Raw genomic sequence first — 57,671 nt, 5'->3', positions numbered from 1 at the left:
ATCCCGGAAATATCGGCTCTACCGCAAGAGCCATGAAAACCATGGGCTTATCTAACTTATATTTAGCCGAGCCACGAGTTCAACCTGATGGTCAGTCAATTGCACTTGCTGCAGGTGCAGCTGACTTGATAAAAGATATCACCATTGTTGACTCGTTAACTGAGGCGATTAAAGACTGTAGCTTGGTTATTGCGACCAGTGCACGTAGTCGAACCCTTGATTGGCCAATGCTTGTCCCAAAAGAAGCTGGTGAAAAATTAGCATTGGAAAGTGCTAAAGGGCCAGTAGCCATCGTATTTGGTCGTGAGAACCATGGTCTGAGCAATGAAGAACTGCAAGAGTGTACTTATCATGTGTCTATTCCTGCTAATCCTGAGTACAGTTCATTAAACTTGGCTCAAGCCGTACAAATTATTTGTTACGAAACCCGTATGGCGCATTTAGCATTAGATGAGCAAGAAACGATTGAAGAAGAATATCCACTTTCTGAGGATCTACAGCGCTTTTATGTTCATTTAGAGTCTACCCTGACGAAAACAAATTTTATTATCAAAAATCATCCTGGCCAAATCATGACTAAATTAAAGCGTTTATTCAGTCGTGCTCGAATTGAAACCGCTGAGATGAATATTTTACGTGGCATTTTGACTTCTATCGATAAAAAAATGCCACAAGAAAAAAGCAAAGACGATAAAGCTTCATAAGCCATTGTTAACTTAAATTTGACGTACAACTGAGTGGTAAAAGAAGGACTGTAACATGGGCGTGATAGCGCGATTAAAGGAAGATATCGAATCTATTTATCACCGCGATCCTGCGGCGAACAGTAGTTTTGAAATTTTAGTAAACTATCCTGGCATGCATGCGATATGGATCCATCGCATTAGTAATAAGCTATGGAATGCAAAGTGGCATTTATTGGCACGATGTTTATCGACCTTTTCGCGTTGGTTAACTGGCGTTGAAATACATCCTGGTGCAACCATAGGAAGACGCTTTTTTATCGATCATGGCATGGGTGTTGTGATTGGAGAAACGGCAGAAATTGGCGATGATTGCACTTTATATCATGGTGTCACCTTAGGTGGGACAACTTGGCAAGCGGGTAAACGTCACCCAACATTAGAGAACAATGTGGTTATTGGTGCAGGGGCACAAATACTGGGTCCAATTACTATGCACGACGGCGCAAGGGTTGGTTCAAACTCAGTTGTTGTTAAAGATGTGGCCAAAGATACCACCGTGGTGGGGATCCCTGGTCGGGTTGTTGCGTCGCCTTCGGCACAGTCAAAAGAGCAAACAGAGCGTCGCAGTGCGATGGCGAAGAAGTATGGGTTTGATGCCTATGCGGTATCACCAGATAACCCAGATCCTGTAGCGAGTGCAATTGGCCAAATGCTTGATCATATGCATTTGATGGACTCAAAAGTGCAAGAAATCTGTCAAGCGGTGCAAACCATGGGCGGTGAAGTTTGCACTGAAAAATTGCCGGAGTTGAATGTTGATGACTTTACAGAAGCAGAACAAGAAGCGGCTGAAAAACGTAAACAAGAGATAGACAAATTTGACCCAATTATCTAGGTCATTTTTTGAATTATCTGGCAATTTATTTTTGTTTGTTTATTCTTTTTGAAGCTTGAAAACGATAAAGCCGATCCCCATATTTTGGGTATCGGCTTTATTATTTGAGCAGATAAATAAGATCAATGTAAATTTTTATGACACAGCGCCGTTTTATCACATTATCGCCTAATAAATGAGTAACTGGCATTGAATCTTGCACTATAAAAAGGTTAAATAGCCGTGCAAATTTTTAGACCTAAAATTGTTAGACGCGAACGAGAGGAAATACTTGAGTAATTTAGTGGGTTAAATACTTGACTAAAATACTCAGGTATGATGAAATTGCCCTATAGTTTATGGGAGCAAAATACGTTATGAAACTGACATCAAAAGGTCGCTACGCAGTGACAGCTATGCTGGACGTTGCTATTCACTCAGCCACCGGGCCAGTTCCCTTAGCGGATATTTCTGAAAGGCAGGGAATATCGCTTTCCTACCTTGAGCAACTCTTCGCTAAACTTCGTAAACATGGTCTCGTATCTAGTGTTCGTGGTCCAGGTGGCGGTTATCGCCTAGGGCAAGAAGCGAATGATATCTCTGTTGGCATGGTCGTGCATGCTGTAGACGAGTCAGTTGATGCAACTCGTTGTCAGGGAAAAGGGAATTGCCAAAGTGGCTCCCGCTGTCTCACTCACTCTTTGTGGGGAGATTTAAGTAAACAGATTTCAGAATTTTTAGATGGCATTACCCTTGCTGGATTAATGGATAAACGCGATGTGCAATTTATCTCACTAAAGCAAGACGAAATGCAGAATGAGCATAGAGTTACTTTGTAATTTTGTGTTGATGTATCGATAACAATTATATGTACGTTGTAAGTGGTCGCACAGATGACCGCTCAGTACGGAGTGTATGATGAAGCTTCCTATCTATTTAGATTATGCCGCAACAACCCCTGTCGACAAACGTGTTGCCGACAAAATGGTTCAATTTATGACAATGGACGGTGTGTTTGGTAACCCAGCATCTCGTTCTCACCGTTATGGTTGGCAAGCCGAAGAAGCAGTTGATATTGCTCGTAACCAAGTAGCTGATTTAATCAATGCTGATCACCGTGAAATCGTTTTCACTTCTGGTGCGACTGAATCAAGCAACCTAGCAATCAAAGGTATTGCACATTTCTATAATAAGAAAGGCAAGCACATCATCACCAGTAAGACAGAGCATAAAGCAACACTTGATGCTTGTCGTCAACTTGAGCGTGAAGGTTTTGAAGTTACGTATTTAGAGCCAAGTGACAATGGAATTATCCCAATGTCTGTGCTTGAAGGTGCAATGCGTGACGACACTATTTTAGTGAGCATCATGCACGTGAACAACGAAATTGGTGTCATTCAAGACATCAATGCGATTGGTGAACTATGTCGCTCTAAAGGTATTTTCTTCCATATGGATGCTGCGCAAAGTGCAGGTAAATTACCGATTGATGTTAAAACAGTTAAAGTTGATCTGATTTCTATTTCTGGCCATAAAATGTATGGACCTAAAGGTATCGGTGCACTTTACGTACGCCGTAAACCACGTATTCGTTTAGAGTCTCAAATGCATGGCGGTGGTCATGAACGTGGTATGCGAAGTGGTACATTAGCAACTCACCAAATTGTTGGTTTAGGTGAAGCCGCTGCTATCGCTAAGCAAGATATGATTGAAGATAATGCGCGCATTTTGCGTCTACGTGACAAGTTATGGAATGGCATTAAACATATCGAAGAAACTTATATTAATGGCGATATGGAACAGCGCTACAGCGGCATCTTTAATGTGAGCTTCAACTTTGTTGAAGGTGAATCATTAATGATGGCCCTTAAAGATTTAGCCGTATCGTCTGGTTCAGCTTGTACTTCTGCAAGTTTGGAGCCTAGCTATGTACTACGTGCATTAGGCTTAAATGATGAAATGGCGCACAGCTCAATTCGTTTCTCAATTGGTCGCTTTACGACTGATGAAGAAATCGAGCATGCAATTAAAGTAATTGATGATTCTATCGGTAAGTTACGTGAAATGTCTCCACTTTGGGAGATGTTTAAAGATGGTATCGATCTGGACCAAGTTCAGTGGGCACATCACTAATACATTATTATCGATAGCGATAAACGGAGCAGAATTGTTATGGCTTACAGCGAAAAAGTAATCGAACATTATGAAAATCCACGTAACGTTGGTTCATTTGATAAAAATGACCCTTCAGTGGTAACAGGTATGGTTGGTGCACCAGCATGTGGTGACGTGATGAAGCTTCAACTTAAAATTGGCGAAAACGGCATCATTGAAGACGCTAAATTCAAAACTTATGGTTGTGGTAGTGCAATCGCGTCAAGTTCGCTCGTAACTGAGTGGGTTAAAGGCAAAAGTGTTGATGAAGCAGCAACAATTAAGAATGCTGATATCGCAGAAGAGCTTGCTTTACCTCCTGTTAAAATCCATTGCTCTATTTTAGCGGAAGACGCTATTAAAGCAGCATTAGATGAGTACAAATCAAAGCAAGACAAGTAATACCGGAGTTAAGATGGCAATTACAATGACCCCAGCTGCGGCTGAACGAGTGAAATCTTTCCTAGTTAATCGAGGAAAAGGCTTGGGTTTACGCCTAGGGTTAAGAACATCTGGCTGTTCTGGTATGGCTTATGTGCTTGAGTTTGTTGATGAAGCAAACGACGATGATGAGATTTACGAAATAGAAGGCGTTAATATCATCATCGATGCCAAGAGTTTTATTTATTTACAAGGCATTGAATTAGACTTTGTTAAAGAAGGCCTGAACGAAGGTTTCCAATTTAACAACCCTAATGCCAAAGGTGAATGTGGTTGTGGTGAAAGCTTTACTGTGTAATCTAATACACATAAAGCTTTACTGTCATTTACCCAAAAAGAGCATGATATCTGCCAATGAATTACTTTGAATTATTTCAAATAACACCTTCCTTTGATATCGACACCGCCAACCTTGCAGAGCGCTATCGCGAGCTGCAAAGGGCGGTTCATCCTGATAAATTTGCCAGCGAGTCTGAACAACAAAAACTGTTATCAGTGCAACGCACTGCGCAAGTTAACGACGGATACCAAACGCTTAAAAACCCATTAAAGCGCGCTGAACATATGTTAAGTCTTCGTGGTGTTGATATTAGCCATGAAACTACAACAGTGAAAGATACTGCTTTCTTAATGCAGCAAATGGAATGGCGTGAAGCGTTAGAAGATATTAAAGATAGCCAGCAAGCTGATGACTTAATCGAAGATTTATATCAATCATTTGCTGACTACGAGAAAACCCTATCGCAATCCCTTGCCCAATTATTAGCCACTAATGCAGAAAATGATGATTTATCTGCAGCTGATCAGATCAGAAAGCTGAAATTTATGGCAAAATTGCAGGATGAATTAGCAAGAGTTGAAGATTCATTGCTAGATTAACGCTGAGCTCTGTCAATTACAGAGCTTTTTGCTATCTACAATTAATGGTTCTTTTTCCCTCAAAATAACTGGATTAATATGGCCCTTTTTCAAATTGCAGAGCCCGGCCAAAGCGCCGCACCTCACCAGCACAGACTTGCAGTTGGCATCGATTTAGGTACAACTAACTCTTTGGTTGCAGCTGTTAGAAGTGGTGAAGCGTCAACCTTGCCAGATAATGACAATCAACACTCACTTCCTTCTGTGGTTCATTACGGCTCTGATAGTGTCGAAACGGGTTACGCGGCACAAGTTAAGTCTGCACAAGATCCTAAAAATACCATTGTCTCAGTCAAACGTTTTATGGGGCGCAGCTTAAAAGACATTCAGTCTGCAGAGCAAAACTTGCCATATGATTTTACCGCAAGTGAAAACGGGCTACCTGTATTTAACACGGCGCAAGGCGCAGTGAATCCAGTCCAAGTTTCAGCTGAAATTTTAAAGCCGTTAATCTCAAGAGCCGAAAAAACCCTTGGCGGTGACTTAGAAGGTGTTGTCATTACAGTACCTGCTTATTTCGATGACGCGCAGCGTCAAGGCACTAAAGATGCAGCAGAGCTTCTGGGAGTTAAAGTTTTACGTTTATTAAATGAACCCACGGCTGCTGCTATTGCTTACGGTTTAGACACTAAACAAGAAGGCGTTATTGCCATCTATGATTTAGGTGGGGGAACCTTCGATATTTCTATTCTTCGTTTGAATAGAGGTGTGTTTGAAGTATTAGCTACTGGCGGCGACTCAGCGCTTGGCGGTGATGACTTTGATCATCTGTTGCGTAATCACTTACAAAGCGCAATGGGGTTGACTGAATTAACTGCTTCATTAAATAGACAGTTATTGATTGAATCTAGACGAGTCAAAGAGCAGCTAACTAATGATGAAACCAGCACGGCGAGTATTACGTTAGAAAACGGTGATGTATTAACTGCTGATGTTTCTAAAGCTGAATTTGAAGGGCTTATCGGTTCACTTGTTAAGAAAACGATTGCCAGTTGCCGTAGAACATTACGTGACGCTGAAGTCACCACTGATGAAATCATTGAAACGGTTATGGTTGGTGGTTCTACTCGTGTACCTTTAGTACGTGAACAAGTCGAACGTTTCTTTGGTAAAACGCCATTAACATCAATTGATCCCGATCGTGTTGTGGCTATTGGTGCAGCGATTCAAGCTGACATTTTAGTGGGCAATAAACCTGAATCAGATTTATTATTGCTTGATGTTATTCCACTGTCGTTAGGCATTGAGACTATGGGGGGACTGATTGAGAAAGTCGTAACCCGTAATACCACTATCCCTGTTGCACGAGCTCAAGAGTTTACCACATTTAAAGATGGCCAAACTGCCATGGCTTTCCATGTGGTCCAAGGTGAACGTGAGTTAGTGGATGACTGTCGTTCATTAGCACGTTTCACTTTAAATGGTATTCCTGCACTAGCGGCAGGTGCTGCGCACATTCGTGTCACATTCCAAGTCGATGCTGATGGTTTACTGAGTGTCACAGCGATGGAAAAGTCAACGGAAGTTAAGTCAACGATTCAAGTAAAACCTTCATTTGGTTTATCTGATACTGAAATAGCGACTATGCTGAAAGATTCAATGAAGCATGCTAAAGATGACATCACGCGCAGAATGCTGGCAGAACAACAAGTTGAAGCTTCAAGAGTGGTTGAAACTTTATCTGCTGCATTAGCAAAAGACGCAGATTTACTTAATACCGAAGAACAAGCACAAATTCATGCTGCCATTGAACAGTTACAAATAACCGCTCAAGGTGATGATACCGATGCTATTGAAAAAGCGATTGAAGCACTAGATGAACAAACCCAAGAGTTTGCTTCACGTCGTATGGATAATTCTATTCGAGCAGCACTGAAAGGTCAGTCTGTCGATAATATATAGGTGATAAAATGCCGCAGTTAGTTTTTTTACCCCATGAAGAGCTGTGCCCAGACGGTGCTGTGTTAGAAGCTGAAGTAGGTGAAACTATTTTAGATGTTGCACTTAAAAACGGTATCCATATTGAACATGCTTGCGAAAAGTCATGTGCATGTACTACATGTCACTGTATTGTTCGTGAAGGCTTTGATGAGCTTGAAGAAAGTGATGAGCTAGAAGACGATATGCTTGATAAAGCATGGGGGTTAGAGCCAGAAAGCCGTTTATCTTGCCAGGCTAAAGTTGTTGACTGTGATATGGTGATTGATATCCCTAAGTACACCATTAATATGGTAAGTGAAGGGTAATCCTCAGTCGGCTACAGTGATTCATTATAGTTAATAATAAATCAACTAAGGAAGTCATAATGCTTCCTGTTAAAACCATAAAGCAATGACATGTGTCGTTGCTTTTTTTTTGTGACTAATGCTTATGCGTTGCTTTTTGAGATTCGCTTGACGAACAGGGCATCAAGATTATCGTTGGTGCTAAATCTTATATGTTAGAGTTTTTGCATCATAAATTGTATGATGCAAAATAGTCTATCAACCTCTGTTTTTTTCAATGGAAAATATGAATGTCAGCACCAGATTTACGCCCTAAACAAAAACGTAGCCAAGTCACGCATGACAAGTTTTTACAGTCTTTGCAACGGGCATTGAAGGTCAAGTACTTTGAACACATCAGCATAAAGGAACTGGCTGAAGGGGCAGGGGTTTCGGTTGGAACGTTTTATCGTCGCTTTGAAAATAAAGAGGCGCTATTGCCATTGTTATATGATGATTTTGGCCAGGAGCTTGGCAACTTTATCACAGAGCTCGAATGCCACGACTGTGATGGGTTAGAACAACAAGTAACACATCTTTGTCAGGCAACATTCCACTTTTTAGATGAAAGAAAAAGCGTTTTTAGAACGATACACCTTAACGCTAGGCTTCACCCTAATACCATTTTCACTAATCCTTCATTAGATAGAAATGAGGCTTACCAGCGCCTATCACAATTGCTACTTAATTTTATGGCGTCGGATGGCAAGGCGACCAAAGTGCAACAAAAAGCCGCTGATATGGTCATTTTTATGCTGATAAACAGTCTGCTTGATAAAATATTATATCCTTCTCTTACTCCTGCGATTGCTTGTTCAATGCCCAAAGATGAATTTGTTAAAGCTCTTGGGGTCATGCTGGGGAGCTATTTACAGTCTCAATTACACTTTGGTTGAGCAAAGTTGGTTAAACAAAGCTGTTAGCCTAGCTACTCACTGCAACCTTTGAGTTATAGTCGTGGCTTTAATTAGCTTTGTTTATGGCTAAATTGGCTTGAGGCTTATCACAATTTCTGTATTACCTAGGTCACAAGGTTACATTTTGATTATGTGACGCTATTAACCCTATGCATGTTGGCGTAAATTTCGTATAATCCGCGCGAATTTAAAACCCGTATATTTAAGAAGGAAGCTTTTCATGGCTATCGAACGTACTTTTTCTATCATTAAGCCTGATGCTGTTGCAAAAAACCACATTGGCGCTATCTACAACCGTTTTGAAACTGCTGGCCTGAAAATCATTGCTGCTAAAATGGTTCACTTAAGCAAAGAGCAAGCTGAAGGCTTCTACGCTGAGCACAGCGAACGTCCTTTCTTTGGTGCTTTAGTTGCATTCATGACTTCTGGCCCAATCATGGTTCAAACGCTTGAAGGCGAAAATGCTGTTCTAGCTCACCGTGAAATTTTAGGTGCTACTAACCCAGCTGAAGCTGCTGAAGGAACTATCCGTGCTGATTTCGCTGAAAGCATCGATGAGAACGCTGCTCACGGCTCTGATTCTGTAGCATCTGCTGAGCGTGAAGTTGCTTACTTCTTCAGTGCTGAAGAGTTATGTGCACGCACTCGTTAATTCTTAATTGAATGACGCTAAAAGGAGCCTTATGGCTCCTTTTTTGTTGTGCAATGTTGACGAAGACTTATTTTACTTAAATCAAATAGTATCCAATGTCAGTTTAAGAGGAAGCAAGCAATCCCATTGCTGCATTATCTTATCTGGCTGCTTTAATTTCTCTTTTCATCACAACCTTGTTACTTTTTGCATAGTTATTCTTGTTTAATTCACTTTATATGCAGCTATTCTTTGGCTGTTTATCAAACACACACTGATTTTTCATATTCTTTGCTTTTAATATGCCTAAAAATGCACATTTTTATAATTTACTCGTCAAATTGTGTACGAATAAATAAATATTTTTAAAATTTAATTTGTTACTTAAGTTAATTATTTGTTAAATATTGTCTCATTAATGTTTATTTATTTTCTATATTTTAAATTAGATTTAACCTTTTTGATCAAATTGTGCTCACAATTAATGTTCGGTGTTACCTTTGTTTAACAAATATATCATGCTGGTGTTACATATGGTGCGTTATTTTATTTAAGTGTATGATAAATAATGATTTAACATATTTATAACAGGTGTTAAGTTTTTAGTGTAACCATTCTAATTTCAAACGTTATTAATTTGTAATAGATGTTGACTAATGTGATTTTATTTAACAATAATGCTCTCGGTTAATTAAATGTTTAACCTAAAAAATAAAAAATATAACGTTATGACTTTATATATGACATAGCGAAGGGAGTATTATAATGAGTTCAGTATCTTTAACAGCTAAGGCTATTCGCCGTGGCTTATTGACAATTGCAGCAACGACTGTAGCAACAGGTTCTGTTTTTTCAGCTAGTGTAATGGCTGAAGAAGCACAAGCAGAAAAAGTAGAAAGAATTGCAGTAACCGGTTCACGTATTAAACGTACCGATATGGAAACTGCTAGCCCAGTAAGTGTTATTGATGCTTCATCTATTATCGCATCTGGCGCTACATCTATTGATGACGTTTTACAAAAAATGACCGCATCTGGCGGCGCGATGACTAACGCTGCTGTAAACAATGGTTCAGGTGGTAACGCTCGTGTAAACCTACGTGGTCTTGGTTCAAACCGTACTCTTGTTTTAGTTAACGGTCGTCGTATGATTGCATCTGGTACTGGTGCAGCATCTTCAGTTGATTTAAACACCATTCCAGTTTCAATGATCCAACGTGTTGAAGTACTTAAAGACGGCGCATCTGCTGTATATGGTACAGATGCTATTGCTGGTGTTGTAAACGTTATCTTAAAACGTGACTTTGATGGTTTAGAGCTAAACGTACAAACAGGTATTTCTGGTGAAGGCGATGCAGATGAAACTAGCCTTGATTTCACTATGGGTAACACATTCGATAAAGGTAATGTTGTTATTAACGCTCAGTACACTAAGCGTGGCGATGCAAGCCAAGCAGACCGTGATTTCTCTGATTGTCCTATCGCTGAAGGTGCTGACGGCCTATATTGTGCAGGTAGTTCATACTCTGAAGGTGGTCATATTTGGGGTGCTAATGGCGCAGATTTAAGTGGTCGTGGTGGTGAATATCATGAGTTCACTGATGCAGATCGTTATAACTACTCAGCTTCTAGTTTCTTATCTACGCCAATGGAGCGTTTAAACTTAAGCATGGCTGGTACTTACGAGCTTTCTGATAACGTTATGTTCTTCTCTGAAGCTATGTACTCTAAGCGTTGGTCAGATCAACAGATGGCACCTCAACCAATTTGGAACAGTGAATCTTGGGAATACCAACCAATTTCTGCTGGTGGTTGGATGACAGATGAACTGCTTCCATGGGTAGAAGATGGCGAGCTTGTTGATTATGGTCGTCGTATGGTTGAGTCTGGTTCTCGTGACTTCTCTCAAGTTGTTGATACTATTCGTTTAGTTGTTGGATTAGAAGGTGAGTTCGACAATGGTTGGACTTGGGATGCATCTTACAACAAAGGTAAGAACGACTCAGTTGATACTTTAGCTAACTTACATAACATTGGTTCAATTAATGATGCTGTTCAAGCTCAAGAATTTGATCCTTTCTTACAATCTTCTTGGATGGGTGACAGTATTGCTCCATTCGTATACACAGAAGTGAACGCTGGTGGTAGTGAGTTAGATATCGCAGCACTTTCTCTTGCTGGTGACATTGTAGATCTTCCTGCTGGTACTATGGGCTTTGCTGCTGGTTATGAGTTCCGTAAAGAGTCTGCTTATTTCACTCCTGATTCATTAACTGCGCAAGGTCTTGCAAATGACCCACGTGTAGAAGCAACTTCTGGCTCATTTGATGTAAATGAAGCATACGTAGAGCTTGCTATTCCACTTATCAGTGATGTTCCTTTACTTGAGCAAGTTGACTTAAGTGCAGCTATTCGTTACTTCGATTACAGCACATTTGGTGATGATACGACTTGGAAATTGGGCTTAACTTGGCGTGTATTTGATGACTTGATGATCCGTGGTGGTCAATCAACAGCATTCCGTGCACCTACAGTATCTGAGTTATTTGGTGGTAAGTCTCCATCATTCGACCAAATTGTTCACCCTGCAACAGATCAAACTCAAGCTGAAGTAACAGTTGGTGGTAATCCAGATCTAACACCAGAAGAAGCTGATATCACGACGATTGGTTTGGTTTACTCTCCAAGCTTCGTTGAAGGGTTATCTTTAACTGTTGATTACTACGATATCGGTATTACAAATACTATTACTTCAGTAGATTCGAACTACATTGCTAATCAGTGTTTAGATGCAAACGGTAACAAGATCAATGAAGGTACTGCATTATGTCAGTCTTCAAACATTGAAATTGACAACACTGGTCGTATTAGTTTTGATAATGGTTTACAAAATATCGGTGAAACAAATACATCTGGTTTCGATATTAACTTAGCTTACACCTTCGAAGGCTTAGGTTTAGATTGGAAAGCAGGTCTTGATACTTCTATCTTAGATACTTACGAAGAGTATGATCAAGATGGAAATGTAATTGACTATAAAGGTTACATCACAGGTGGTGTAGGTGCATACGCAGAGTTAAAGACTAACTTTAACTTAACTGCTGCTGGTGATGACTGGTCTGCTACTTATGAAGCTCGTTACATTGACGGAATGGATTCATTCGCTTGTAAAGATGATCCAAGTGACTGTTACGCGCCTTCAGTTGACTCAATCGTTTATCACGACATTTCTGCATCTTACGATATTAACGAAACTGTTAGATTGTCAGGTGGTGTGAATAACGTATTAGATGAGCAACCTCCATACTACTCTGGTAACAACGATTCAAATACCGATCCGTACACTTATGATGTATTAGGTCGTTACTTCTTCGTTCGTGCTAGCGTGAAGTTCTAAATCACAAAATTTACCTTGTAAGTTAAGGTTAAATGTTAAAAATCTCGGCCAATTGGCCGAGATTTTTTTTTGTTTCGCTCTTAAAAAGTGCACAAAATTTACCATGTTATTGAACGTTAACGAAAAGCAACCTTACATTTTCAATGGTTACTAGTTGTAACCGCTTTGAGCTGTTTGGCTGTAAAACAGTTGTTTTAATGTAACTTCTTGTAATATATGGTTTTGTGCTGGTTACCTTTTGATACTATTTGCTAATATGTATTAATTTGTATCCCGCTCGTTAAATGGCTGTGTCTCTTGTTGAAGCTTTTGGGTTGTTTTAACAGTATCAATGTGAGGTCTTAACTTCGCTATAACTAAATAAAACAATAAAAAGTCAATACGTTATGAGATTTAACGTTCAGGGAGATTTACATGAGTTCATTAACGCTAACAGCTAAGGCGATTCGTCGCAGTATTCTAGCTGCAACAGCAGCATCGTTGGCTTTTTCAGGTATCGCTTTTGCTGAAGAAGCTGAAAAAGTAGAAAGAATAGAAGTGACAGGTTCACGTATTAAGCAAGTGGATATGGAAACATCTTCACCTGTAACAGTCTTAAGTGCTGCTGATATTGCACTGACTGGTGAAAAAACAGTTGCTGATGTACTTAACAACTCATCTATCAACGCATTTGGTTCATGGCGTGGTACGTCTGGTTATGGCTCTGGTGCAAGTGCAACTAGCTCAATTAACATGCGTGGCCTTGGCTCACAAGCTACCTTGGTATTATTAGATGGTCGTCGTATGCCTGGAACGAGTTCTAGCTCTGGTTCTACTGCTGATACATCACAAATTCCAATCGCTATTGTAGAACGTATCGAGATTTTACGTGATGGTGCGTCAGCTGTTTACGGCTCGGATGCGGTTGCTGGTGTAATTAACATCATTACGAAAAAAGAGTTTGAAGGTGTTCAATTAGATTACAGCATGGAAATGCCAGATGTTGAAGGTGGGGATGCAACTCGATTCTCAATTGCAACTGGTTACAATACGGATAAAGGTAATATCACTTTTACCTATGAGTATTACGATACTAAAGCTGTGATGGATCGCGATATCTGGAACATGGATGATGATTCTTATGGTGATTATAGCTCATTCAGTTCAGTTCCAAACGGCTATTACAATACTGGTAGAGTCGATGAGGATGGTGAAGACATTTATGAGTTCTATTCAAACTCAGAAATGTGTGATGACACCGAAAATGTCGTAAATGGTACTGATGGTAATAACAACGGTCGCTGTTATTACAGTTATGGCGAAGTAACAAAGTTATTTGGTGACATGACGCGTAACTCGTTTATGACCAACTTTAGTTATGATATTACCGATGATATTCAATTTCGTGGTCGTGGTTCTGCATCATTAAGTGAAACCAACACTCGTTATGCCGGAACACCAGTTTCTACCAACTACCCAGTCATGTCTGCGGACAATGTCTATAACCCAACGGGTGAAGACATGACACTTTACATGCGTTCAGTTCAAATAGGTGAGCGTGATACGTTAACTGAAACAAATAACTACGACATGTTAGGTGGCTTTGTTGGTTTTGCTGACATTGGTAATGGTATCGATTGGGAGATTAATGCCCAATACTCAGGTTCTACAACTAATTCATTTAACTACAACTTGATTAATGATGACATTATTCAAAGTGAAATTGACACTGGTAACTACGATATCTTTAACACCAGTGGCATGAGCTATGATGAATGGGATCAAACCATGACTGCTCTTTATAGTGCAGCAAATCATACTGGTGTTTACCAAGGTAAGTTCGATAGCACTCAAATTGATGGCCTTGCTTCTACAACGTTTATTGATAGCGACAACTTTACACTGGCTATGTTAGTGGGTGCAGAGTACGAAATGATCAACTTCAAGCAAACATCAGATCCTGAGTCTGCTGCGGGTATCATTTCTGGTGGTTCGGGTGGTGATGATGTCGATGCAGAGCGTGATCGTACAGCTGCATACACTGAGATCCAAATGGGCTTACCTGCCAACGTTGATGTATCGTTAGCAGTACGTTATGAACGTTATGAGCAAGAAGGCTCGCTAACGGGTGCTACGGGTGTTGTGACTAATTCATCTACTTTTGACGCCGTCGTACCTAAAATTGGTGTTAGCTGGCGTCCTGTGGATAGCTTATTAGTCCGTGCAAGTTATGGTGATTCATTCCGTGCTCCTAATATGGGCGAAATGTTCTCATCTCAATCTCTAAGTTTTGAAACTGCTTATGACTCAGTATGGTGTGAAGCTAACAACGGTTCTGATGAAAACTATTGTGCAACGGGTAATCAACATAAAACATGGTTTGGTGGTAACCCTGACTTAGAAGCTGAAGAAGGTAACTCTCTTACTTTAGGTGCTGTTTGGAATGTAACTGATGCTTGGAGTCTTGAGCTTTCTTACTACGACATTACTTACGATAACAAGATTGAAGCGGTTAGCGCTACAGATGTCATTCGTGACGAAAAGCTTAATGGTAGCTCAGACTTTGTGACTCGTGGGGCAGACGGTAAAATTGAATACATAGAAAGTGGTTACATTAATATGTCTTCGGTTGCTACCAGTGGTTTAGATTTTGCTACCTCATATAATTTAGAAACCGGTTTCGGTGACTTTAACTTCAAAGTTGATATGACACACGTATTAGAATTTGAAGAGCAAGCGAATGAAGAGTCTATTGCGATCGATTTAGCAGGTATTCAAGATTATCCACAATGGCGTGGTAATTTAGCTGCTGCATGGTACTACAATGACTTTAATGCAGCGTGGACTACTGTGTATATTGGTAGCCAATCTGGTCAATACTGGCGTGATCTAGGCTATGACTATGTCACAGATACACCGGATTACTTTAAGCATAATATCCAGTTTGGTTACACCCATGATTGGAACGGTACGATTACAGTAGGTATTAACAACGTATTTGATGAAGAAGCACCAACTTGGTACGACTTCTCAGGTTACCGCGATGTCAATACTGACTTGTATGATGTTCTAGGTCGTACTTACTACCTACGTATTAATCAAAAATTCTAAAGTGAATTTACGCTAAAAAAAACCTCCGCTAGTCGGAGGTTTTTTTATATCTCAAAAGCGATACGATTAAAATCGAGCAGTATTAAGATGATGGGGAAGGTGACTTTATGAATCACTGTATACGCGAGTGACTCTCGATATTTAAGTGACACTTTATATTTTAATGGCTTAGTCGCAACTCTTGTCGATGTTCATTACGGTGTTTTTCTGCACAGCAAGCACATCGCTGCTCGGTGGGGTCTGCTGCTAGTCGCTCAGGTTCAATATCGGATTCGCAATCTGAACATAAGCCATACAAACCTAACTCTAATTGACATAATGCAGCATCTAGGCGTGTTAATTGACCAAATAGCGGAGTGTCAGTTAAATTCTGCTGACTCATTAATTCAATAAGCTCGGTTAAGCTCATATTAAAGTGGCTTTGTGAGGCACTTTGCACATGACCTTTTTGATTTAATTGATGCACTAACTCATATTTAAGCTGCGCTTCTCTTTGCATTAATGATTGCTGTATTTCTTGAATACTCACAAAATGACCTAATTACTTAATCGCTTATCTGGGTATTTAGTCTAACGTCATCGGCCAGTATTGTTATGATGGAGATCAATTCAAAGCTTCATTTAAGCAAACAAATATTAAGTTTCGTTAATATTAATACGTACTAATGAAGCTTTTTTATGAAATTAACGATTTTGTTGTTCGTAGGTTTTTTCTAGTATGGCGACAATTTCATCTGTGGTTTTTAATACACGTAGGTCTCTAAATAACGCATCTGCTTCTGGGTATTGTTTATTAAGGTAGGTAAACCACTGCTTAACTCTTGCAGGGTAATAGTCTGACTTCTTACCAATTAATTGTTTTTGGGTGTAACGTAGCAACAAACTTAACGTTTGAGCCCAAGTATAAGGTGCTTGCTCGCCTTTAATTGCTGCAGCCAAGTTTGGTAATGACATTGCTCCGCGCCCTAGCATGATGTTGTCACAGCCAGTGACATCCATGCATCTTATTGCATCTTCACGACTCCAAATTTCACCATTGGCAATAACTGGAATAGGTAATCGTTTACGCACTTCAGTAATGTACTCCCAATAAGCTGGTGGCTTATAGCCATCAACTTTACTTCTGGCATGAATTGCAATTTCACTGGCACCAGCTTCGTAAACAGCTAACGCATTTTCCATAAAGAGTGACTTGTCTTCAAAACCTAAACGGATTTTAGCTGTAACAGGTTGCTCATTCGGTACAGCGTCACGCATGGCTTTAACAATATCGTGGATGGTATCAGGGTATTGCAATAATACTGCGCCGCCTTTACTTCGATTAACCATTTTTGCAGGACAACCGAAATTAGCATCGACACCTTGTGAGCCAAGTTCAACTGCTCTGTGTGCATTTTCAGCCATGACACTTGGGTGTTGGCCTAACAGTTGAATACGTACCGGCGTACCAGAGGCGGTTAAGCCGCCATTGCGCAGTTCAGGACATAATTTGTAATAGACTTTTTCTGGAAGTAATTGGCTGACAACCCTAACGAACTCAGTCACCACCAAGTCATATGGATTAATTTCAGACAATATTTCTCGCATCAAATCATCAATGACGCCTTCCATAGGGGCTAATACTACGCGCACGGTTCAACCTGTAATCAGTAAAAGGAGCGCTATTCTAGCGACTTTGATTTGTTATACAAATTCATTTATAAATCATCAAAAAGTAGCTGGGTACATGATTACTTAATTTTAATGATAAATATCAGCTAGATAAATCCTATTTTTACACTATGCTTACAACTATAAATTATTCTCTAGCAAGAAATTTTGAAAATAATTATGATTTAGATCAAATTATGTGAAATAAAAGTAAACGTGATTAGGTCTATTAAATTGTAAGCCAGCACTGTTAGTTGTTGGTCACCATTATAAAGTTTGAATATAAGGAAGATTATTATGAACTCAGTAAAGCAAACTACAGTAGCAATGGCGTTAGGTGCAGTGGTATTAACAGCAGGTGTTTCTACTCAAGTCGAAGCTAACCCATTTGGCTTCGAACAAATGAATGCCGGCTACCAACTTGATGGTGGCGAAGAAAAAGCCAAAGAAGGTAAGTGTGGCGAAGGTAAATGCGGCGGCGACATGAAAGCCAAAGAAGGCAAGTGTGGCGAAGGTAAATGCGGCGGCGATATGAAAGCCAAAGAAGGCAAGTGTGGCGAAGGTAAATGCGGCGGCGACATGAAAGCCAAAGAAGGCAAGTGTGGCGAAGGTAAATGCGGCGGCGACATGAAAGCCAAAGAAGGTAAGTGTGGTGAAGGTAAATGCGGCGGCGACAAAAAAGCCAAAGAAGGCAAATGCGGTGAAGGCAAATGTGGTGGTGCTAAGTAATTCATTTACTAGCATATAAACTTTACATCCATAACATTTTTTACCCCATTGAATGTTTAATGTGAATGTAAAGTACGTCATGATAAGGCCTGTTATGCAGGCCTTTTTAATTGATAAAAAGTAACAGACGGAGTGTTGTAATGGCAGAGCAAGCAAAAGTTGGACTGGGTTTACGCCGAGAGATGCTTGATGAGTTTTGTCAGCAAGTGCCAGATGAGATTAACTTCTTTGAAGTGGCGCCAGAAAATTGGATGACTCTGGGAGGAAAGTTTGGCAAACAGTTTAGGCAACTCACTGAGCAGCATGATTTCTTTTGCCATGGTTTGTCCTTGTCAATTGGCAGCCCTGAAGAGCTTGATACTGAATTTGTTAAACAAATAAAAGCGTTTCTCGATTTACATCAGATCTCTATTTACTCTGAACATTTAAGCTACTGTTCCGGTACGGGTCACATGTATGACCTGATGCCAATTCCGTTTACTGATGAAGCAGTCACTTACGTCGCTAAACGTATAAAACAAGTTGAAGACATTCTCGAGCGCCCATTTATTCTTGAAAATGTGTCTTTTTATGCAGCGCCTGGTGCGCAGATGAATGAACAAACCTTTGTGAATGCGGTATTAGCTGAAGCTGATTGTAAATTACTGCTTGATGTAAATAATATTTACGTTAATTCAATTAACCATCAATATGATGCGGCTGAGTTTTTAGCTTCTATGCCAACTGAACGTATTGAATATATGCACATAGCAGGGCATTACGAAGAATCGTCTGATCTGATGGTCGACACTCATGGTGCAGATGTTATAGACCCTGTGTGGAAATTATTACAGCAAAGCTATCAGCAGCATGGCGTGTTTCCTACTTTATTAGAGCGAGATTTTAATATTCCTGAAACGCCAGAGTTATTGATTGAAATTAATCAGATTCATCAATACCAACAACAGGCATTATTACAGGCTAAGTCAAGGAGTGCCTAATGAGCTTTATTGATACTCAATATGAGTTTATGGATTACATTCGCGACCCCAGTAAACCCTTGCCTGAAGGAATAAACCTTGAACGGATGACGGTTTATCGGGAATTGTTTTTTAATAACATTAATGGGTTCGTATCGAGTGCTTTTCCTGTTCTTAAATCGTTATACACTGATGATGCTTGGCTTAAATTAATCCAAGAGTTTTTTGTTAGTTTTGACTGTAAGACACCTTTGTTTGTTGAAATTTCACAAGAATTTATCGCTTTTTTACAAACGGATTATCAAGCAAAAGATTACGATCCGCCGTTTATGGTGGAGTTGGCCCATTATGAGTGGTTAGAGCTTTATATTTCGGCTGTCTTTGATAACGACAAGCAAGTGGCTATCGCTAGAGATATGATTACCGAGCTGCCGCTCACTCTGTCAGACACAGCGACCATTGCACAATATCAATACGATGTGCAGCACATTAGTCTTGACTATCAGCCAACAGAGCCGAGTGAGCTACCACATAGTTTTTGTATATACCGAGATCAAGCTGATGAGGTAAACTTTTTGCAGTTAAACCCATTAACAGCGCAAGTGCTCGCATACATTAATCAAGCCGAGCAATGTTATTTTTCAGATATAATAGAATGGCTTAAACAATCTTACCCGCAAATGACTTCAGAAACCTTAGCCAGCGGCTGCTTACAGATGTTACAACAGTTGGCTGAAAAACAGATTATTTGTCGAGAGAGTAGAGGATAAACAGGATAATAAATGGCTTAAAATTTTTAGGGTTTTTATTGTAGGCCTTTTTACTTACAATGGCGCGGATTTTGTGATCTACTTCACGCTGCCGGTAGGTGGTCAACTTAACTCTTAGGAATCAAATAACATGAGTCAGCCGTTTAAAGACCCATTTAACATTTTGTATTTTATTGGTTTTATCCTTGTTTTACTTTTACCAACATTACCAGCTTCTATTTCTGCGTTGAGACTTGCAGGCTTAATTTAACTGCTGATCTCAGTTATGATATCGATGTATTTTTATAGCATCGGTAAACTAAAAACCATTCTATTGAATGGTTTTTTTGATTGAGTTTGGAGAATTATGCCCCTAAAACGTGGCTTGTTTTTAATTACTGGGTTAACCAGCGTCACGCTGGGAACGATTGGTATTGTGGTTCCTTTACTACCGACTGTACCATTTATCTTGCTTGCAGCTTATTGCTTTGCTCGCTCAAGTGACAGGTTACACAATTGGCTGATGACACATCCTTGGTTTTCTCAAGGGCTCAATGACTGGAAAAATAAGCGATCAATTAACAAACGCTTGAAGCGAAAAGCCATGATTATGACGACGCTAAGTTTCGTGGTCAGTATCGCCATCGTGCCACTGCTTTGGGTGCAAATCATGTTAGTTTGTATGTTATGTATACTGTTACTTTTTTTGTGGCAGATCCCAGAGTTAGATTAAAAGTTGCCGGAATTTTGCTCTCGAGTTGCAACTGTATTGAAACATGCTTACTATCACCTCCAATCGAGTGATATGTCAGATACTATTTTTGCATTTTAAGTGTAATCAAATACCAATAACTGGCTATTAATCCATTCCTTTTTAAATAGACAATCTATTATGACTATGAATTCAGCAAGTTTAGCGTTAATCAAAGACAGCATTAAAGCCATTCCTGACTATCCCATTCCGGGCATTATGTTCCGTGATGTCACCAGCTTATTAGAAAATGCTGAAGCCTACCAAGCCACGATTGCGATGTTTGTTGAGCATTACAAGTCACTTGGCTTTACTAAAGTTGTAGGTACAGAGGCTCGTGGTTTTTTGTTTGGAGCGCCGCTGGCTTTAGAACTCGGCGTTGGTTTTGTTCCGGTTCGTAAACCTGGAAAACTACCACGCAAAACAATTGCGCAAACTTACGACCTTGAATACGGAAAAGATACTTTAGAAATTCATGTTGATGCCATTCAGCCTGGTGATAAAGTGCTTGTGGTTGACGACTTACTTGCTACTGGTGGCACAATCGAAGCCACTGTTAAGCTAATTCGTGAACTCGGTGGTGAAGTCGAGCATGCTGCATTTGTTATTTCGTTGCCTGATATCGGTGGCGAAAAACGCATTGAAGCATTGGGTATCGAAATTTTGACCCTTTGTGAGTTTGAAGGTGAGTAATCGATTTACCCAATGACCTCGTCATTATATCAAGGCAGTGCTTGCATATTCGTTATCAAGCGCTGCTTTTTTATGTCTGTAAATCAGGATTAACGTCAATACAGCGAAATGGTTAGTGTAATTCTTGGGCAAACCCGCTCGCTAAATTGTGTATCAATAGCGCAGCATTGACTTGCATGTTATTGTTAAATTTATTTTTGGGTAAAATGAAGCTTACTCAACCCGTTTTATTAAAGCTTGGGGAATTCCATGTCTTATCAGGTGTTAGCCCGTAAATGGCGGCCTGCAAAATTTGAAGAGATGGTAGGGCAGTCACATGTCTTATTAGCTCTAACAAATGCATTAACTCAGCAGCGCTTACATCACGCATATTTATTTACAGGCACCCGTGGTGTCGGTAAAACCAGTTTAGCTCGACTATTTGCTAAAGGGCTTAACTGTGAGCAAGGGGTGACCTCAGCACCTTGTGGAGTGTGTTCGAGCTGTGTTGAAATCGCTCAAGGTCGATTTGTAGACTTAATTGAAGTCGATGCGGCATCACGAACTAAGGTCGATGACACTCGTGAGTTACTGGATAACGTTCAATACAAACCATCTCGTGGGCGTTTCAAAGTTTACTTGATTGATGAAGTGCATATGTTGTCGCGAAGCAGTTTTAATGCTTTGCTTAAAACCTTGGAAGAGCCCCCTGAGCACGTCAAATTCTTATTAGCTACAACGGATCCTCAAAAGCTACCAGTCACCGTTTTATCTCGGTGTTTACAGTTTAATTTAAAAAGCTTGTCGCAAGATGAAATCAGTCAACAACTGGATTTCATTTTAACTCAAGAGCAGCTTGAGTATGAGCCTCAAGCGCTGACTTTATTGGCTAAAGCGGCTAATGGTAGTATGCGTGATGCACTTAGCTTAACCGACCAAGCCATTGCATTTGGTAGCGGCCAAGTCATGCATCAGCAAGTACAGTCGATGTTAGGCAGTATTGATACTCAACAAGTGCTTGCTTTACTCAAGGCGCTTTGCGATGCCGACGTCGGGCATTTATTGATGACAACCAGTCAAGTGCTCAGCTTTGGAGCTGACGCTGATGAAGTGCTAAGAAGCTTACTTGAATTACTCCATCAAATTACGTTAAGCCAATTCGCCCCTGCAGCTGCGCAGCAATCACTTTATAGTGAACAAATTCTCGCTTTTGCTCAACAACTCTCGCCAGAGCAAGTGCAGTTGTATTATCAGCTGTTACTCGCTGGGCGCAAAGAGTTATCGTTTGCTCCAGACCCTAAGTCAGGGCTTGAAATGGCGCTATTAAGAGCGATTGCCTTTGTACCGGAAAAGCCAGTAAAACGTTGGCATACTGATGAAGCTGCAAAGATTGCATTACCTGAACCCTCAGTGCAGAACACCGCTGCTGAAGCGCAAAAGCATGATGTTCTAAAACCTGTTACGCCAGTGGATGATACACTCGTAAATACCGGTAATATGCTCAATGAGTCAGCTAACAGCAAGGTTGCAGATGCTAACTTACATCCAGTTACTCAGCCTGAGTCTACTGAGTCGAATCAAGCTCAATCTGATGAAGCGATAGCTGCCGAACAAGCATTGCTATTAAGCCAAGCGGACAGTTTAGGTTTTGGCCAACAAGCTGAATCATTATCGCAAAGCACACCAACGAAAGCGCAAGCGTCATCGGCTAATGCACCGCAAGCGAGTGAGGATAAACAAGCGGCGACGCAGGCGCTTGATATTAATTCGGGCGAAAACATACAAACGCCACCTCAATCAAAGTCAGGCTCTTTAGCTTTAGAGAAAAATGCCCCTGCAGATAAGCCAGAAGTGAGTGCTGAGCCCCAAGCAGCCTATTCATCTGATGATGGGATGCCAATGGATGCTTATGAGCAATTTTCACAGGCTGACAGTGACGATAATAATGCTGACTATGGGCTAGGTGATATGGCGTCGTATCATCCTGAGCAGCCTGTCGCTGCATCGACAAATGATTCACAGGTTGAGGCCGCTAAAACAACAGAAAGTACTGAAAGTAGCGATGATTTAGATGCGCTACTGGATGCCGTTTTAGCAACAAATGATTCCTTGAAAGCAGAGTTAAACTCACTCACAAGTCAAGGAGAGCAAGCAAAAAAGCAACAGGAGGCAGCGAGTCCTAGTATTAAGGTACCCGCACCACGCAGTAACCATGCCGCAGAAGGACAACGTGCTACTCAAGATACAGAGCAAACACATAATAGCCAGACGGAACATCAATCACTCAATCAAGCGTCTCATCATAATGACAGTATAAGCTCAGCAAACACTGACGTTATTGATAGTGCGAACGTTACAGATAAAGGCGCGCAGATTGAAGAGCAAGCACCTTGGAATAAACCACAAGATGCAATTGAACCGCCAATGGCCAATGCACAAGCAATAAAAGATACACAAAATGCGGTTGCTGATGCACAGGTTACTGATTTGCAAGCTGGCAATGGTGAGCAGCAAAGCCATGATTCAAGGCCAAATCTAGGCGTTGTCGAGGCAGTGGCTCAAGTCGATACCAACCAGCAGGTGACGTCGATACCTAAACCCACTGCGCTTGCGGTCAATGGCGAACATGAAATATCGGGTGATGAACTTGATTTACACTGGTATAAAGTCATGGCATCACTCAGTATTGGTGGTAGGGTAAGGCAGCTCGCTGTTAACTCAGTTTGTCAAAGCTTGAGTAATCCGATTCCATTACTGTTAAAGCCAGATCAAAAGCATCTAGCAGCGGACATCGCCATTGAGCAACTGCAAGTTGCATTAACAGAACACATGGGTGTGCCGACCACGGTTGAGATTACCGTTGGTGTAGATAAAGCACATGAAACCCCACTTGAGTTAAGAAAAAGATTTCATCGTGAATTATTAGCGAATGCAAATTACGCTTTAATTAATGATGACAACGTACAATGGATGTTTAGTCGATTAGCTGCACAGCTAAATCCAGATACCTTGGTGTATCCAGCGGAGAAGTTACAAGCAATAGGGCAACAAATTCCTGCTTTAGTTGCACAATAAATCAACTAAAGCGTTGTTAACTTCAAAAGTTTGATTGCAATAAACGCAGTTTTATTGCCAATTTATTTTTTTACAGTAAGATTAGCCCCACTTTGGCTGCTTGCTAATAACCTAATTAAGAGAAAAGACTATGTTTGGAAAAGGCGGTATGGGCAACTTAATGAAACAAGCCCAAATGATGCAAGACAAAATGGCTAAAATGCAGGAAGAAATCGCACAAACCGAAATGACGGGTGAAGCGGGTGCAGGTTTAGTAAAAGTCACCATGACGGGTTCACACAACATTCGTAAAGTTGACATTGACCCAAGCTTAATGGAAGACGATAAAGAAATGTTGGAAGATCTTATTGCTGCAGCATTCAACGACGCAGCACGTCGCATCGAAGAAAACCAAAAAGCTAAAATGGCAGAAGTTACCGGTGGTATGCAATTACCGCCAGGTATGAAAATGCCATTCTAAGACTGTTTTAGTCTAGTTAAGTTTAAATGAAAGCCTGAGTCATTGACTTGGGCTTTTTTGTGGGTAATTCGACTATAAGATGAAACAAGCTGAATGTCCTGTGTAATGATCTAGTCAGTTAATCAAGTCCAACAATTAATTTGGTTTTCTCATTATTGACATTAAGTATTAAATCACCGCTCTGGGCTAATGTATTGCGCTGTTCAAAGGCTGTTGTTGTTAGCTTTTACATCTTATTCCAATGTCATGAATCTACAATCATTAATTAGGAGTGAAGGGATACATAATTTTATTGTTTACGTTTATCAAACCATAAATTTGCCAGTGTCATTAAACCTAATGAATCAGTCTTTTCTCCCCGTAGAGATTTATGCGTTTTAAATGTGATTGATTTTCCCCATAATGGCGTAATGTAGTGATTTGTTTTACATTCCTCTTCTATATCAGATAAATAACCATTTAGATCATTTGTCGATTTTGCCCATTCTAGCCATTGTTTACGTTGTAATGATGGCAATAAATGCTGTGCAGTATCACTTACTAATAACCAGTAATAATGATCAAGTAAGGTATTTTTGCCAAATAAATATTCTGAGATCCACATGTCAGCTTTGCTTTTATCTGACACCAAATACAGTGTTAACCCTAAGCTCTTTAAAGATTCTTGAATAAAAGTTGATACTTCTGAGTTTGAGTCCCAAAAAGCAATTGTTCCTGTAATGAGTTCAGTTTCTGAATTTGAGGGGGTATTTCTTTTTGCTGCATGGACTTGGTTGTTTTCGTTGTCATGATTGTTTTTGACATTAATAGCAATATTACCGAAAAGCGTTTGGCATAACGGCAGTTCAGGGTGAATAGAGTTAGCCTGTTGTAACACCAATGGGATTAATGCCTTTCTCGTGTTGAGGGGCAGTCGATGGCTCAAGCACAATGCATAGCAACCTGCTAGTTTTGAATGAGTAAGCAAGGGTGATTGAGGTATTGTTTGTAGTGTACTTTCTTGCTCTATAACATGGCTCATATTATGAGTGCTGATATCTTTATTTGTCCAAAAGTCAGCACGCTTAAGAATGCCATTTACACCAAAATAATGTTCATTTTTACTAAGCGACCAATGTTCATCATTTCTGGATTCCCAGCAATAACTACCAGTACCAATAGGAAAGTCGGGATGCTTGTCATCTTCTAAAAAGACTGCGCTGTGGATATCAGATAACCCATGTAGAAATAACGGGTCATCGAAAAACAATTCAACTTCTACCCATCTTTTATTCACCTGAATGTTTTTGATACTTTCGAATAAATAAGCGTGCAAAGGGGCATGACTTTTAAGTGTTAATAAATGACTTTTGATATATTCAGGAGTGAGCAATACACCATTATGAAAATATACATCGGGTCTGATTCTAAAGGCATAACCCTTAGCAGTTTTAGTAAACTGGTGAGCTAAACTAGGGGTAAAAGATGCCGTTTCAGCGTGATAGTTGATTAAAGTATCAAATAGCGCGTTGACATAAAGACCAGCATTCAAATCAGCCATTTTAATTGGGTGGCATGCTGGTAAGGAGTAATTAACTAATGAGATAAGTTCATCTGAACGTTCAATCTCTTCTGGGTTTGTTTTAAGCCACTGGGAAAGATGTTGTTTGAAAGTATGCTGGTAGTGAAACGTTTCAGCGTATTGAAAAGCTTGATTTAAACTGCCGTGTTGGCACATATTTTTTAACCGTGCGATGAGTAACTCTTCAAAAGAGTGCACAATCGAAAAGCTTGATTTATTGCCCCTGCCTCGTCCAGGGTTCCAAGTTATCCATCCTAATGCAGACAAGCTTTTCATTATGTTTGTTACATTTCGAGTTGAGCATATTAACGCTTCTGCAAGTTCAAATTTATCTACATTTTTTACATTTCGTCCAAACCGAGTCTCTAATTGATTGAGTCGTTGTAACTGTATTGTCGTGGCAGAATTATCCATCGAATTATTCATCTTAATATCTATGACTTATTAGATTCATAGTAGTCCAGACCTTAAAAGGTGAAAAGCTAAAATTAACCTCTACCTCTTTTTGTTGCTCGGTATATTCAATACTGAACCTAGACACATTTTTGGAGAGATAATGATGAAAAAATTAACTTTATTAGCTTTAACACTTGCGTTAGTTTCAGGTTCAAGCCAAGCAGGAACCCTAGGGGATTTCTTTTCAGGTATAACCGTTGGTGCAGGTTATTCGACTGACTCTGTCCATGGTGAGACTTTAGACGGTTACTCAGTGTACTCACAAGGAGTATTGGTTCCGTCATTAAAAGACAATTTATTCACTGATTTTAGGATAAGTTCAACCTCAAAAGATGATTATTCTAGCGTTGATCCTAAAGATGGGGCGCTTAATACAACGACAGTAGATTTAGATCGATATCAGGCGAGTATCGGTTATGGTATCCCTTATCATGTAACAAACTCAGTCGTGTTAAAACCTTATGTCACAGCGGGTTGGTCTTGGGATAAATTATCAACTGCAGGCAATAACGAGACCGATAATAGTTTTGTTGCTTCAGCCGGAGTAAAAGGGGAATTTGGTCAACATTTTATGACTAGCATTGGCTATTCAGAAGAAACGAGCGGCTTTAAATCTGGCCAATGGATGCTTGATGTGGGTTATCGATTCTAACTTGGTTTGGACTCATATTGAGGCTCGTTAATAGCTTGGTTATAGTTTATAGATCTAGAGTTTTAATATCATGTTTATTGGGGCAATTTACCTCATGTAAATTGATTAAATAAAACGCTTAACCAATAAATAGTATAAGAGTTTGTTCATGGAAGAAAATATTCATCCTTTTAAAAAGGCTGCAGCGTTATTACTCTTACTGGGTTTGATTGATATTGCGGTAATGATTTTTTGCATTATCAATCAAACTAATTATGTCTCAAGCTTTACCATTTTTGGGGTTATTTCAGGAGTATTGCTACTTCGAGGTAGCCTTAAAACGGTTCAAACATTACGTTGGTTGAGTATTTTTATCTCAGTTCTGATTGTTGGTATATTGTTTGACACTTTATTTACGACTCCGCCTGCTTTGTTTATAGCATTAATGAAATTCAGCCCACTGACTGTGATTGGACCAATATGCGTTGCTGCTTTGCTTGTTGCAGTGTTTATTTGGATATACTGTCAGCTATCTTCTCAGGAGTCTTTGCAACTTTTGGTCAAGGCCAACTATAAAACAACTCAACCCAAATCAGCTTATTTACTAGGTGCTATCGGTTTACTTGTTACTTTTTTAGGAGCTAGTGAAATGGTCAATGGTGAGTCAGCTAAAAAGGCCATTAAATTAGCGCAAGCCCAACGGGGTTCTGCATATCAATATCATGTTACTCGTTTATATGTTTCACAAAATTCTGGTTATGCTGATGGATAGCCTATTCAGATAAAGTCGTTCACAGCTTAACGTGAATTGGTAATCCGTATTTAAATAAAAGTCCTAGCGATTAATCCTCTCGTTACTTGCCTCGTTACTTCTCTCGTTAATCCCCAACTAATCCTTTTATTGACACGTCACAGCAGCTTTAAATTTATTACGCTAACCCTTTTGCTAATCTTTGCATCTTTTGTTTTTAAGGTTCTGTTTTATAGGTATATTTTTGGTTTTTTAGCTCGTCCCTCTAGGTGATGTTGTCTAAAATGATAATTGACGGGTTGTGATGTGAAGAACTGGTTTTGATAAGAGGCATAAGTTTGACCAAGTGGGTTGACACACATACTAAAGTACTAAAAAACTAACTTAAGGTTAAAAATATTTGATATGGATATTAAGTAAGCATAAATTAACTGCGAGTTAAATATATTTTACATGGAGTGAGGTGAGGTTAACATGGTCAACAAACAGAATTTATATCAATGGTTGCAAGAAACCAGCTTTAGGGAAGTGACTTTATCGGTTGATTTACTTGTAACGGGCTATATTTTTTATATTTACTTAAGCCGGATGTACTATGCCAGTGCTGAAGAATTAGCCTCGACAATGTGGCTATCTGGTGTATTGCTCGAAATCATTATTTACTCAGTTGTGTTGATGGTACTGAGTTATATTGTATTAGCATTTGTGAGTGATGATGAATTAAACCAACCCATGGATGTGCGAGAAAAACAGATAAACCTAGTGGGTTACAAATACTCGGCAATAATTTTACAAACCGGCGTTATTTTAGCCATGGTTCAATATGGAATAGAAAAACAAGCTGAAATAATTTTGTTTGAGCCGATTCCTCATTTACCATTACACATTTTGTTAGTGGCATTTTTAACTGCCGAATTAGCCCATTATGGTGTGCAATTGTATAAAGGCCGCACAGGAGATATTTATGGGTAAAGTGGATCAAGATGGTATGGGGATCAGTAACTCTATTCGTACATTACGATTTTTACATGATGAAATGACCCAAAAGCAACTGGCTGAACTCATCGGTGTAACTAGACAAACGGTAATGGCGATTGAATCAAATAAGTATTCGCCGACATTAGAAGTCGCGTTCAAGATTGCTGAGGTGTTTAATTTACCTCTTGAAGAGGTGTTTCGCTATCGTTCGGCAAACGATACCCTACCAACAGACTAGCTGTTTGTAGGTTTTATTAGGATGATGAGTTGTTGGTAGTGACTAACACTTCTTGAAAGTAGTAAATTATACCGCTGGCCGTTTGATGTTATCTGTTGAGGATAATTGGTTCAGTTTTAGCGACTCACAATGCTTTAAAGCCCAACCGCGCTTTGGGCTCAGATACTCTTTGCAATCTTTATCGCTTACGATAATAATCACCCATTCATTTAGCTGATAAATTGTTGAGTCAGCTAATCTCATTTTTATGAAGTGCAACAGCACTGTTAAGGCCAGTATTAGGTTATGAAATTTAGTCCGCTAGTTGATGAATTAATTGAATCATTACGTTGTTTACCCGGTGTAGGGCCTAAGTCTGCTCAGCGTATGGCATTTCAGTTATTGGAACGTAATCGTAAAGCGGGGCAAAAACTGGCAAACGCTCTTGAGCGCTCTATGAGTGAAGTGGGGCATTGCCAAGCGTGCCGTACGTTTACAGAACAAGAATTATGCCCAATTTGCAGTAGCCCTAAACGAGGCAACGCTGGCGTTATATGTGTGGTAGAAACGCCAGCAGATGTACTTGCTATCGAAGCTGGTGGCCATTTTATGGGACGATACTTTGTGTTATTAGGCCATTTGTCACCACTTGATGGCGTGGGCCCTGATGAACTAGGTCTTGAGTTACTTGAACAGCATTTATCTTCAGAAGATGTCACAGAGTTAATCTTGGCAACAAACCCTACAGTAGAAGGTGATGCAACAGCGCACTTTATCGCGGATATCGCACGTCGTCATAATGTGGTTATCAGCCGTATTGCTCATGGTGTGCCAGTAGGTGGCGAGCTTGAGTATGTCGATAGCACGACTTTAGCGTTATCGTTTAATGGGCGCATCCCTCTGTAAAACGAACACGAGTTAATAATAAAAGGGCTAATTTAGCCCTTTTTGCGTTTTTTTTAGGCATCAGAAAAAAATTCCCTTGAAAACTGATTTTCACGCCCCATTTCCTAGGTAACAAAGAATTTTAGTTGCATTGAAACGTCAAATATTAGATTTCAGTACAACTGCTGTATTAACGTTAAACCAAGGGAAATTTTCATGTCGCAACAAGAAACACATGGCTTTCAAACCGAAGTAAAACAACTTCTTCATCTGATGATCCATTCTTTATACTCAAATAAAGAAATTTTCTTACGTGAATTAGTCTCAAATGCCGCTGATGCTGCAGACAAGTTACGTTACCTTGCATTGACTGATAACACATTATTTGAAGATGACACTGAACTTCGTGTTCGCATCAGCACCGATAAAGAAAAAGGCACCGTTACGATTGAAGATAACGGTATCGGTATGACTCGTGATGGTGTAATTGAACATTTAGGGACTATTGCTAAATCAGGTACTGCTGATTTCTTCAAAAACTTATCTGGCGAAGAGTCAAAAGATTCGCAACTTATTGGTCAGTTCGGTGTGGGCTTCTACTCGGCGTTTATCGTAGCGGATAAAGTGACTGTTCGTACTCGCGCTGCAGGTGCGGATGTTAACCAAGGTGTGGTGTGGGAATCACAAGGTGAAGGTGACTTTACTGTTGATACCATTACTAAAAACAGCCGTGGTACTGAAATTACACTGCATTTACGTGAAGAAGAAAAAGAGTTTGCTGATGACACACGTTTACGCTCAATTATCACCAAATACTCTGATCATATCTCTGTACCTGTAGAAATGTACGAAGAAGGTACACCTGCTGTTGAAGCGACAGAAGAAGGCGGGGAGGCGATTCCAGCTACTGAAGGTCAGTGGAAACCGATGAACAAAGCCACTGCGCTTTGGACTCGTAGTAAATCTGATATTTCTGATGAAGAGTATCAAGAGTTCTACAAGCATATTTCTCACGATTACGGTGATGCTGCAACTTGGTCTCACAATCGTGTTGAAGGTAAACAAGAGTACACGAGCTTATTGTATATCCCAAGTAAAGCACCATGGGATATGTTTAACCGTGATGCTAAAAACGGCTTAAAACTGTTTGTTCAACGTGTATTCATTATGGATGACGCTGAGCAATTTATGCCGACTTACCTTCGCTTTGTAAAAGGCTTAATTGACTCTAATGATTTACCTTTAAACGTGTCTCGTGAAATTTTACAAGACAACAGCATCACTAAAGCTTTACGTAGCGGTGTGACTAAGCGTGTGTTAGGCATGCTTGAAAAAATGGCTAAAAATGATGCTGAGAAATACCAAGCATTTTGGGCTGAATTTGGTCAAGTATTAAAAGAAGGTCCTGCTGAAGATTTCGCTAACCGTGAGCGTATTTCTGGCTTGTTACGTTTTGCTTCTACACACACAAATACCGCAGCAACTGACGTGTCATTAGATGATTACATCGGCCGTATGAAAGAAGGCCAAGACAAGATTTACTACATTGTTGCTGACAGCCATGAAGCGGCAGCAAACAGCCCACATCTTGAATTATTACGTAAGAAAGACATCGAAGTGTTATTGATGTCAGAGCGTATTGATGAGTGGTTAATTAACCACTTAACTGAATTCAAAGGCAAGAAACTGCATTCGGTAACACGTGGTGATCTAGAGTTAGGTGAGCTTGAAGATGCAGATGAAAAAGAAGCTCAAGAAAAGCTTGCTGGTGAAGCACAAGCATTAGTTGAACGTATGAAAACGGCATTAGGTGCAAAAGTTGCAGACGTTAAAGTGACTTCGCGCTTAACTGACACGCCTGCATGTGTTGTTGCCGGTGAAGGTGAAATGTCATCACAAATGATCAAGCTTATGCAATCAGCGGGTCAACCAGTGCCTGAAACGAAACCGACCTTTGAAATCAACCCGCATCACCCATTAGTTGAACGTTTGAACAATGAACAGGATGAACAGTTATTTGCTAACTGGGCTGACTTATTACTTCAACAAGCACAGCTTTCTGAAAAAGGCAGCTTAGCGGATCCTTCTGCATTCATTAAGTTAACCAATGAAATGCTAGTCGCAAGCTTGAAGTAAGCGTCGTCATAATAAACAAGCGGACCGAGTGTCCGCTTTTTATTAGCGTTTATTTTTAGCCAGTGTGATACTGAATAAATAGCACTGCTAACAAGGATCCACGATGGAACATATTATTAATTTAACCAAAGAGAACATACAGCAAGTTGTTGATGCCTCAATGGATAACTTTGTTGTTATGTCTTTTTGGGCTCAACAGCAGCCTGAAAGCGTGCAAATGCTTCAAGTGATGGAGCAGATTGCTAACGAGCAAGCTGGGCGATTCATTCTTGCTAAAGTTAACTGTGAAGCCGAATTAGAGATTGCTAACTATTTTCAAATTCAAAGCTTACCCACCCATTTGGTATTAAGCCAAGGTAAACCTATCGATGGGTTTGCCGGGGTTCAATCACAAGCGCAAGTTTTGGACATGCTCAATAAGCATTTACCAGAATTATGGGTACAAGATGTGAATGCGGCTAAAGTTATTTTAGCTGGCGATACGGTGACAAAAGAGCAATTAGAAGAGGCAATAAGCTTACTAAAAAGTGCTTATGTTGATTCAGGTAACCAAGCTGAAGTTGCATTACTTATGGTCGATGCCTACTTGCAGTTAGGTATTCTTGGTGATGCAAAAACCTTATTAGACACAATTGGGCTTGCCGATCAAGACAGCTATTATCAAAACCTCAAAGCAAAACTGGCTTTAGCTGAAGATGCAGCCGATACACCTGAAATCCGTCAGTTACAACAAGCGTTAGAAGCTGAGCCAGATAATGTTGAAATTTCAATCAATTTAGCCAAGGCCTTAAGTCAAGCTAACCGAGGTGAAGAAGCATTAGAAAACCTTTTTGCGATTTTACAAAAAGATTTATCTGCGGCTGACGGGAAAGTCAAACAGGTGTTCATGGAAATATTGACTGCCTTAGGGCAAGGAAACACCATAGCCAATCAGTATCGTCGTCGTTTATACAGTTTGCTGTATTAAACAGCGCTAAATTTAACAGGTTGCGAGCTATTAGATATTGGTCTAACTCTTTGGTTATTTACCTTCTAAAGATGGACTAAATGTGCGAAAATCGCCGCCTAAAAATATGAAAGCAATAAAGAGGACTTTTGAGATGCGCATTATTCTATTGGGTGCCCCAGGTGCCGGTAAAGGTACACAAGCTCAGTTTATTATGGAGCAGTACGGTATCCCACAGATCTCAACTGGAGACATGCTTCGTGCAGCAATTAAAGCTGGCACAGCATTAGGCTTAGAAGCTAAATCAGTAATGGATGCAGGCCAGTTAGTATCAGATGACCTAATTATTGGTTTAGTTAAAGAACGTATCGCACAAGATGATTGTGTTAAAGGGTTCTTACTTGATGGTTTCCCACGTACCATTCCACAAGCTGATGCAATGGTTGCAAACGGTATTGAAATTGATCACGTTGTTGAGATTGACGTACCTGATGAAGAAATCGTTAAACGTATGAGTGGCCGTCGTGTGCATTCTGGTTCTGGCCGTGTTTACCACATTGTTTACAATCCACCAAAAGTGGAAGGTAAAGATGACGTAACTGGTGAAGAGTTATCAATTCGTCCAGATGATGAAGAAACAACAGTACGTAAGCGCTTAGGTATCTACCATGAGCAAACTAAGCCATTGGTTGAATACTACGGTAAAGTGGCTGCTGAAGGTAACACTCAGTACACCAAGTTTGATGGCACACAAACTGTTGCGGCAGTGAGTGAGCAAGTTAAACAGTTACTAGGTTAATTAGTTGCTAAAATTACAGTTCCAACGACTGTTGTTCATAAAAAGACCTGCATTGCAGGTTTTTTTATGGCATAAATAAAATAGTTGTCACAAAAAGAGACAAAGATTGACATCAGTATTGGTGTTGATTGTTTTTGTGTTAAAATTAGCGTTTGGTATAAAGCATAAAATGCTGTTCAATCCACAATCCTTTTAAGCACGGATGCCTACTCAGAGAGTTTAAGATGAAGTTTCCTGGTCAACGCAAATCTAAGCATTACTTCCCGGTAAATAACAGAGATCCATTACTGGCTCAGTTAACCCAACAAGAGCAATCTTTTTCAACTTACATTTGCGGTATCGATCAAACCTTGGTGGATATTGAAGCCAAAGTAGAAGACGAACTATTAGAGCGTTATGGTTTACCAAAAGGTAACTCAACCCTTATTGATGACCAACAAGCCCATGAACTCTATAACGAGTTAAAAAACAATGAGATGATCAGCGATGAATTTGCAGGTGGTACCATTGGTAACACAGTTCATAACTATTCAATTTTAGCGGATGACCGTTCTGTGTTATTCGGGGTGATGAGCCAGAATATTATGGTAGGGAGCTACGCCTACCGTTATTTATGTAATACCTCATCAAAGGTAGATTTAAACTATTTACAGCCTGTAGATGGTCCTATTGGTCGTTGTTTTACGTTAATTTCTGAAAATGGTGAGCGTACCTTTGCTATTAGTAAAGGCTCAATGGATAAGCTAACCCCAGAATATATTAATCAAGAAGTCATTCAGGGGAGTTCTGCGCTAGTTATTACAGCCTATTTAATGCGCGCCAGTGAAGGTGATGGCATGACATCCGCTGCGATGAAAGCAATTGAATATGCAAAAGCAGCAGAGGTCCCAGTAGTATTGACATTGGGCACCCGCTTCCTTATTCAAGAAGATCCAACTTGGTGGCAAAACTTTATTCGTGAAAATGTGACTATTTTGGCAATGAATGAAGATGAAGGCGAAGCGTTAACAGGCTTTAGCGACCCACTATTGGCTGCTGATGCGGCACTTGAATGGTGTGACATGGTACTTTGTACCGCAGGGCCTTTGGGTTTATATACTGCGGGCTACGCAGAAGATTCAGAAAAGCGTGCAACCAGTCATACTCTATTACCTGGCGCTATCCCTGAATTTAACCGCTATGAGTTTTCTCGCCCGAAATTAAAAGCAGATTGTGAAACTCCGATTAAAGTCTTCGCACATATTTCACCATACATGGGTGGGCCAGAACTGATTAGAAACACTAACGGAGCAGGTGACGGAGCATTAGCGGCCTTATTACATGACTTATCTGCTAATACCTTCCATAAGACAAATGTGCCTGGCTCAAGTAAACATCAACGTGATGGTTTGTGTTACTCGTCATTCTCACAAGTGTGTAAATACGCAAACCGTGTAGCTTATGAAGTTTTGGCACAACATAGTCCAAGACTTTCTCGTGGCTTACCAGAGCGTGAAGATAGTCTTGAAGAGTCATACTGGGAACGTTAAATTTACAGCATAAATTGAAAGGCGAGCATAGTAATATGCTCGCCTTTTTTATTACGTAAATTGCACTTAAATTGCATAAGTAGTACTTGGTACCTGTGGTAAAATTCAGTAGGATACCAATTAGAGCGTAAATACCTCATTGTAAGTACCATCGGGTAAATAAAACAGCATTGACTACAGAAATTGGAGAGCGTTGTGAAGGGACAAATCTTAAGAGAAATGAAAGTACTTAAGGCGATTGAACCAGCTTATGAAGTCGAACGTCGTGTCGCATTTTTGAAAACCAAGTTAGTTGAAGCACATACACGTAGTTTGGTACTAGGCATTAGTGGTGGTGTTGATTCATCAGTTACAGGTAGATTATGTCAGTTAGCTGTAGATAGCTTAAACGCTGACAACCCTGAACAAAATTATCAATTTATTGCTGTTCGCCTGCCTTACCAAGTGCAAAAAGATGAAGATGAGGCTCAATTAGCGTGTCAGTTTATTCAGCCATCTAAACAAGTTACTGTTAATATTGCTGATGGCGTTGTCGGTGTACATAATGCGACAGTGACTGGTTTAGAAGCGGCAGGCATTGCGGTAAGTAACAATGATAATCTTGATTTTGTTAAAGGAAATGTGAAAGCCAGAATGCGCATGATTGCTCAATATCATATTGCAGGATTAACGGGTGGTTTAGTCGTAGGAACCGATCATAGCGCTGAAAATATTACTGGTTTTTACACTAAGTTCGGAGATGGCGCGTGTGATTTAGCGCCATTGTTTGGTCTTAATAAACGTCAAGTCAGACAGCTTGCAAGTTTCTTAGGTGCTCCTGAGATATTAGTAAAAAAAGCACCAACAGCAGATTTAGAAGATGATAAGCCACAACTTGAAGATGAAGTGGCATTAGGCCTTACGTACGATCAAATTGATGACTTTTTAGAAGGGAAAGACGTAGAGAGTCATGTTGAAGATAAGTTGGTCGCGATATACAAGCGCACGCAACACAAGCGTCAACCTATCCCAACAATCTATGATTAGTGATAAGTTCAATATTGTTTTAGGTAGTCTCTCACTGCTTCTATGAGCTGGTTAGGAAACTGTCGATAATCTAAATATGGCGCAATAAGGACTTGCTTATGCGCCATTACTTTTTGTTTTTCACCCAGTTCTGTTAACTCATCTTGCCAATTCAGGCCCATATGCGTTTCTATTGAATGTTGTAATCGTTCATAAGTCACCTGGCCACATAAAATATGCACTTCTGCATGCGGGTCTATACCTGCTGAATTGATGATTAAACATGTTGAGTCATGTGCTTCACTTTTTGTCGTAAACAAATCTGCTCTTCGTTTTTTCCAGCAATCGGCTGAGTTATTCTCGGCGGTAATTTTGGCCATTATGGTAAAGATTTTACGCCAATGATTACCATTAAGTTCGATTATCTTACTGGTATCAGGCAGCGTGAGTTCAGTGTCTGTTGGGATGATAGGTGCAGTCGGTAAATAAAACGCCATTTTGGCATTTTTATGGCCAAATTTTATTTGTTCATTATTGGTTGGTGACAGGTCTGATGTCATTTTAATGTCTGTTAATTCACTCATTTTTACTAGATTATCATGATTAATCTCTAGACTCGAATAGGCTTTTAGGCAAACATGAGTCTATAGAATCGGATAAGTGTAACGATATCATTAAGCAGCGAGATGTGTCTTTTAGCCACAGATTTACAAAGCGCTTAGTGTTCAAGGAAAGATCAATGAAAGCGATTGTGATCGGCTCAACAAAGCAACTTCTATTTTTTGCTGTTTATGGCTTTATCGGCAGTATTATCGTTTTTATTGCGATTTTAGTTTGGTTATTAAATGCCAGAGCTGAGTTAGATATCTGGCACACAACTGAACTCAAACACGAATACCATCAGCAGTTGGGATTAAAAAACTTTGCTGAATATCTGTCGCTCGAAAGTGACTTGTTCAGTGAAATTGAGAATAAAATTTATCAAAGTTACTTGCCAGAAACGCCTTCTGTCATTAACCGGTATGAAACTGGTAGCTTATCTGATCCCAATGGATGGAATTATAACTGGAATCGCTCGTTTGAATGGAAAAAAGCCGATGCTGAGTTTGGTGTTTTACTGATCCATGGTATGTCTGACTCACCCTATGCAATGTCTCATCTTGCTAAACACTTTAAGAAAAATGCTCATATTTTGGGGTTAAGGCTACCTGGACATGGCACCATTCCCGCAGGATTAACCGGTATTACTTGGCCTGATTTAGCCAGCGCTGTAGATTTGGCGACGCAGCATATGAAGCAACAACTTAATGGTAAGCCGTTATACGTGGTTGGCTTTTCAACGGGGGCTGCCTTAGCGTTAAACATTGAGTTAGAAGCCATTGCCAGAGGCAATGAAACGCACTATCAAGGTATGATTTTTCTTTCCCCTGCAATAGGGCTACAACCCATTGCAGCAGGTGCTAAATGGCAAGCAATGCTAGGCCGGTTTTTAGGTTATGAAAAGTTATTTTGGAACAGTATTTCAGTTGAGTACGACCCGTTTAAATATAGCTCTTTTGCAGTTAACGCTGGTGATGTTGTTTATCAATTATCTCAGCGAAATCATCAAATTATTGAATCACTTTCAACTGAGCAATTAGGCTCTTTAGCACCGATTTTAACTTTCCAGTCGCTCGCTGATGATACCGTTTCTTCCAATGCAGTGGTGAATAACCTTTATCAGTACTTACCTTCAAAACAACACGAGTTAGTCATTTTTGATATTAATCGAAATCCTAATAATCATCAGTTGATTATTAATGATCCGATGGATGAAATGGCAAAGCTATGGTTACAAGAGCCAATGGGTTATCAACTGACCTTGATTGAAAATGATACTGAACGTGAGCATTTTGTAAAAGAGACAAGATTAGCTTCTGTTGAATCCTTGACAAGTGAAGCGCTACCATTTGAATGGCCACGTGGGGTATATTCCTTATCTCACGTGGCTTTACCTTTCCCTAAAGCGGATCCTTTGTATGGTCCAGATTTTTTGAAAGAGGTGAGCCACATTCAAATTGGCCAAGCTATTTTTACTGGCGAACGTGGCTTATTTGGGATCCCTGCTGCTGAAATGTTACGTCAGAAGTGGAATCCATTTTACCCGTATATGCTTAATAAAATGGATGAGGTTATAAACCCATAGGTATAACCGCCTTACTCATTAATCACATTAATGATAACTTTATTTCGACCTTGTTCTTTGGCCGCATATAGATTATCGTCGGCCACTTTAATCCATACATCAATGTCAGTTGAAAAGCTGGCATTAGCAGTAATTGCGCCGATACTGGTGGTCACAGAAAACTGCTGTTGATCTGTTGGAGAAGTGATCACTAGCGCTGCTAACTTTTGTTTGAATTGATTTAAATGATGCTCAATTTTAAGGGCATTTGATATCGGTAAAATAAGTAAAAACTCTTCCCCACCGTAGCGAGCTACAATATCCGTATCACGTTTAAACTCTTGCTTAAGTAAACTTGAGACGGTACGTAAACATTCATCTCCTGCTAAGTGTCCATAGGTATCGTTGACCTGCTTAAAAAAGTCTAAATCAAGAATTGCTATGGTAATTGCATGTTCACCACGTAAGCAAAAATCTAATAAGCCATCAAATTTATCTTCAGCATAACGGCGGTTTTTAAGATCCGTTAATGGATCTTTATCCACTAAGGCAAGTAGCTTTTTGTTGGCTTGCTCTAATTCATCAGTTCGGATTGCCACCGTCTCTTCAAGTTCTAGCTGATGTGTTAGCAGTTCACGCTTACTGTTGGTGAGCCGCTGGTAGAGGTTAAATACTTCTTTAGACGAGTTTTCATCCAGCACTTGGCTTTTTAAATCATCATTATTGATATTACCAAATTGGTTAGCGACGATTTCGAGTGGCGCTGTTAATAATTGGCACACCTTTCTTGAAATGATAAAGGTGAAAATAATTGAAATAATCAGCATCAAAAAGGTGCCTAACATTTGCTGTTCGGCAGTTTTAAGTAATGGTGAGAGGGGCTTTAATACATATAACTCCCAACCATTATTAAGGCGTGTTTTTACAAATACATGTTCTGGCGAAGTGGATTCAAGATCACGAATATTGATGGTATTTAACGCAATATGGTATGCGCCTTTATCATCAGAGTAAGTAAATTCATCTTCTTCATTGAGCTCAAGTTCTGAGGATGCATAGATGATTTTTTTATTGTCATCTATAAGTACCAGCAACTCTTTTTCACCATAACTATTTTGATTATCGATATTAGCGAAAAACTGTAAATTCAAGGAACCTTCAATGATACCAGCAACTTGTGCTTGATTATTATTTTGGTAAAACGGCGCACTGATAGCGATGATTGAGTCACTACCAAATCCACGCCCTTTGAATACGGATGAGACATATAATTGGCGATTATGGAAGGATTGAATAAAGTAATCTCGGTCACTTATCGACATATTTTTAATATTGTTTTTTTCGTCCAGCATCATTACACCAGGGCTACCTGCTTTGACTTGCGCATTGCTATCGGCAATCAACATGGTAATGAAACTAGGATAACTTGTGTGCAGTTGACTCAGCATTGGCTGCCATTCGTCGTTAGTGGTATTGGCTAAACTGAGAAAGTTGGCTGCGTATTCAATTACTTTTTTGTGATCGTCTATGTATTGCTCGGTTGCAGAGCTTAAATGTTGCGTCGTATCAGTTAAGTTTTGTTTTAATAGCTGTTGCTGCTTTTCTAGAAACAGATAATTAAAACTAAGGGCTGAGATAAGTAAGCATAAGGTGATCATCAATGTCATAAAGTAGGTTACTTGAGCATTGAACGAACGTCTTTTTTTCGCTGTCCCTTGGCCATTAAATTGCCAAAGTTTAGGGATCAATACAATAATTAAAGAAGCTAAACAGGCATATATTAGACCATTAATACTTTGCTTAATGATGGCAAACGGCATATGGCTTGCTGGTAAATCACTGACTATTTTCATGTATAAATACGTCAGTGGCATTCCGATAAGTATCCAGTAAATGGCACTGCCGTATAGCGGGTAAACCCCTTTACGGCGAATAAAACCTATAAATACCGCTTCGATACAAAACAGTAAGTAAACATGAGGACTTCCCCAAGTGACCATTAAGCCTGTTGCACTGAAAACAGCTGTTAATAGGGCATACCAAGGGCCTAAAATAACGGCAGATACAACCGTAAAGGTATTACCCATGACCAGCTGGACGTTGGCAAAAATAGGAATGGGGTAACAGTTGACGATAAAGCCAATGACACCTAGAACCAGTGCTAAAATAAGGTGTTGTGGATTGATGGATTTTTTATTCAATGAATCATCCTTGTCATTATTATAAAAAAATATTACCTGCCTTATTCAGGTAGTACAAGCCTTTGATCTATTAAGGATGAATCATTCTATAAGCTTTGACTAAACGTGAGTGAGCTTATTCTTGATTTTTTATTGACCACGCCAAAGGAGCTCGCCACTTTTCGTTAACTGGTAACCCGATAATAAATTAGCTAGCTGGGTGGTTTGAGGTTGATTTAACAAGGTTAATAGCGCTTGCAGTTGGCGCCTGAAAAAGATGCTCTGAGACATGACAAAGTCAAACGACTCAGTTAGCTGAGGAATAAAATGTAACCCGCTTTCTACAGCAACGGCCTGACAACCAAAACCAATATCAGCATTATTACGGGCTATATAAGCCGCTAGCTCTCGTTCCGACTTTGCTGTGGCAGTAAAAAGTAATTCATTAATATTGATATGCTGCTGCGTTAACCATTGCTCTAAATGAAGTTGGCTACCTGCACCTTTTTGTCTTGAAACCCATCTTAAAGACTGCAATGTGCCTTGGTTTACATTATCAAAAAGCGATGCCATTTCTTGGCGAACCATTAAGCCTTGATGTCGTTCAAACCCACTCACTAAAATCCATTGTTGATGATTAGGGTAGCTTTTCAATAGGTTGTATAAACTGTCTCGACTGCCATGTTGGCTTTCCCAGTGAATACTACAGACATCAGCATAACCACGGGAAAGCAAAGTTAAGCCTGACTTAGAGCCTGTTGCGCTATAGCTGATGATTTCTTGATGTTCCCCTTCAGACATTAACTGTGCAACAAGCATTGAAAGTAGAGGATCGTCACTGCCAGTGATGTGCATTCTATCTGACAGCATGCCGCTATGGCATGAATCCATAAGCCAACGATCAATTAACACTTTGGGAAATAGCCATTTTCCTGTCACTTTTGTTGCAGGTAAGATGCGCTGGTTGGCCATCGAATAAACTTTTTTCTCATTTAAGTCCAAGTATTCAGCGACTTGCTTAGTGCTCATATAGATAATGCTTGAATCAATTGGCATAGTAATCCCAGATGCTGCTTAGGTGGCAATGATTCGTTAGTGTAATAATTGCGAGCGTCGATGCATATCTGCATTAGCAGTTAAAGTTAACTTTTGTGGGCAATGTTGGATTTATCCTACTTGTAATTAATGAGCGCTTTGAGATCATATTTATCCAGATTATCTGATTGAATTGATAATATTTGATGACTTACGCTTGGATAACCGTTAATGAATAAGGCTAAATTAAACGAGCATGTTTCTGACCCAATGCAATTGGATATGGCTGTCATGGTGATTGAGCCGGACTTAAGTGCTTGGCAAAGTCTTGAGCCGATATTATCTCGATACTTCAGGTTGATTCAGCACGCAAGAACGCTTGAATTAGCGGTAGTCAATTTTCGGCGATTCAATTTCGATTTGGTTGTTATTGATATCAAGTTGGTCGAAACATTTTGGCAGATGCTAAACCGTCAACATCTTGCTAGTGATGTTATTCATCAAGGTATTAATAACAGTGACTTTCCAATACACGATTCTTCATTTGACGCTGTAACCCATAACATCGAACTTCAATCTGCTGATGATAAGTATTGTTACCCAGAGCATTTCATTGTGCTTAGTAGGGTGCCTGAGGCTGACGATATATTAGCCATGATGAGAAAGGGGGCGAAGGATTTTATAAATAAGCCGATTCAGTATCGTGACTCAGAATCTATCATTGCGAATTGGTGTAAGCGTTATCGGTTGTCATCTAAGCAAGTTTCCCTGCAAACATGTCAGCCCGTTAAGTCATACTCACAGCTTGTTGGTGACAGTAGCATTGCAGAAACGATGAGAGCTAACATACTCAGTGCCAGTGTATCTAATTCTCCTATATTGATCGAAGGCCTTGTTGGTACCGGTAAGAAGTTAGCGACTCATCAATTATTGCAGTTGGCAGACCGTCCTTGCCAACAAGTTGTTATAGACTGCCGTGATGAGTTGCAGCTAACGAAGACGGCTTTAGCTGGTTGTGATAAAGCAACCTCTAATCCAAGGCGATATGTACAGCTTGTTTTGGCACATGTGGATAGTCTATCTGTTACTGGTCAAATTGCTTTAATGCAATTGTTAGACTCAGTTAGTTTGTTGTCTACTCTAAAGCTGAGAGTAGTCAGTTTGAGTCATTCTTCACTCTTGAGGCGAGTTCAACAAGGGGCTTTTTCATCAGAGCTCTATCATCGATTGGCGTGTCTCTACCTTCATTTACCTCCTTTGAATCAACGTTCTGAGGATATTGTCTTACTCGTTAAGTTTTTTGTGAGTCAATTGATTGCAACTGACGTTTTTGTTGCTGAAGATTTACTCACACGTTTTAACGCGTGGCGGATTACTGATTATCAAACCCTGACAGAATATGATTGGCCAGGGAATATTCAAGAGTTAAAAAATACGGTTGAGCAGTGTTTGATGATGAATGTACCTCCCAATGAGTACTTTAAGCAAAACCCTCATACCGATTGCCAACAGGCTGATAGGCAAAGTATTAGCGAGGTTACTTCATCTACTCAGCACTTCTTTCCCATTGAATGGGATCTTAAGCACATCGAGAAAGCCCATATTTTGCGGGTAATGAATATTTACCAAGGCAATAAGCTATTAGCAGCAGAACACTTAAATATCTCTCGCAAAACCATCGATAGAAAATTAAATGAATGGGCGAAAGACTGAAAACCAATAATTCATCACTAATTCATAAATGCTGATTGCATCAAGTTTGCCTCTAGTTTGATATTTATGCACTTTAAAAGGACATTTTGTCCTTTTTTTTGGTTTTGATTTCCAATTTGTCAGATTTTGTCGTGTTGGTTGTAGTTTTAATGGGTCCTAGTTGAGTTTTTAGATTGCGATCGCAACAATGCTCGCACTCAAATAGGACTTATTAATTAGGATGTTGTCGCACAATGAACATGAGCAAGCCTGCGCAAAAATCATTGCGTTATTCAGTGTTATCCATTGCTATTTTAGCCAGCTTAAATACCTATGCAGAAACGATTGAACGCGATCCCGTTCTGAAGATTCAAGAGGTGATTGTTGTAAAAGGTGAAGGCCCTACAGCGGCGCAGTCTTCTATGACTCACTGGGATATCTCACGAGAAGAAATAGAAGCCTCAGGCGCACAAAGTCTTGACTTAATTCTGGCAAATGTACCTGGCATATACGTACGAGTTGGCGGGCAGGGAACGCCGAGAGTCGATATTCGCGGATTTAAAGCGCGCCATGTTATTTACTTAATTAATGGTGTTCCTGCCAATGATGCTGAAGACGGTCAGTTTGATCCAAGTGTCATACCAGCTTCACAAATTGAGTCAGTTGAAGTCTCAGTTGGCCCAACGTCTGTGCTTTACGGACCAGGTGGTGCGGGTGGTGTGATCAACATTATCACTCGACAAGGGGATAGCGCTCCAAGTGTATCCGGTAACCTTGAGTTCGCAGAAAATGACACAATAAATGGCAATGTGAACTTAGCCGGTAGCGGTGAAAAGTGGCAAGGTTTTGCTAGTTATAACCGCCAGCAAACTGATGGATTCCCGATGTCATCAGATTTTGAAGATACGGATGAGCAAAGTGGTGATACACGTTTAAATGCTGATAAGACTGTCGATAACTTTTATGCCCAAGGAAGCTACTTTGTTTCTGATGAAACGATGTTGAGCGCAAATGTAAACTATAAGTCTGGCAATTGGGGTAAACCAAGCACGGATGGCACAGGAACCAGTAAATCTAAGTTTGAACGAGTTGATGATTTTGAAAGCACCATTGTTCAGTTAGGCTTTGCACATAAGTTTTCTGATCGTCTCGCGTTACGAGGCTATGGCTACCATAACGAAAGTCAGGTATTTGAAACTGTCTATACCAGTAGCGATTACAGCGATATCGATTCTACGCAAGCTGGCATATCAACGGTGCAGGGCGGGAACTTACAGCTGATTGCTGATTTTGATACAGCGGGTTTATTAACAGGGTCAATTATTAGCGAAAAGCAAAGTTGGGAATCCGTTAATTATGAGGCTAATACAAGTAGCGCCTCTATTCTTGGCAGTGGCAGTGGCAGTGGCAGTGGCAGTGGCAGTGGCAGTGGTTCAGGTTCTGGAAGTGGCGATGGTTCAGGTTCAAGTGATGATTTTAATAAGGATGGCTGGTTAAATACGCTTGCCGTCGAATATCAGTACCAGAATGACGGTAAGTACGGCGTCACTATCGGCGGTGCGGCGCACAGTCAAGAGCGTGATGATGCTGACGATACTAATTACTCGGCGCAACTTTCTAGTTTTTGGCGAGTGACTGAGGACAGTAAACTGCATGCAGGTATTGCTCGTAAAGTGCGTTTTCCATCATTAAGAAACCTCTATGCGCAATCATCAGGTAACAGTGAGCTAGAGCCTGAGGAATCATCACATGTTGAGTTAGGTCTGAATCAAGGGTTAGCTTATAACACCAGCTTAGATATTACCGGCTATTACACTGACGCTGAAAACTACATTGCCAAAGACAATGACGGTGTTTATCAAAATATCAGTAACTACGCGTTTAAAGGGGTCGATTTTTCTGTAAGAAACGAATACTTCGATGACTTAGATTTGACAGTCTCTTACAGCTATTTAGATGCTGAAGATTCTGATAATGATCTTATGAACGAATTAGAGTATCGACCAAAACATCAGTTTAGATTCCAAGGCCTTTATCAATTCGATTTCGGTATGAGTGTAAACCTGAACGTTGAATATATTGCCGATCAAATTTATTACACCAGCGAGAAAATTTCAGGTGAAACAATCTCAGTTAGAAATGAAGTGGATAACTACACATTAGTTGATATCAATATTGTGCAGCCATTGATGGTGGATCATTTAGAAGCCTATATTCGAGCGACAAATTTACTGGATGAAAACTACTATCAAAGTGAAGCATTGCCTCAAGCAGGCAGACAGATCTTTGTTGGTATTAATTGGCAGTTGTAACCAATGACATTATTGGCATTGCATGAAGTTAGTTTTCGACATCAGTCATCATCTGTAGCGCTTTTTAAGAAATTGAACTTTACCGTGATAGCGGGCGAGTGCCACTGTATTTGTGGTGAGACTGGCGCAGGTAAGTCCTCCTTGCTACAGCTGATGGCAATGCCAAGTGAATTTGATTTTAAAGGTGAGATATTACATAGCGATGGCCTTCGTTTAGGCCTCGTTATGCAAGATCCCCATATACAGCTTATTCGAGAAACTGTGGGTGCAGAAGTTGCCTTTGGTTTAGAAAACTTAGCCTTTCCTGCACCTGAGATGCTGCAACTTGTTTTGCAAGCATTACAGCAAGTAGGACTCGATTTACCATTAGATACGCAAGTGAGTAATTTGTCGCTTGGACAAAAATATCGGCTGATGTTAGCTGCGCAGCTTGTGCTTCGTCCCAATGTGATTTTTATTGATGAACCATGGGCACAATTGGATGATGCTGGTGTTGTTGAGTTAAATGAGGCTCTAAAACAGCTTGTGGATTCGGGGGTAAGTGTCGTGATGACAGAGCACCATTCTGCGGCATTCTCCCAAGTTATCAATACACATTGGCTATTAAAAAACGGCGTGCTGCATAAACAGGATAAAGCGCCCATTCAGAAAGCAGAAACTTGCCCTTTAACGCATTTAGCTAACAAGCCACAACTGAGAGAAAATACTGAACTTTGGCGGTTAAATATGCCAGCTGTTCAAGCTATAACGGTATCTGCACAAACTGACATCAGGTTAGCTATATCACCCTTGACGGTTCAATTTACTGATAAGCCGCCATTGATTGAACTTAGCCAAGAGTTGCAGCTTTACGCTGGTGAAATGGTTGGGCTGTTTGGAGAAAATGGCTGCGGAAAAACAAGCTTGTTGAATCAAATTGTCGGTATTGATGATAAAAATCAGCACGCGATTTTGATGTTAGGCAAGCCGGTTAAACTTGGTACTTTTGGACAGGACCTGGGCTTTTTGATGCAGCGTCCATCTAGACAGTTATTTGAAGTGTCTGTGCAACAAGAGGTTGAATTTAGTTTAAAGCGATTTGGTTTACCAGTGTCACGTGCGAGTGAAATATTAACTCAGCTCAATATCAGTCATTTGGCGGCTCAATCCCCGCATAAGCTGTCATACGGTCAACAACATTTAGTTGCCTTAGCCTCAGTACTTTGTTTAAAGCCTAAAGTGTTATTACTTGATGACCCTTTTGCGGGTTTAGATAGTCAGTATTTTTCTTATGTGATTGATGCATTGACAGACTTTTGTTTGCAAGGTGGAGCTATTCTTATAACAAGTCATAGGCCAATAATGAAAACGCGCTTAAGTAAAGTCTGGCAGATTGCTGATGGGAAATTAACCCAGTGCTTTCAGCGCGAGCGGTACTTTCATAACGAGCCGCATTCTCAGCTCGAGCAGCTCTCTCAGCAAGGGCAGGACTCTCAGCAAGGGCAGGATTTTCAAAAGGGACAAGCTTCAGGCCGGCAACCTGCCTTAGCCGATATGTGTGAGGTTAACCTATGACTAAAAAACGACTTCAAGGTTGTAGTGTAAATCACATGATGAAGAGTCATAAGCTGGCTTCAAGCAATGATAATCAGGCTAATAAAGGGTGCGAGTATTCAAAAATGCTTCGACAATCCTTTAAAGCCAAATGCCTGTGTGCGCTTGCCATGGTGTTTAGTATTGTCTTATCAAGCAGTGCGTTTTTAGTGACGACTTCGCAGCTTAGCTACATTTTGCTCATTAATATTGCTTTACTTATTCATGCTCGTTTTTACAAAGCGCGATTAAGCCCATTACTTAAACTATTTGCTATTCAGTTGGTCATTACTGTCGGTTTATATGTTTTATTTTATGGCAGCGATAAAGTCATTGAAGCATTGATTGTCGTGCTTAGAATTATGTTAGTGATGTTACCGAGTTGGTGGCTTGCGAGTACTCAAACGTCACACCATATGAGCCAAGTATTGTGCTTTATTTTACCAAGTAAGTGGGCGTTCGTTATTACCACTTCCATCAAACTATTACCTTATATCACTCAAGAAGTACGAGATATTTATCATATCCAATGTCTACGTGGTGCCCGAATAACGCCTAAACAGTTGATTAACCCTTTAAATTGGGTCGAGCTTATTCGCTGCGTGTTATTTCCTTTGCTAATTCAACTGCTAAGCCTATCAAAACATATCGCCAAGTCTGCACAGCAAAGGCATTTCGATAGGCAAAGGCATCATTCCCATTGGCCATTTATTTAACGTCTAATTTAGGAGAATCATTAATGAAGCAAGGCTTCACACTTCAAAATGCATTGTTCATCGGATTTTGCGCCACCTTGTTGGTGGCGATTAAAAGCATGATGCGAATGAAACTAGGTTTAACAGGACACTCGATGTTTTTAATGAGCTTATTTTATTTAGTCTGCTACGGCGCTACGAATAAAATTGGCAGCATGACGTTATGCGGACTGTTAGCTGGCCTGTTAGCCATGATCTTAGGCGTCGGGAAAGGCGGACCATTTATATTGCTTAAGTTTGCATTACCGGCTTTTGCGATGGATGTAGCGCTCATATTTATCGCTAATTTATTTAGTTTACGTTGGCGCTGCATTTTATTGGCTGTTATTGGCAGTATCGCTTGGGCAAGCAAATCTTGGATACAAAACCTGCTAGTGGGAATGGATCCGCAAGTTGCACTTGTGCAGTTTGGGGTAAGCAGCTTTAAAGGTGGTTTGTTTGCAATAGCTGGTGCCTTACTCGTCCCAATCATTATTAATCGATTGGATGCCCATGATTTAATCACAAGAAATAGGATGTCATAACAATGCTTAGAACCTGGTTAATTTGTATTGATGATACTGATGATATTGGCACAAAAGGGACTGGTGAGATTGCAGAGGAAATTCTGCAGCTATTGCTTTCAAAGGCAAGTTTCAATAACGATTCGGATGGTTTGAGTCTCGTTCACTCACCCACTTGGGTAACAAGGCATCAATTATTTGTACACCCAGACATTCCGTATACATCGCATAATAGTGCCATGTGCTTTGAAGTCACCTCTGGCTTAGCATTAGCTGAAATCAAAGATATCTGTATTGCACATTTGGCCACTGAGTGTGCATCAGCAGCTGATCCAGGTCTAGCGATAGCTGATAAAGATTTATTAACGGCTGATGACATTCAGCAATTGATTTCATTTGGCCAAGATGCAAAGCGCTTGGTAAAAACCAAGAAAGATGCTTATGAATTAGCAGCTGAAATTGGAGTCGATTTATCTGAACATGGCGGAACGGGTCAGGGAATTATTGGTGCGATAGCGGGTATGGGCTTACGTTTATCTGGACACGATGGACGTGTGAAAGGCCAGCTTAAAGTCGGTCTAAAAGACGCGCATTCTGAATTAACCATAAGCGTAAGAGAAATTAAGCAGTTAACTGGCTTAGATGCGGTAATAGAGTTAAACGGTTTTTTACTCAATGAAGATGAGCTTATTGATGTCAGCGGTAAAATTAAAGCTGTCATGCACAATCATAAGTTCGCGTTATTGGTGTACCAGCATCAAGATGAAACGACTGGTGAGTTTCATTGGCGTAACGCCTTAAAACAGCAATTAAAAAAATATTAATAAGCGAATATAAATGGTTAATAAAGAGTCAGTTATGGTCACCAATTGGTTTTATTTAGACCAAGGTCGTTGGTTGTTTCGTTTTACAAATGAAGCCACGGATATGGCGCAACAAGCGGCTTTTCATTGCAATCACTTTATGGAAGATGATGAAGATGAAATGATCGATGATGTGCCTAGAAGCTGTTTTAATTGTATGAAGCGGCGCTGGTTGATTGAAGGCTTTGAATGCAGAGGGATGTCGGTTATATCTTAATGCCAATGATAGGGTTACACCCTTCATTATGACTATGACTATGACTATGAGAGTGACAGAGAGTCACTCTCATGATTATGTACGCACGACAAACTGCTAATTACACCGTTTCTCTATCTTCATATGCATACCCACAAGCTCTTTTCTTCAATTTTTAATTCGACCTTGGTCTAACTCAGATAACTCTCTTGTATACCATTTATTTAAAACGTTACGTTGTAAGTTGCTGTTTTTGTGGTTATTTGTTGTTAGTTTCCTTTTTTGATTTTGTTCACCTTTAGACTAAGGTCGTGATTGTCGTCACATTTTTAGTTGCTAGATTAACTAACGACTTTAAAAATAATTAAGACAGGGGAGTCACAATGGCTTTTGAAAATGAAGACAAGGCAACGGGGTATTGGCGTGAAAATTTACGCTTAGTATTGGGGTTACTCGCAATTTGGGCATTCGTGTCTTTTGGTTGCGGTATTTTACTCGTAGATGTTTTGAACGAAATTACCTTTATGGGCTTTAAATTAGGTTTTTGGTTTGCACAACAAGGTGCCATGTATGTGTTTGTTGCACTGATTTTTGTGTATGTAGCGAAAGCGAATGCTTTAGATAAAAAATATAACGTACACGAAGACTAAGGAATAAATCATGGATGTTCAAACGTTAACTTATCTCATTGTTGGGGTCACATTTGCCCTATATATCGGTATCGCCATTTGGTCTCGTGCTGGTTCTACTAAAGAGTTCTATGTTGCTGGTGGTGGGGTTCCACCTGTAATGAATGGCATGGCAACTGCTGCCGATTGGATGTCAGCGGCATCATTTATCTCGCTGGCAGGTATCGTGTCGTTTACTGGTTATGATGGTTCAGTTTACTTAATGGGTTGGACGGGAGGCTATGTTCTGCTAGCGCTGTGTATGGCTCCTTACCTACGTAAGTTTGGTAAATTTACCGTACCAGATTTTATTGGTGACCGTTATTACTCACAAGCTGCACGAACCGTTGCGGTCGTTTGCGCCATTTTCATCTGTTTTACTTATATAGCAGGTCAAATGCGTGGTGTGGGTGTTGTATTCTCCCGCTTCTTAGAAGTTGAAGTAGAAACGGGTGTTTATATCGGTATGGCAGTGGTGTTCTTTTACGCTGTACTTGGTGGTATGAAAGGGATTACTTACACTCAAGTTGCACAGTATTGTGTGCTTATTTTTGCTTTCATGGTACCAGCCATTTTCATCTCAGTGATGATGACAGGCCATATTTTACCTCAAATCGGTTTTGGTGCTGAGCTTGTTGATGCTGCTGGTAATGGGACTGGGGTTTACCTCTTAGATAAGCTCGATGGTTTATCTGCGGAGCTCGGTTTCTCCCAATATACGGAAGGCTCAAAGAGCATGATTGATGTGTTCTTTATTACGGGCGCATTAATGTTTGGTACTGCGGGTTTACCGCATGTAATCGTGCGCTTCTTCACTGTACCTAAAGTAAAAGATGCACGTTTATCTGCTGGTTGGGCGCTTGTATTTATCGCGATTATGTATACAACAATTCCTGCACTTGCTGCTTTCTCACGTGTAAATATGATTGAAACAATCAATGGTCCAGAATCTACAGGTGTGTCATATGAAAGTGCACCTAACTGGATTAAAAACTGGGAAAAAACAGGCTTAATTACTTGGGATGATAAAAATAACGATGGCAACATTTATTATTCTAAAGGCGATACCAATGAAATGAAGATTGACCGCGATATCATGGTACTTGCTACGCCTGAAATTGCTTCACTTCCAGCATGGGTGATTGCATTAGTCGCAGCTGGTGGCTTAGCGGCGGCACTCTCTACATCGGCTGGGTTACTATTGGTAATTTCAACGTCTGTTTCTCATGACTTATTGAAGAAAAACTTAATGCCCAATATTTCTGATAAAGAGGAGCTTAAGTATGCCCGAATTGCCGCAGCGTTAGGTGTTGTCATGGCGGGTTACTTCGGGATTAATCCTCCAGGCTTTGTGGCTGCGGTTGTTGCGATTGCGTTCGGTCTTGCTGCATCGTCATTATTCCCAGCAATTATTATGGGTATCTTCTCTAAGACTGTGAATAAGGAAGGGGCAATTGCTGGTATGTTAACGGGTCTACTGTTTACTGCTGGTTATATCGTTTACTTCAAATTCGTGAACCCTGCAGCTAACGTCAGCGATAACTGGTTCTTAGGTATTTCACCTGAAGGATTCGGTATGGTAGGTATGTTCATTAACTTTGGTGTCGCATTCGCTGTTAGTAAAGTGACTAAAGATGTACCACAAGATGTTGTTGAGATGGTTGAGTCTATTCGCTTCCCTAAAGGAGCTGGTGGCGCTCAAGATCACTAACAAGATGAACTTGAACGGTAAAGAGCGCTTCGGCGCTCTTTTTGTTTTTAACCAAACATTATTTTACATCAAGTTACTGGCCATAGGTCGAATAGTGTCATGCAGTGGTTTTTCATATAGTGAATTCATCGAGGTGAGAAAATGATGGAGTGTTATGAAAGACGCAAGTGAACTTCAACCGATCACGCAATTTATCAGTGGGTTAATTCCATTTGATTCTTTATCTTCATCAGACTTAGCTCGATGTTGTCAGCAACTCTCTATTGGCTATTACAGCAAAGCTAGCGGAACGGTCCCGTTAGATGAGTCGCATCCACAGCTATACATTGTTCGTTCAGGTTCCTTTGAAGTACGGGATCAAGAAGGTGAGTTGTTAGATAGACTTGGAGAAGGGGATTATTTTGGTTTTCCATCTTTGTTATCGGGTGAGAAAGTCAGTAATCAGGTGCAAATTCTCGAAGATAGCCTGGTTTATCACTTAAACCCTGAAACCTTTAATTACTTACGAAAAGAAAGCCGAGAGTTTGATCGCTTTTTTAATCGTGCTTTTGCTAAAAGGTTACGCCATCAAGCTCGTTTTAAGGCAAAGGATTTAACAACGACGAGTCGGATTAACAGCTTGATGTCGTCTGATCCCCTAACGATTAATGCTTATGCTAGTGTAAGTGAAGCTGCAAAAAAAATGCGTGTCGCTAGGGTATCGTCGGTACTTGTGATAGATAACGGCAAACTAATCGGGATATTAACTGATAGAGACCTGCGAAATCGGGTTTTAGCTGAGGGGTTTGACGGTACATTAGCAGTGCATCAAGCAATGACTGCAAATCCCAAAGTATTGTTTGAAAACGATCTCGTATTCGAAGCCATGCTATTGATGAGTGAGCACGGTATACACCATTTGCCGATAATGACGAATGAAGTGAACGATGATGAAGTTACTAAACCTGTCGGTATTTTGACCAGTACAGATATATTACGTGGTCAAAGTTCGCAACCTCTTTTACTAATAGGTGAAATTGAGCGGCAACATGACATTGCTAGTTTAATTCAGGTCAGTAAACAGATCCCTGTTTTACTGCAAAACCTCATAAGTGCCGATGCGCGAGCTGAAGAAGTTGGTCGGGTGCTAACTTCAGTCACCGATGCGTTAACTCGTAGGCTAATTGTGTTAAATCAGCAAATTCTAGGGGCTGCGCCGATGGCTTTTTGTTGGTTAGCATTTGGCTCTCAAGGAAGACAAGATCAAGCTGCTTGTTCTGATCAAGATAATGGATTGTTACTTGCTCATGAACCTGATGAACATGCTAAAGGTTATTTTAATGCGCTAACCCATGCGGTTTGTGAAGGGCTTGATAAATGTGGTTATGTTTATTGCCCCGGGGATATTATGGCGCAAAACCCTAAATGGCGTTTACCTCTTGATAAATGGCAAAAACATTTTGAAAGCTGGTTAAATTCTCCTGAGCCTAAAGCGTTAATGCATGCCAGTATCTTTTTTGATATGCGTGCCGTATATGGTCCACAAAGCTTGTTTGATCAATTGCAAAGTCATGTACTTGAACGCACTAAAGATAACGATATCTTTCTTGCTGGAATGGCAGGTAATTCATTAGTGGAATCGCCGCCATTAGGTTTTTTTAGAAAGTTTGTGCTTGAGCGTGATGGCAGTGAAGTGAAAGGAATGGATTTAAAGCACAAAGGCGTCGCATTAATCAATGATATTGCCAGAGTCTATGCACTAAGTGCGGGTATTGCCGAAGTGAATACACCAAAACGAATTCGTGCATTAATGGATGCCAATATCATAAACCGTAAGGATGCACTCAACCTCGCCGATGCGCTTGAATTTATAGCTCATATGCGTCTTTCAAATCAAGGAGAGCAATATACAAGCCAACAAAACGTTACTAACTATTTAAAACCACAACAAATGTCATCACTAATGCGTCATCAGTTACGTGATGCCTTTAAAGTCGTTCACGATGCTCAATCAGGTCTTAGAATGAAATTTATGCGGAGTTTTTAACCTGTGAATGAACTCTGGCTTAAAGCACGTTTACATTATGAAATGTTTGGCCATAAAGATAAGCTTTATGACTATCAAAAAGCGTATTTAAATGTGATAAACAAACCACTTTCCACATCGAGATTGATGGCCGTTGATCTCGAAATGACGGGGCTTGACCCGTTAAAAGATGAAATAATCAGTATCGGCATTGTGCCTATTGAATTAGATACAATCCCATGTTCAATCCCTTTAACAAAAGCTCAGCAGTGCATGGTTAATATTGATGGGAGTGTAGGGCAAAGTGCAACAGTACATGGCATTGTCGATCAGCATGTGTCTGAAGGAGCCTCGCTAATTGATGCGATGGAATGGTTTATTGACCGTACTCAGGGACATATTCTTGTAGCTCATCATGCACCAATGGACATTAGCTTTATACAATCTCATTTGGCTAAAGTGTATAACAGGCAAATTCGGTTACCCTTTATCGATACTTTAGCGACTGAAAAACAGCGGCTACTTCGTCAGCATGATGTATTAAAAGAGGGAAGCTTACGTTTAGATGCTTGCAGGCAGCGATATGGTTTACCTACTTATTCAGGTCATGCAGCATTGGTTGACGCAATTGCGTGTGCAGAGCTTTTTATTGCTCAAGTGAATTCCATTGGTGATAGTCAAAAACTTACCGTATCGGAGTTCATATCAATTTAACTGTAGTTATTTGTGATGATTAAAATAAAAAAAAACCAGCACTTTGCTGGTTTTTTTAGTAATGAGTTTGGTTAAATACTTAAAGGTTAAAAATGCTTAACGCTTAGTAAAAAACTCTACTGCAGGTTTAATTAAGTCAAGTGCAGAAACTTCACACGGAGGTAGCTCCGCAGTAGGTGCATTAATCGGAGTTGTTCGCTCACCCCATTTTAATAATAGAGCCGCTGATGTTAATCCTGCGCCAAATGCACATGATAAAATAGTTTGTCCTGAATTAATGCGGCCTTGTTCTAATGCATCACAAATCGCAATAGGAATAGTCGCTGCAGACGTGTTGCCGTATTTCGCAATGTTGACGAAGGCTTTTTCTTTAGGGATCTTCATTCGACTGATTAAAGTATCAATAATACGCTCGTTTGCTTGATGTGGAATCACCAAATCAACGTCTTCTTTTGTCATGTCGCAATTAGCTAAGACCTTAGTGCTTAACCCACCCATACCATGAATCGCGCGTTTAAAGACTTCTTGTCCGTTTAGGTTAATAAAGAAATCCAGAGATGCAGAATCAAATCGGTCCATCTGGGTGCCGAAACCTGATGATAAGATATCACGTGCAGCAGGATCATTATTAAGCTCGTAACCTAAAACACCACCTGGTTCATTACTAGCTTCAATAACAACAGCGCCTGCACCATCGCCAAATAATACGGCGGTTTCACGTCGTGACCAATCTAGATAAAAAGATAATCGCTCTGCGCCAATAACAAGCACTTTCTTGTTCTGGCCACTTTTTATCATAGAGCTGCCCATACCAAGGGCATATAAGAAACCACTACAAGCAGCGTTAATATCAAAAGCGCCGCATGTTGCCCCTACATTAGCTTGAACAGTAGAAGCAATATTAGGAATCAAGGTGTCTGGGCTTGCTGTTGCAAGTATCATTAAATCCAGTTCACTACCGTCAATACCTGCAGCAGCGAGTGCATTTTTCGCTGCAACAGTCGCTAACTCAGATGTGTTAACGTGAGAAATATGTCGTTCGCTGATCCCAGTACGTGTCTTAATCCACTCATCAGAAGTATCCATGAAGGTGGCTAAGTCGTCATTAGTCAGTTTTGCTGGTGGGACGCATTTTCCCCAACCGGTAATATGAGCATACTGCATGTGGTTTTCTCTCAAATAAATTTTAAATTAATCTTTTGATAAACGACGTAGAGGCAATAGTTAGTCTATTTGTTGAATCACTAGCTTCTTAATTGCCTTTGCTGCACCTAAAATGTGCTGGCGTAAAAGTTGGGTCGCTTTATCGATATCTTTGTTTTTGCACAACTCAAACAGTTCGCGATGCTCGCGTTCTGCTGTTGGAATTCCGCCTGTTAATAATAGCTGTAAGCGTATATAGCGATCGCAGCTATTGTTCAGTCCATGAACGACTTCAAGTGTATGCGGTTTGTTAGCGGCTTCGTATAAACAGGTATGAAACTGAGTATTGAGTTCGCTCCATGTGGCCACAGAGTCTTTTTCCTTTAATGCAGTCTCTAATTGAGACAGCACTTGATCAGCTTGTTCGAAATTTTCATCTTGCAAGTTGGGAATGGCTTTTGCGAGAAGATCTGTTTCAATCATAGCCCTTAATTCAAATAATTCTGTGACTTGTTCAACAGAAAGTTCAGTGGCTGTTGCACCTTTGTGTGCTTCGAATTTAACTAATCCTTCAGCTTCTAGTTGAACAAGCGCTTCTCGCACAGGAATTCGACTAACATTAAGCTGCTCAGCTATAGCTGATTGTCTAAGTGGCTCACCTGCTTTGATAAAGCCAGATAATATGCGCTCACGCAAGACTTCTACCACTGCTTGAGTTCGTGTTTTATGAATTATTGGTGTTATTTGACTCATTACTTCTTAATAAATGCCACAAAATATCTACGGAAGGGTAACCTTTACTGAACGCTTTATAAAGTACAACCTTAAAAAATCTTCCTTTTATAATACAAGTGCATAATTTTTCCAGTAATGGGATAATCAGAATAATAAAGAATTTAGGAGTAATAGTACCGTGAATAAAGCCGTGTTCTTAGATCGTGACGGAGTCATTAATATTGATAAAGGTTATGTACACCTTGTTGATGACTTTGAATATATCGAAGGCGTATTTGAAGCCTGCCTGGCATTCAAGAAAATTGGTTATAAAATCGTGGTGGTGACTAATCAGTCTGGTATTGCTCGTGGAATGTACTCAGAGGATGACTTTCACCATTTAACCGAATGGATGGATTGGAACTTTGCAGATAAAGGTGTTGAATTAGATGGCATCTACTATTGTCCGCATCATCCAGAAAAAGGACTCGGGGAATATAAGCAAGATTGTGATTGCCGAAAACCTAAACCGGGAATGATGCTTGATGCAGCAAAGTTTTTAAAAATTGATATGGCTAATTCAATTATGGTGGGTGATAAAGCTGATGATATGAGAGCTGCAAAAGCAGCGGGCATTAACACAGCTATATTAGTGAGAAGTGGTAAAGTCGTTGATGAAGCGGGTATTGAGCTTGCCGATGGAGTAGTAGACAGCATTGCCGATGTACCAGCTTTCTTAAAGTCGTAATAAAACATCTCTTAGTTAACGATAAAATTGCCATGAAAGGTGCTGTAACGAGCTTTTTTGATGGATTTTAGCTCGAAACGTTTAAAAAGTGTGCTTTTGAGCGTTTTTTTATAAATTAATTAAGAAAAGCACTTGCGGGATAAAATGATTTCCCTATAATGCGCAACCACTGACACGGAACAAGGCGTCAAACGCTAGTTACCGAGTCCGCTCTTTAACAATTTATCAAGTAATCTGTGTGGACACTCACAGGTGTTGAGTTAATCGAAATTGCTCACTCTTTCTCGTAAAGAATGCAGCAATCAAAATTATTATCAATATTTTCTGTATCACGTAAGTGATGAGTGTTCATAGCAATATGTAACAAACAGGATGTAGATTCTTCC

Annotated in this window: 51 protein-coding genes (1 of these 51 running past the window's edge); 43 read left to right on the top strand and 8 right to left on the bottom strand. The window is 40.1% G+C overall.

Features of this window, described 5'->3' with window-relative positions; translation table 11 throughout:
* The 13 genes from trmJ to AN944_RS10965 form a co-directional block, all read left to right on the top strand.
* Positions 1-704 carry the 3' portion of a tRNA (cytosine(32)/uridine(32)-2'-O)-methyltransferase TrmJ gene (gene trmJ / locus AN944_RS11025; RefSeq protein ID WP_055024671.1) on the top strand. Its footprint begins 40 nt before the window's first position, so 704 of the gene's 744 nt are visible here — the last part of the coding sequence; its start codon lies off the left edge, out of view; the stop codon is at positions 702-704.
* Between the two features lie 55 nt (positions 705-759).
* Positions 760-1,581: a serine O-acetyltransferase gene (cysE, locus tag AN944_RS11020; protein WP_055024670.1), complete on the top strand. Its 822-nt coding sequence runs from the start codon at positions 760-762 to the stop codon at positions 1,579-1,581.
* A 356-nt stretch (positions 1,582-1,937) separates the two neighbouring features.
* Positions 1,938-2,399, top strand: a complete 462-nt coding sequence (iscR, locus tag AN944_RS11015; protein WP_055024669.1) for a Fe-S cluster assembly transcriptional regulator IscR — start codon at positions 1,938-1,940, stop codon at positions 2,397-2,399.
* Positions 2,400-2,478: 79 nt separating this feature from the next.
* Positions 2,479-3,693 (top strand): IscS subfamily cysteine desulfurase, encoded by a 1,215-nt coding sequence (locus AN944_RS11010; RefSeq protein WP_055024668.1) that lies wholly within the window; start codon positions 2,479-2,481, stop codon positions 3,691-3,693.
* Positions 3,694-3,732: 39 nt separating this feature from the next.
* On the top strand, positions 3,733-4,116 hold the full coding sequence (iscU, locus tag AN944_RS11005) for a Fe-S cluster assembly scaffold IscU (protein ID WP_055024667.1): 384 nt from the start codon (positions 3,733-3,735) through the stop codon (positions 4,114-4,116).
* Positions 4,117-4,129: 13 nt separating this feature from the next.
* Positions 4,130-4,453, top strand: coding sequence for an iron-sulfur cluster assembly protein IscA (gene iscA / locus AN944_RS11000; protein ID WP_055024666.1), 324 nt, complete (start codon positions 4,130-4,132; stop codon positions 4,451-4,453).
* Positions 4,454-4,509: 56 nt separating this feature from the next.
* Positions 4,510-5,034: a co-chaperone HscB gene (hscB, locus tag AN944_RS10995; RefSeq protein ID WP_055024665.1), complete on the top strand. Its 525-nt coding sequence runs from the start codon at positions 4,510-4,512 to the stop codon at positions 5,032-5,034.
* Positions 5,035-5,112: 78 nt separating this feature from the next.
* A complete protein-coding gene (gene hscA / locus AN944_RS10990; RefSeq protein ID WP_055024664.1) occupies positions 5,113-6,975 on the top strand; it encodes a Fe-S protein assembly chaperone HscA in 1,863 nt (620 codons plus the stop codon).
* An 8-nt stretch (positions 6,976-6,983) separates the two neighbouring features.
* Positions 6,984-7,319, top strand: a complete 336-nt coding sequence (gene fdx / locus AN944_RS10985; RefSeq protein ID WP_055024663.1) for an ISC system 2Fe-2S type ferredoxin — start codon at positions 6,984-6,986, stop codon at positions 7,317-7,319.
* 269 nt (positions 7,320-7,588) lie between these two features.
* Complete coding sequence (locus tag AN944_RS10980) at positions 7,589-8,233, top strand: TetR/AcrR family transcriptional regulator (protein WP_055024662.1); 645 nt, start codon at positions 7,589-7,591, stop codon at positions 8,231-8,233.
* 241 nt (positions 8,234-8,474) lie between these two features.
* Complete coding sequence (gene ndk / locus AN944_RS10975; protein ID WP_055024661.1) at positions 8,475-8,906, top strand: nucleoside-diphosphate kinase; 432 nt, start codon at positions 8,475-8,477, stop codon at positions 8,904-8,906.
* Between the two features lie 744 nt (positions 8,907-9,650).
* The gene (locus tag AN944_RS10970; RefSeq protein ID WP_055024660.1) at positions 9,651-12,281 is read left to right on the top strand and encodes a TonB-dependent siderophore receptor; all 2,631 of its coding nucleotides are present in this window, start codon (positions 9,651-9,653) and stop codon (positions 12,279-12,281) included.
* A 414-nt stretch (positions 12,282-12,695) separates the two neighbouring features.
* Positions 12,696-15,371: a TonB-dependent receptor gene (locus AN944_RS10965; protein ID WP_055024659.1), complete on the top strand. Its 2,676-nt coding sequence runs from the start codon at positions 12,696-12,698 to the stop codon at positions 15,369-15,371.
* Between the two features lie 160 nt (positions 15,372-15,531).
* On the opposite strand, the gene AN944_RS10960 is transcribed toward AN944_RS10965, so the two are convergent.
* Both AN944_RS10960 and AN944_RS10955 read right to left on the bottom strand, forming a co-directional pair.
* Positions 15,532-15,900 (bottom strand): TraR/DksA C4-type zinc finger protein, encoded by a 369-nt coding sequence (locus AN944_RS10960; protein ID WP_055024658.1) that lies wholly within the window; start codon positions 15,898-15,900, stop codon positions 15,532-15,534.
* Between the two features lie 155 nt (positions 15,901-16,055).
* Positions 16,056-17,003: a tRNA-dihydrouridine synthase gene (locus AN944_RS10955; protein WP_055024657.1), complete on the bottom strand. Its 948-nt coding sequence runs from the start codon at positions 17,001-17,003 to the stop codon at positions 16,056-16,058.
* A 315-nt stretch (positions 17,004-17,318) separates the two neighbouring features.
* Here AN944_RS10955 and AN944_RS10950 point away from each other — a divergent pair, with 315 nt between their 5' ends.
* From AN944_RS10950 to AN944_RS10920, 7 genes are all read left to right on the top strand, one after another.
* Entirely contained in the window at positions 17,319-17,750 is a 432-nt protein-coding gene (locus AN944_RS10950) for a hypothetical protein (protein ID WP_055024656.1), read from the top strand.
* 140 nt (positions 17,751-17,890) lie between these two features.
* Positions 17,891-18,730 (top strand): DUF692 domain-containing protein, encoded by an 840-nt coding sequence (locus AN944_RS10945; RefSeq protein ID WP_055024655.1) that lies wholly within the window; start codon positions 17,891-17,893, stop codon positions 18,728-18,730.
* Positions 18,730-19,479 (top strand): DUF2063 domain-containing protein, encoded by a 750-nt coding sequence (locus AN944_RS10940; RefSeq protein WP_055024654.1) that lies wholly within the window; start codon positions 18,730-18,732, stop codon positions 19,477-19,479. Before AN944_RS10945 ends, AN944_RS10940 begins: the two co-directional genes overlap by 1 nt.
* Before the next feature lie 346 nt (positions 19,480-19,825).
* Positions 19,826-20,191 (top strand): YbaN family protein, encoded by a 366-nt coding sequence (locus AN944_RS10935; protein ID WP_055024653.1) that lies wholly within the window; start codon positions 19,826-19,828, stop codon positions 20,189-20,191.
* 159 nt (positions 20,192-20,350) lie between these two features.
* On the top strand, positions 20,351-20,902 hold the full coding sequence (gene apt, locus AN944_RS10930) for an adenine phosphoribosyltransferase (RefSeq protein WP_055024652.1): 552 nt from the start codon (positions 20,351-20,353) through the stop codon (positions 20,900-20,902).
* A gap of 249 nt (positions 20,903-21,151) precedes the next feature.
* Positions 21,152-23,956 (top strand): DNA polymerase III subunit gamma/tau, encoded by a 2,805-nt coding sequence (gene dnaX / locus AN944_RS10925; RefSeq protein WP_055024651.1) that lies wholly within the window; start codon positions 21,152-21,154, stop codon positions 23,954-23,956.
* A gap of 130 nt (positions 23,957-24,086) precedes the next feature.
* Complete coding sequence (locus AN944_RS10920) at positions 24,087-24,416, top strand: YbaB/EbfC family nucleoid-associated protein (protein WP_055024650.1); 330 nt, start codon at positions 24,087-24,089, stop codon at positions 24,414-24,416.
* A gap of 289 nt (positions 24,417-24,705) precedes the next feature.
* Here the strand turns inward: AN944_RS10920 and AN944_RS10915 are convergent, their stop codons facing one another.
* Positions 24,706-26,403, bottom strand: coding sequence for an SgrR family transcriptional regulator (locus AN944_RS10915; protein ID WP_055024649.1), 1,698 nt, complete (start codon positions 26,401-26,403; stop codon positions 24,706-24,708).
* A 130-nt stretch (positions 26,404-26,533) separates the two neighbouring features.
* Here AN944_RS10915 and AN944_RS10910 point away from each other — a divergent pair, with 130 nt between their 5' ends.
* The 10 genes from AN944_RS10910 (at position 26,534) to nadE (ending at position 36,331) form a co-directional block, all read left to right on the top strand.
* Positions 26,534-27,085: an outer membrane beta-barrel protein gene (locus tag AN944_RS10910; protein WP_055024648.1), complete on the top strand. Its 552-nt coding sequence runs from the start codon at positions 26,534-26,536 to the stop codon at positions 27,083-27,085.
* Positions 27,086-27,233: 148 nt separating this feature from the next.
* On the top strand, positions 27,234-27,836 hold the full coding sequence (locus AN944_RS10905) for a hypothetical protein (RefSeq protein WP_055024647.1): 603 nt from the start codon (positions 27,234-27,236) through the stop codon (positions 27,834-27,836).
* A gap of 453 nt (positions 27,837-28,289) precedes the next feature.
* A complete protein-coding gene (locus AN944_RS10900) occupies positions 28,290-28,787 on the top strand; it encodes a hypothetical protein (protein ID WP_055024646.1) in 498 nt (165 codons plus the stop codon).
* Entirely contained in the window at positions 28,780-29,031 is a 252-nt protein-coding gene (locus AN944_RS10895) for a helix-turn-helix transcriptional regulator (RefSeq protein WP_225442255.1), read from the top strand. Before AN944_RS10900 ends, AN944_RS10895 begins: the two co-directional genes overlap by 8 nt.
* 285 nt (positions 29,032-29,316) lie before the next feature.
* On the top strand, positions 29,317-29,916 hold the full coding sequence (recR, locus tag AN944_RS10890; RefSeq protein WP_055024645.1) for a recombination mediator RecR: 600 nt from the start codon (positions 29,317-29,319) through the stop codon (positions 29,914-29,916).
* Positions 29,917-30,111: 195 nt separating this feature from the next.
* Positions 30,112-32,031, top strand: a complete 1,920-nt coding sequence (htpG, locus tag AN944_RS10885; protein ID WP_055024644.1) for a molecular chaperone HtpG — start codon at positions 30,112-30,114, stop codon at positions 32,029-32,031.
* Between the two features lie 103 nt (positions 32,032-32,134).
* Positions 32,135-32,998 carry a tetratricopeptide repeat protein gene (locus AN944_RS10880; RefSeq protein WP_055024643.1) on the top strand — a complete coding sequence of 288 codons (864 nt, stop codon included), beginning with the start codon at positions 32,135-32,137 and terminating at the stop codon, positions 32,996-32,998.
* Positions 32,999-33,131: 133 nt separating this feature from the next.
* Positions 33,132-33,776 carry an adenylate kinase gene (adk, locus tag AN944_RS10875; RefSeq protein WP_055024642.1) on the top strand — a complete coding sequence of 215 codons (645 nt, stop codon included), beginning with the start codon at positions 33,132-33,134 and terminating at the stop codon, positions 33,774-33,776.
* Between the two features lie 224 nt (positions 33,777-34,000).
* Entirely contained in the window at positions 34,001-35,305 is a 1,305-nt protein-coding gene (locus AN944_RS10870; protein ID WP_055024641.1) for an inosine/guanosine kinase, read from the top strand.
* Positions 35,306-35,500: 195 nt separating this feature from the next.
* Positions 35,501-36,331 carry an ammonia-dependent NAD(+) synthetase gene (gene nadE / locus AN944_RS10865; protein WP_055024640.1) on the top strand — a complete coding sequence of 277 codons (831 nt, stop codon included), beginning with the start codon at positions 35,501-35,503 and terminating at the stop codon, positions 36,329-36,331.
* Positions 36,332-36,339: 8 nt separating this feature from the next.
* On the opposite strand, the gene AN944_RS10860 is transcribed toward nadE, so the two are convergent.
* Positions 36,340-36,870, bottom strand: a complete 531-nt coding sequence (locus tag AN944_RS10860) for a DUF6942 family protein (protein WP_144430175.1) — start codon at positions 36,868-36,870, stop codon at positions 36,340-36,342.
* A 179-nt stretch (positions 36,871-37,049) separates the two neighbouring features.
* Here AN944_RS10860 and AN944_RS10855 point away from each other — a divergent pair, with 179 nt between their 5' ends.
* A complete protein-coding gene (locus AN944_RS10855) occupies positions 37,050-38,495 on the top strand; it encodes a carboxylesterase (RefSeq protein WP_055024638.1) in 1,446 nt (481 codons plus the stop codon).
* A gap of 11 nt (positions 38,496-38,506) precedes the next feature.
* On the opposite strand, the gene AN944_RS10850 is transcribed toward AN944_RS10855, so the two are convergent.
* Positions 38,507-40,675 (bottom strand): diguanylate cyclase, encoded by a 2,169-nt coding sequence (locus AN944_RS10850; RefSeq protein WP_235530889.1) that lies wholly within the window; start codon positions 40,673-40,675, stop codon positions 38,507-38,509.
* A gap of 129 nt (positions 40,676-40,804) precedes the next feature.
* Complete coding sequence (locus AN944_RS10845; protein ID WP_055024637.1) at positions 40,805-41,710, bottom strand: helix-turn-helix transcriptional regulator; 906 nt, start codon at positions 41,708-41,710, stop codon at positions 40,805-40,807.
* A 210-nt stretch (positions 41,711-41,920) separates the two neighbouring features.
* On the opposite strand from AN944_RS10845, the gene AN944_RS10840 reads away from it, so the two are divergent.
* From AN944_RS10840 to AN944_RS10790, 11 genes are all read left to right on the top strand, one after another.
* Complete coding sequence (locus tag AN944_RS10840; protein ID WP_055024636.1) at positions 41,921-43,402, top strand: sigma-54 dependent transcriptional regulator; 1,482 nt, start codon at positions 41,921-41,923, stop codon at positions 43,400-43,402.
* Between the two features lie 233 nt (positions 43,403-43,635).
* Positions 43,636-45,693: a TonB-dependent siderophore receptor gene (locus AN944_RS10835; RefSeq protein ID WP_055024635.1), complete on the top strand. Its 2,058-nt coding sequence runs from the start codon at positions 43,636-43,638 to the stop codon at positions 45,691-45,693.
* A gap of 3 nt (positions 45,694-45,696) precedes the next feature.
* Positions 45,697-47,247 (top strand): ATP-binding cassette domain-containing protein, encoded by a 1,551-nt coding sequence (locus AN944_RS10830; RefSeq protein WP_055024634.1) that lies wholly within the window; start codon positions 45,697-45,699, stop codon positions 47,245-47,247.
* Entirely contained in the window at positions 47,244-47,981 is a 738-nt protein-coding gene (locus AN944_RS10825; RefSeq protein WP_055024633.1) for an energy-coupling factor transporter transmembrane component T, read from the top strand. Before AN944_RS10830 ends, AN944_RS10825 begins: the two co-directional genes overlap by 4 nt.
* Before the next feature lie 23 nt (positions 47,982-48,004).
* Positions 48,005-48,544 (top strand): hypothetical protein, encoded by a 540-nt coding sequence (locus tag AN944_RS10820; RefSeq protein ID WP_055024632.1) that lies wholly within the window; start codon positions 48,005-48,007, stop codon positions 48,542-48,544.
* 2 nt (positions 48,545-48,546) lie between these two features.
* The gene (locus AN944_RS10815) at positions 48,547-49,347 is read left to right on the top strand and encodes a hypothetical protein (RefSeq protein ID WP_055024631.1); all 801 of its coding nucleotides are present in this window, start codon (positions 48,547-48,549) and stop codon (positions 49,345-49,347) included.
* Between the two features lie 34 nt (positions 49,348-49,381).
* Positions 49,382-49,603 carry a hypothetical protein gene (locus AN944_RS10810; RefSeq protein WP_119969438.1) on the top strand — a complete coding sequence of 74 codons (222 nt, stop codon included), beginning with the start codon at positions 49,382-49,384 and terminating at the stop codon, positions 49,601-49,603.
* Positions 49,604-49,965: 362 nt separating this feature from the next.
* Positions 49,966-50,232, top strand: a complete 267-nt coding sequence (locus tag AN944_RS10805) for a DUF4212 domain-containing protein (protein ID WP_055024629.1) — start codon at positions 49,966-49,968, stop codon at positions 50,230-50,232.
* Between the two features lie 10 nt (positions 50,233-50,242).
* On the top strand, positions 50,243-51,961 hold the full coding sequence (locus AN944_RS10800) for a sodium:solute symporter family protein (RefSeq protein ID WP_055024628.1): 1,719 nt from the start codon (positions 50,243-50,245) through the stop codon (positions 51,959-51,961).
* A 154-nt stretch (positions 51,962-52,115) separates the two neighbouring features.
* The gene (locus AN944_RS10795; protein ID WP_055024627.1) at positions 52,116-53,987 is read left to right on the top strand and encodes a DUF294 nucleotidyltransferase-like domain-containing protein; all 1,872 of its coding nucleotides are present in this window, start codon (positions 52,116-52,118) and stop codon (positions 53,985-53,987) included.
* 3 nt (positions 53,988-53,990) lie between these two features.
* Positions 53,991-54,680 carry an exonuclease domain-containing protein gene (locus AN944_RS10790; RefSeq protein WP_082419987.1) on the top strand — a complete coding sequence of 230 codons (690 nt, stop codon included), beginning with the start codon at positions 53,991-53,993 and terminating at the stop codon, positions 54,678-54,680.
* A gap of 96 nt (positions 54,681-54,776) precedes the next feature.
* Here AN944_RS10790 and AN944_RS10785 read toward each other — a convergent pair whose 3' ends face one another.
* Positions 54,777-55,844, bottom strand: coding sequence for a ketoacyl-ACP synthase III (locus AN944_RS10785; RefSeq protein WP_055024626.1), 1,068 nt, complete (start codon positions 55,842-55,844; stop codon positions 54,777-54,779).
* A 60-nt stretch (positions 55,845-55,904) separates the two neighbouring features.
* A complete protein-coding gene (locus AN944_RS10780; RefSeq protein WP_055024625.1) occupies positions 55,905-56,576 on the bottom strand; it encodes a GntR family transcriptional regulator in 672 nt (223 codons plus the stop codon).
* 160 nt (positions 56,577-56,736) lie between these two features.
* On the opposite strand from AN944_RS10780, the gene gmhB reads away from it, so the two are divergent.
* On the top strand, positions 56,737-57,285 hold the full coding sequence (gene gmhB / locus AN944_RS10775; protein WP_055024624.1) for a D-glycero-beta-D-manno-heptose 1,7-bisphosphate 7-phosphatase: 549 nt from the start codon (positions 56,737-56,739) through the stop codon (positions 57,283-57,285).
* The last annotated feature ends 386 nt before the right edge of the window (positions 57,286-57,671 follow it).

This window comes from Shewanella sp. P1-14-1 (assembly GCF_001401775.1).
Lineage (GTDB): Bacteria > Pseudomonadota > Gammaproteobacteria > Enterobacterales > Shewanellaceae > Shewanella > Shewanella japonica.
Note: the sequence above shows the minus strand (reverse complement) of the source record. Positions and strands in the feature narration are given on the sequence as shown.

Excerpts from the sequence above, each read along its gene's own strand:
- cysE (WP_055024670.1), top strand. The coding sequence starts at position 760 with ATGGGCGTGATAGCGCGATTAAAGGAAGATATCGAATCTATTTATCAC.
- iscR (WP_055024669.1), top strand. The coding sequence starts at position 1,938 with ATGAAACTGACATCAAAAGGTCGCTACGCAGTGACAGCTATGCTGGAC.
- AN944_RS11010 (WP_055024668.1), top strand. The coding sequence starts at position 2,479 with ATGAAGCTTCCTATCTATTTAGATTATGCCGCAACAACCCCTGTCGAC.
- iscU (WP_055024667.1), top strand. The coding sequence starts at position 3,733 with ATGGCTTACAGCGAAAAAGTAATCGAACATTATGAAAATCCACGTAAC.
- iscA (WP_055024666.1), top strand. The coding sequence starts at position 4,130 with ATGGCAATTACAATGACCCCAGCTGCGGCTGAACGAGTGAAATCTTTC.
- hscB (WP_055024665.1), top strand. The coding sequence starts at position 4,510 with ATGAATTACTTTGAATTATTTCAAATAACACCTTCCTTTGATATCGAC.
- hscA (WP_055024664.1), top strand. The coding sequence starts at position 5,113 with ATGGCCCTTTTTCAAATTGCAGAGCCCGGCCAAAGCGCCGCACCTCAC.
- fdx (WP_055024663.1), top strand. The coding sequence starts at position 6,984 with ATGCCGCAGTTAGTTTTTTTACCCCATGAAGAGCTGTGCCCAGACGGT.
- AN944_RS10980 (WP_055024662.1), top strand. The coding sequence starts at position 7,589 with ATGTCAGCACCAGATTTACGCCCTAAACAAAAACGTAGCCAAGTCACG.
- ndk (WP_055024661.1), top strand. The coding sequence starts at position 8,475 with ATGGCTATCGAACGTACTTTTTCTATCATTAAGCCTGATGCTGTTGCA.
- AN944_RS10970 (WP_055024660.1), top strand. The coding sequence starts at position 9,651 with ATGAGTTCAGTATCTTTAACAGCTAAGGCTATTCGCCGTGGCTTATTG.
- AN944_RS10965 (WP_055024659.1), top strand. The coding sequence starts at position 12,696 with ATGAGTTCATTAACGCTAACAGCTAAGGCGATTCGTCGCAGTATTCTA.
- AN944_RS10950 (WP_055024656.1), top strand. The coding sequence starts at position 17,319 with ATGAACTCAGTAAAGCAAACTACAGTAGCAATGGCGTTAGGTGCAGTG.
- AN944_RS10945 (WP_055024655.1), top strand. The coding sequence starts at position 17,891 with ATGGCAGAGCAAGCAAAAGTTGGACTGGGTTTACGCCGAGAGATGCTT.
- AN944_RS10940 (WP_055024654.1), top strand. The coding sequence starts at position 18,730 with ATGAGCTTTATTGATACTCAATATGAGTTTATGGATTACATTCGCGAC.
- AN944_RS10935 (WP_055024653.1), top strand. The coding sequence starts at position 19,826 with ATGCCCCTAAAACGTGGCTTGTTTTTAATTACTGGGTTAACCAGCGTC.
- apt (WP_055024652.1), top strand. The coding sequence starts at position 20,351 with ATGACTATGAATTCAGCAAGTTTAGCGTTAATCAAAGACAGCATTAAA.
- dnaX (WP_055024651.1), top strand. The coding sequence starts at position 21,152 with ATGTCTTATCAGGTGTTAGCCCGTAAATGGCGGCCTGCAAAATTTGAA.
- AN944_RS10920 (WP_055024650.1), top strand. The coding sequence starts at position 24,087 with ATGTTTGGAAAAGGCGGTATGGGCAACTTAATGAAACAAGCCCAAATG.
- AN944_RS10915 (WP_055024649.1), bottom strand. The coding sequence starts at position 26,403 with ATGAATAATTCGATGGATAATTCTGCCACGACAATACAGTTACAACGA.
- AN944_RS10910 (WP_055024648.1), top strand. The coding sequence starts at position 26,534 with ATGATGAAAAAATTAACTTTATTAGCTTTAACACTTGCGTTAGTTTCA.
- AN944_RS10905 (WP_055024647.1), top strand. The coding sequence starts at position 27,234 with ATGGAAGAAAATATTCATCCTTTTAAAAAGGCTGCAGCGTTATTACTC.
- AN944_RS10900 (WP_055024646.1), top strand. The coding sequence starts at position 28,290 with ATGGTCAACAAACAGAATTTATATCAATGGTTGCAAGAAACCAGCTTT.
- AN944_RS10895 (WP_225442255.1), top strand. The coding sequence starts at position 28,780 with ATGGGTAAAGTGGATCAAGATGGTATGGGGATCAGTAACTCTATTCGT.
- recR (WP_055024645.1), top strand. The coding sequence starts at position 29,317 with ATGAAATTTAGTCCGCTAGTTGATGAATTAATTGAATCATTACGTTGT.
- htpG (WP_055024644.1), top strand. The coding sequence starts at position 30,112 with ATGTCGCAACAAGAAACACATGGCTTTCAAACCGAAGTAAAACAACTT.
- AN944_RS10880 (WP_055024643.1), top strand. The coding sequence starts at position 32,135 with ATGGAACATATTATTAATTTAACCAAAGAGAACATACAGCAAGTTGTT.
- adk (WP_055024642.1), top strand. The coding sequence starts at position 33,132 with ATGCGCATTATTCTATTGGGTGCCCCAGGTGCCGGTAAAGGTACACAA.
- AN944_RS10870 (WP_055024641.1), top strand. The coding sequence starts at position 34,001 with ATGAAGTTTCCTGGTCAACGCAAATCTAAGCATTACTTCCCGGTAAAT.
- AN944_RS10860 (WP_144430175.1), bottom strand. The coding sequence starts at position 36,870 with ATGACATCAGACCTGTCACCAACCAATAATGAACAAATAAAATTTGGC.
- AN944_RS10855 (WP_055024638.1), top strand. The coding sequence starts at position 37,050 with ATGAAAGCGATTGTGATCGGCTCAACAAAGCAACTTCTATTTTTTGCT.
- AN944_RS10845 (WP_055024637.1), bottom strand. The coding sequence starts at position 41,710 with ATGCCAATTGATTCAAGCATTATCTATATGAGCACTAAGCAAGTCGCT.
- AN944_RS10840 (WP_055024636.1), top strand. The coding sequence starts at position 41,921 with ATGAATAAGGCTAAATTAAACGAGCATGTTTCTGACCCAATGCAATTG.
- AN944_RS10835 (WP_055024635.1), top strand. The coding sequence starts at position 43,636 with ATGAACATGAGCAAGCCTGCGCAAAAATCATTGCGTTATTCAGTGTTA.
- AN944_RS10830 (WP_055024634.1), top strand. The coding sequence starts at position 45,697 with ATGACATTATTGGCATTGCATGAAGTTAGTTTTCGACATCAGTCATCA.
- AN944_RS10825 (WP_055024633.1), top strand. The coding sequence starts at position 47,244 with ATGACTAAAAAACGACTTCAAGGTTGTAGTGTAAATCACATGATGAAG.
- AN944_RS10820 (WP_055024632.1), top strand. The coding sequence starts at position 48,005 with ATGAAGCAAGGCTTCACACTTCAAAATGCATTGTTCATCGGATTTTGC.
- AN944_RS10815 (WP_055024631.1), top strand. The coding sequence starts at position 48,547 with ATGCTTAGAACCTGGTTAATTTGTATTGATGATACTGATGATATTGGC.
- AN944_RS10810 (WP_119969438.1), top strand. The coding sequence starts at position 49,382 with ATGGTCACCAATTGGTTTTATTTAGACCAAGGTCGTTGGTTGTTTCGT.
- AN944_RS10805 (WP_055024629.1), top strand. The coding sequence starts at position 49,966 with ATGGCTTTTGAAAATGAAGACAAGGCAACGGGGTATTGGCGTGAAAAT.
- AN944_RS10800 (WP_055024628.1), top strand. The coding sequence starts at position 50,243 with ATGGATGTTCAAACGTTAACTTATCTCATTGTTGGGGTCACATTTGCC.
- AN944_RS10795 (WP_055024627.1), top strand. The coding sequence starts at position 52,116 with ATGAAAGACGCAAGTGAACTTCAACCGATCACGCAATTTATCAGTGGG.
- AN944_RS10785 (WP_055024626.1), bottom strand. The coding sequence starts at position 55,844 with ATGCAGTATGCTCATATTACCGGTTGGGGAAAATGCGTCCCACCAGCA.
- AN944_RS10780 (WP_055024625.1), bottom strand. The coding sequence starts at position 56,576 with ATGAGTCAAATAACACCAATAATTCATAAAACACGAACTCAAGCAGTG.